The sequence below is a fragment of the Arthrobacter sp. zg-Y916 genome (genome assembly GCF_020907385.1).
Lineage (GTDB): Bacteria > Actinomycetota > Actinomycetes > Actinomycetales > Micrococcaceae > Arthrobacter_B > Arthrobacter_B caoxuetaonis.
Window position 1 is genome coordinate 342,868 of sequence record NZ_JAJJOD010000006.1, and the last position, 56,448, is coordinate 399,315.

A 56,448-nucleotide genomic window follows, 5' to 3' on the forward strand; every position below is an offset into this window, starting at 1 on the left:
AGCAGGGTACCGTGCTCCGCCGAGACGCCTTCCGGCAGGAGATACATGGAGGTATCGGCGTAGGGCACGCGGACATACTCCGCCTGTGTTCCGTCGATCAGGTGCCCGAAGATCCAGCCAATGCCAACCTGCCCCTCATCGCCAAGACAGTGCGAGTACAGACCGTCCTTGCAGAAACTGCAGGAACCGTCGGCGGAAACGCAGGACAAGATGACCTTGTCACCCACATTGAAGGAGTTGACGCTGGAACCCTTTTCCGTGACGGTTCCGACACCCTCATGTCCCAGGATCCGGCCGGGAGTCACAGCGGGAACGTCACCCTTGAGGATGTGCAGATCCGTCCCGCAGATGGTGGTGGTGTCGATCTTGACGATGACGTCTCGGGGATCCTGGATCGTCGGATCCGGAACGTCCTTCCATGCCTTCTGTCCGGGGCCTTCATAAACGAGTGCTTTCATGGTGTCCTCGTCTGCTTAGGGTCCGACTCCTGACAGGCGCTGCGCTGAACTGCCTGTTCTCGGGAGAGCTTCCCGAAAAGGACCCTGTCCGGGCCGCCGTCGAACGTCCTTTAAGCCTAGATCCGGGCTACCTCATCGGGAAGGCCAAAGCCCTACTCGCCGTCTACATAGAGCCAACGGCCTTCTTCGCGGATGAAGCTGCTGCGCTCTCCCTGCACCCCTGCCAGGCCATCCTCGCGGTAGTGGGCTTCGAACGCGACGACGCCGGTGGAGTCCCAGGGCCCGCCGGCCTGTATGGAAAGGATGTCCAGCCTGCGCCACTTCCTCTCCGGTTCAAGTTCCAGCCGGGCAGGGCGCGCACTGGGATGCCAGGTGCGCAGCAGGTATCCGGTATCTCCGGTCACGAAGGCGGAGTACCGGGAGCGCATCAGCGCTTCCGCGGTGGGAGCCGGAACCGTGCCGGCATGGAAACGGCGGCAGCAACCTTCGTAGGTGTCCCCGCTCAGGCAGGGACAGCGCTCGGTTGGGTCAATTGCCGGAAAAGTCATCCTCTAAGTATGCGAGACGCGGCGTCTCATGCAAACAACCCGCCTACGGCGTGCCCCCGCCGGGTTCTGCGCTGGAACCGGTGCCTTGCCCGGGAATGAGGTCGTAGCGTCCGTCCTGGGACGCGTTCAGCCGGTTCGCTGCCAGGACAACCGTCACTGTCAAAACCGTCATGACCAACACGGCCAACAGAGCCCTTCCGGCCATGGCGGCCCTGCCCTGGGGAAGGCGCAGGGCGAGCGCCGGCCCATTTGCCGGTGCCCGGGTCCAGGACCGCTGCGACTGCCGATTTTCGTGGGTACGCACGGATCCGGCAGCCGGGACCCGGCCAATCGAAGGCGGCGTGGGCGGGGCAGCAGGTGTGTGAACGTCGGGATGCCGCGGTCCGCCGTCGCCGGCAAGATAAGCCGCGGCAGCCCGTTCGATGGCCGGCAACGGCGTGACGGGGTGCAGGCTGCGGTCCCCCGCATTGTCCGTCTCCGTCTGCTCGGGGGTGCCCTGCACCGCCCCATCGACAATGCTCGCCGCTGCGTCCTGGGCGGGTACGGCGCCCTGGGCGGGTACGGCGTCCTGGACGGGTACGGCGCCGGAGTCCGTCGAAAAGCCCTGGACCGGTGCTCCCGCGGACCGGTAGTCGAGCAGCGACGCGGATACTTCCGCGGCGGTAGGACGGTCCCCGGGATCACGTGCCGTCATTGAACAGAGGAGGGAGCGCCACTGCGGACCCAGACTTGCCGGGATATCCGGATCGCGGCTGAGGCGGGCGACGGCGGCTTCGAGAGGGCTGCCGCCGTACTCGATCCGTCCGGTGACGGATTCCAGCAGCACGAGTCCAAGGGAATAGATGTCCGAGGAAGTCTGGGCAGACGCGCCGGAGGCCTGCTCCGGGCTGAGGTAGTTGGCCGTGCCGAGGGTTGCACCGGTGGCCGTCATCCGGGCACCGTCCAGCATGAGTGCTATGCCAAAATCCGTGAGCTTGGCGCGCGGTGCCGTCCCGGCGACGCCCGGAGGCAGCAGGATATTCGCCGGCTTCACGTCACGGTGGACAACGCCCCTGCTGTGGATATAGGCCAAGGCGCCGGCCAGCTCGGCTCCGATGTAGGCGGCGTCGGCTGCAGGCAATGCAGCTTCCCGGAGCCTTTTGCGAAGGTCCGGGCCGTCGACGAGTTCCATGACCAGAAACGCCCGGGGTTCTCCGGCCTCTCCGTCGTCGCGTCCGGCATCATCCTTGCCGGCGTCGAACAAAGTAACGAGTCCGGGGTGGGTGAGTGACGCCAGGAGGCGTGTCTCGGTATTCTGGCGCCCGACGTCGTCGGGGTCCACAGCACTGGCTCGGAAGAGCTTCACCGCGATGCCGCGGCCAAGAGCCTCGTCCTGCCCTCGATAGACGGTGGCCATGCCACCGCGGCCAATAGGTTCGTTGAGTCGATAACGGCCCGCAATCAGACGATTCAGGCCACCCGCTGCGCTGATTTCCATGCTGAACCTTCTCTCGCCATTTAAGAGTAGCGGAGGGTTCCCGGCGCGTGGATGGGGTCCGGTGACTTCTTTTCGAAGCTGGTTTTTCCCTCGTGGAACGCCTGGCAATAAGCTAAACTGCCCCGCCGCAATCGGGTGCGGCGGGGCAGTTTAGAACGGGCTAGGAAGGGTGCTGTTAGCCGCCGAAAACGGGGGCCAGAGCCTTCCACGCCTGCTGCACGCCCAGGACGATGAACAGCAGGGCCGTGATGCCCAGGGCGATGTTCGTGTGGAGGCGGTTGGCCCATTCCTTGGGAATGCGCTTGCCGTTGAGCAGGCCCAGCAGGGTGACGGCCAGGAACGGCATGAACAGTGAGCCGAGCACGCCGTAGGCCAGGATCAGGCCGATGGGCTGGCCCAGTGCGAAGAGGATCATGGGCGGGAAGGTCAGCCACAGGACGTAGAACTTGAAGTACTTGCCGCCCACGCGGGTATCCGGGTGGCCGGATTCCTTGCCGCGCATGTTGCCCCAGAAATCGGCGAACATCAGTGAAACGCCGTTCCAGACGCCGATGATGGAGGAGAAGGACGCAGCCCAGAAGCCGACGAGGAAGCCGGTGCCCACAAAGTTGCCGTATTCCAGCTTCAGCACGTCGTAGAGGTCCAGGAGTCCCTTGTCTCCGGCACTGAGGGTGATGCCTGCGGTGCGGACAACCTCGGCTCCGACAATGAGCATGGCGACCACGAAGATGCCCGTCATCACGTAGGCCATGGAATTGTCGATGCGCATGACCTTCATCCACTTCGGCGTGTACCAGCCCTTTTCACGCAGCCAGTAGCCGTAAGCAGCGAGGGTGATGGTGCCGCCGACGCCGCCGGCCAGGGCCAGGGTGTAAACGACGCCGCCTTCGGGGATCATCGGGACAAGGCCCTTGAACATCTCCGGAATGTTGGGGGTGGCGATGACGGCCAGGCCCACAACGGTGACGAACATCAGGCCGACCAGGACGGCGGTGATCTTTTCGAACGTGGCGTACTTGCCGAACCACACCATCACGAAGCCGGCGAGGCCCATGAGGATGGCCCAGGCCCACAGCGGCAGGAACGGGAAGACCGCTGCCAGCGGAAGCGCAGCGGAGGACATCGCCGTCGCTCCGTAGACGAAGCCCCAAATCATGATGTAGGGACCGAAGTACCAGGTGGTCCAGCGTCCCAGGGAGCGCCAGCCTTCGAAGATTGTCTTGCCGGTGGCGAGCGTGAAGCGGCCGGCACCTTCCACGAGGATGATCTTCAGGATGACGCCGAGGATGACCGCCCAGAGCAGCCCGTAGCCGTAGCGTGAGCCCGCGACCAGAGTTGCGACCATATCGGCGGCACCGACGCCCGTGGCTGCCACCACAAGCCCGGGTCCAACAATCTTCCATTTGGCGGGAGCTCCGCCGTCGTCGTCTATGCGCTCGGAGTGCGGCACCGCACTCGTGCGGGCGTTATCTTCAGCCATTGGCCAGGGGTCCTATCGTGCGAGGAGCCGGGCAGGAGATCAGCCGCGGCAGTGTGCCCGGGGTCACCCGGGACATTGAATTCTCTCACAGGGGGTTGTGCTGGACCGAATTCTGTGAGTGAGCCGGGCGCACCAGCACCATGGGTCACAAGCGCCACAGGTTGGGGGCCAGCACCGTGAGGCCACTGCCGATCGAGGTGGCTTAAACAGCAGATGCAGGACGGAAACCCGTCCTGCATCTGTGCGTCCAGCTGGCCCGTGGAAGGGCCGAAGTCTTGTTAGACAGGCTGGATGTTTACCGCCTGGGGGCCCTTGGGGCCCTGCTCGGTGTCGAAGCTAACCTTCTGGTTCTCTTCGAGTGAGCGGTAGCCGCTCGCATTGATGGCGGAGTAGTGGGCGAAAACATCAGCACTGCCGTCATCGGGCTCGATGAAGCCGAAGCCCTTTTCGGAGTTGAACCATTTCACGGTACCTGTTGCCATTTTTAATCATCCTTCTGAAGCGAAACTTCTCCGACCGTCGGAGAGTTTCCAGTTGAAGTGTCCCATGAGGCGTTTTACAAAAAAAGCGGCTGACCCTGGATTCGGGTCCCGCCGCGTCAATTACAAAGGCCCAACACAACAACTGCGCCCAGCATACACGAAGGTAACGGTTACGTCACGGATGTTTTTGAACGCCTAGGCTGGAAGGATGGACTCCCCCATTGAGCACTACCTCCAACGTATCCACGCCGAGATTGCCGGCCTCAAGAACGGGCAGCCGTACAGCTCCATCCCGGCCATGGCGCACGTGGATCCGGACCATTTCGGAATCGTCCTTGCAACCGCTGACGGCTACGTCTACGAGGTTGGCGACACCAGGGAGGAGTTCAGCATCCAGTCGATCTCCAAACCGTTTACCTACGGACTTGCCCTCGCTGACCGCGGAATGGAGGAGGTTGATGCGAAGGTTGACGTAGAACCCTCGGGTGATTCCTTCAACGAGATTTCGCTGGCGGAGGGAACGGGCCGGCCGGCAAACGCCATGATCAATGCGGGCGCCCTCACGGCAACCTCACTCGTACGCGGAGCCGGCGGCAATTCGCGGTTCAAGCGGATCCTCAATACATATTCCGCTTTTGCCGGTCGGCAATTATCCGTCAGCGAACGCATATACCAGTCAGAACTAAAGTCCGGCCACCGCAATCATGCCCTGGGCTATTTGCTGCGGAGTTTCGACATTATCGAATCCGACCCGGCGCCGGTTATCCAAGACTACTTCCGCCAGTGCTCCGTGATGGTCAACGCGCTCGATCTGGCCATGATGGCCGCTACCCTGGCCAACGCAGGACGCAATCCGCTCACCAATGACCAGGTCCTGGATATCGCATCCGTCGAGCGGGTCCTCTCGGTCATGGCCACGTGCGGGATGTACGACGATGCAGGCTCCTGGATGAGCAGCGTCGGCATGCCCGCCAAGTCCGGCGTGGGCGGCGGAACGATTGCCGTACTGCCCGGCCAGATCGGCTTGGCGGTCTACTCTCCGCCGTTGGACGGGCACGGCAGCAGCGTCCGGGGCGTGGCCGTCAGCCAGCGGCTGTCCCACGACCTTGAACTGCACTTCGTCCGGGCCGGCCGCACGGGAAAATCCGCCCTGCGCGGCTCCTACGACATCGGCACCACACCCTCGGGTATCCGCCGCAGCGAAGACGCCGCTGCACTGCTGCGTGCCAACGCCCACCGTGCCAGGATCCTGGAACTAAACGGCGACCTGCTCTTCGCCGGCGCCGAGGCCATGGTGCGCGAACTCGCCTCACTGGAGGACGACGTCGTGCTGGTGGTCCTGGACCTGCGCAGTGTGGATGAGGTCTCGGGCGTCGCCCTGCGCATGTTCACTGAGGCAGCCAGCATGCTCGCGGAGTCCGGACGGCAGCTGGCCGTAGTGGACTCAGCCGGTGACGTGCCGGCTGCGCTGGCGGAAGGGGGCCAGCCGGTGGCCGCCTTCGGGACCCGGTCCGCCGCGGTGGAGTGGTGTGAGGAGGAGCTGCTGCGCCGCTACGGCGCGGACCTTGTGCAGCCCGAACGTATCCTCCCGGCGGACTCCCCCGCACTGGCACCGCTCGATGCGGAGGCGGCCAAGGACCTGGCCGGACGGATGGAAGAGCTCAGCTACCAGGACGGAGAGGTGATCCGCAGGATCGGCCAGCGCTTCAGCGGTGTCTACTTCATCGCTTCCGGCCACGTCCAGACACTGATGCCGGGCCCCAGCGGCCATCGGGTCAAGCTGAACCGGCTGGGGGCGGGAATGACGTTCGGCGAAATGGCGCTGGGAGAAGACAAGCGGCAGGAAACCACGGTCAAAGCCGACGGCGACGTCACTCTCTGGCGGCTGCCGGCAGAGGAAATCAGCCGCATGGAAGAAAATGAGCCCCGGCTGGCGCTGCAGCTCTGGCGGGCCCTGACGCAGGATGCCTACACCCGAGTGGAGCAGTACCTGCGCGAGACGGCTGTACGCGTGGAGGACTAGCCCTCCCTTTCGGCGCCGGCCACAACCATCGAGAGGCCAGTTACGGCTCGTTTGAACGCTCAAATGAGCCGTAACTGGCCTCTCGGCGGGAGGGGTTAAACAAGAAGAGCAGGACGGTTGCCCGTCCTGCTCTTCTTTTTAGATGCCTGCCTTAGCGGCGGCGTCTAGGCTTCTGAAATTAGAGGCCCTGAATGTTCGTGGCCTGCGGACCCTTGGGGCCCTGCTCGGTGTCGAAGGAGACCTTCTGGTTCTCTTCGAGGGACTTGTAGCCGCTGGAGTTGATAGCGGAGTAGTGAGCGAAGACGTCGGCGCTGCCGTCGTCGGGCTCAATGAAGCCGAAGCCCTTTTCGGAGTTGAACCATTTCACGGTACCTGTAGCCATTTTAATATTCCTTCTGCATTGAAACACTTCCCGACTTTCGGGAGGTTTCAGTCGCGGTGTTCCTTTACCGCTTTTACAGAAAAGCGGCTAGCCCGTTTGGGTTTCGCCACTTGAAATACAAAATGCGCAACACAACAACTGAGAAAGACTCTACACTACTTTTGGCCGGTCCGCGACCACACCCCTCCGCCAGGCGTTCATTCCCCCTCGCCACAGGGCAGTTACGGCTGCTTTCACGGCTGGCTTTCACGGCTGGCTTTCACGGTCCGGCGGAACCCTGGCCGCCGTACATGGACTCTCCGCGGAAGGCCCCTGGCCGGGGATCATTCGGGCATGAGCAGCTCTTTGGGGATGAGGGCGCGGTCCTCGATCCGGCGCAGCAGCAGGGGATCTATCTGCTTCCCCCGCCGGAGCACACTCACGTCCCCCGTGGGCTCCAGGATGACCAGCGACACCTCCGAGAAGTTGCGGATCCCGGCCTGGCGGAGCTTGAAGTACAGTTCATCGTCCTGGATCCGGGCCCGCCTGAGCGCTCCTGACAAGACCTGCTCCCCCGCCATCAGCAGGATGGGCTTGCTGGTGAGGTAGGCCCCGCGCTTGCTCCTTCGCAGGTATCCCTCCAGCCGCAGCATCACAAACATCGTCGCCAGGCCGATGATGCCGGCCGCAAGCGTGGGCGTGTAGCCCAGGATCACGCGTCCCAGCACTGAACCGAGCGCAATCACGATCGCTTTGTCCAGCGTGGACCAGCTCGCCAGCGCCCGCTGGCCGAAGCCGCGGACCATCAGGAAGAAGACGAGGTAGATCCCAAAGGACGAGATGACGACCCACAGGGCGTCAATGGGGGTGATGCCAAGGCTGGTCCACAGGTTGTTCCACACGACGGGCCTCCTTACGGGCGCGGCGGATCCCCCGGTTTTCCGCTCCGTTGGCAGCTGGCCACGTTGGCCGCTTTCCCGAATGGTAGTCCGGCCGCCGCAGCGGCTGACACCCGTCAGGAAAAGACAGACGCTCCGGAGTGGGGCCCCACCAACGCCCGCTGCGCCTCGCTCACCCGCAGCAGCCTGCCCGAAACAGCGTCCACGAAGGCCAAGGTCGTTTCGGCCTTGATGCATGCCACACCGGTCACCGGGTCCGAAACCCGGTAGGAGATAGCAAGGCTTGCGCCTTTAACCGAGCTGATCCACAGGTCGACGTCGGCGGGCACATTGCGGTACTCCAGCGGCGCCAGGTACTTGACCCTGTGTTCGGAGACCAGGGACTGGACATGCCCCGGCACGGAATCGAACAGGGCCACCGGCGGCCGTACACCGGGCGCTCCGGTGCCGGCCGGCGGTCCGAAAGCCAGGATCCGCGCCTCTTCCAGCATCCGGAGCACCTCGACGTTGTTCACGTGCCCGTAGGCGTCCATGTCCGACCAGCGCATGGGAACCTTGACGCGGATGGCAGGGGAAGACGTCGTCATGGATTTGATTCTGGCATATGTCCACGGCCCCGCCCGGCCGCACCTGCCTAGGCCTGGACGGGCTGCATGGCCTGGGACAGCAGGGTGAACGAATGCAGGCGCTGCTCGAGCGTGGGGGCATGTGTGGCAACGATGAGCTCGTCGGCACCGGCATGGCCGGCGAACCAGTCGAGGTACTCACGCACCTCCACGGTGGTGCCCACTGCGGAGTAGTGCCCCATCATCTTGATGTGCTGGCCGGCCGGAGATTCAAGCACCAGGTCCGCTTCCTCGTCCGTGTACGTGCGGTCTTTGCCCAGCAACTGGGTCACGCGGCGGCGCTGGGACTGCAGGAAGATTTCCTGCGCTTCCTCCGCAGTGTCCGCCGCCAGGACGTTAACGCCGGCGATGACATAGGGCTCGGCCAGCTGGGCGGAGGGCTGGAACTCCCTGCGGTAGAGGGCGACGGCGTCCTGCAGGGCCTGCGGCGCGAAATGGGACGCGAAGGAGTACGGCAGGCCCAGGGCGGCAGCCAGCCGGGCGCCGAACAGCGAGGACCCCAGGATGTACAGCGGCACGTTGGTGCCCTTTCCCGGAATGGCGTCGATGCCGGGGATCAGGCTGTTGCCGGTGAGGTAGCCCTGCAGTTCCTGGACATCCCGGGGGAAGGAATCGGCGGCCATCGGATCCCGCCGCAGCGCACGCAGGGTCTTCTGGTCACTGCCCGGGGCACGGCCGAGCCCGAGGTCGATCCTGCCCGGGTACAGGGACTCGAGGGTGCCGAACTGCTCGGCAATGGTCAGGGGCGCATGGTTGGGCAGCATGATGCCTCCTGCGCCCAGCCGGATGGCGGACGTGTTGGCGCCGATGAAGGAGATCAGGACGCTCGTGGCCGACGAGGCGATCGTAGGCATGTTGTGGTGCTCGGCGTACCAGATCCGCCGGTACCCCAATCCTTCGGCGTGCCGGGCAAGCGCCAGGCTGTCGCGGAACGACTCAGCGGCAGTCCCGCCCTCGTCAATGGAAGCGAAATCGAGGATGGAAAGCGGGTACGTCATGGAACACTGGCCTTTCGTTGTGCACGTCTTGTCCTGTCGCCGGCCACGGTGCATGCCGAACCAGCGGACCTAGCTGTGCAACCGCGAAAGACTGCGGGTTATTTCATGCGCTTCGGGCGAGGTAGTTTGCGAGCCGGTGGAAGGACTGCTCCCATCCGGTTTCATGGCCGTCCCTGTCCCGGGTGTCTGGAAACGGCCCCTGCTGGAACGTCATGTGGGTGCCGGCGTCGTGCGGCTCCAGGTCCACGGTTATCAAGGTGACGTTGCTGGCCGGAGTTCCATCCGGCTGTTCCCACTGCTGGGTCATGGAAAGGTGGTCCGGCGGATCCAGCCGTTCCAGGGTTCCGCCCCACCACAGTTCGTCCCCCGTGATGGTGTTGACCATGCAGGCCTTGTAGCTGCCCCCTTCCCTGTCGTCCACGCTGACCCGGTCCGCCGGGACAATGAACCCTTCGGGACCCCACCAGTCGGTCGCATTGGCGAAATCGGTCCAGGCTCGGTACACCGCGGCCGGTTCAGCGCTGAAGTCCCGGACCATGCGCAGATAGATTCCTCGGCCGGAACCTGTGCTCTCTCGCTGTGCCATAGCGGATCCTTTCGCTCAGGGGACACGGGATAGTACAAGTGTGCGTCCGCAACGGACACCGCGGTACGGCCATCGGCGAGATTTCCGGGCGCCGGGAGTACCTTGGGTCCGGTGAGCAGACTACGGATCGGGACCTCGGGCTGGACATATAACCACTGGCGGAGGCAGCTCTATCCTGCCGGCCTGCCCGCTGGAAAGTGGCTTGAGTACTACGCCGGGCACTTCGACACGGTGGAGTTCAACGGCAGCTTCTACCGGTGGCCGCGCGAGGAGGCCTTTGCCCGCTACCGGGACCGGCTGCCGCAGGACTTCGAATTCTCGGTGAAGGCACCCCGCGGCCTCACCCACGCCCGAAAGCTGCGGGAACCGGAGGTCTGGATCGGGCGCATCACCCGCTGCTGGAAAGAGCTGGGCAGCAAGGCCGGCGTCCTGCTCCTGCAGCTGCCGCCGGATATGGAGCGCGACGACGCCCGGCTGGCCGCCGTCCTCTCGGCGCTGCCTGATTCGATCCGGGTGGCCGTCGAGTTTCGGCATGACACATGGAACCAGCCCGGAGTTTTCGACCTGCTGGCCAAGCACAACGCTGCCTACTGCGTGATGAGCGGGGCCCGGCTCCCCTGCATCCTCGAAGCCACGGCGGATTTCGTCTACGTCCGCCTCCACGGGCCGGACCACCACACACTGTATGCCGGTTCCTATTCGGACGATGAGCTCCACTGGTGGGCGGAGCGCATCAGGGAATGGCGGGCGGGCGGCCGCGACGTCTATGCCTATTTCAACAACGACGGCGAAGGCGCGGCGGTTCACAACGCACGGCGGCTTGGGGAACTCCTTTCCTGAAGTGCCGGCCGGGCGTGGGAAATACGGAGGGAATCATCCTCCGGTCCCCAACCACCGGTAGAACTTCTCCGGGCGGCCGGCGTCGCCGTATCGCGGCGTAACGGCGGCCAGCCCCCGCGTCACGAGGAATTCGAGGTAGCGGCGCGCACTGACCCTGGCCAGCCCAACACCGGCGGCAACTGCCGAGGCCGAGCTTTCCCCGCTTTTTTCGAGTTCCCGCACGACAGCCGCGAGTGTTGGTTCAGAAAGCCCTTTCGGCAGTCCCGCCCATGTCACCGGTGACGGCGCGGAAGCGGTTGGTCGAAGCAGGCGGTCGATGCTCGCCTGGTCGAGGGCTTCCGCGGGTCCCTCCGGCCGTATGAGCTGTGCCCGTGCCTGCAGGTATGCATCCAGCCGGTCCAGCAGCACACGGAAGCCAAACGGCTTGACCAGATAGTGCAGCACCCCGCCGGCCATCGCTGCGCGGACCGTTTCCAGCTCACGGGCGGCCGTAATGGCGAAGATATCCACGGGTTCCCCGGGCATGTTCCGTGCTGCACGCAGGACCTCGATGCCGGACATGTCCGGCAGGTGGATGTCCAGAAGCACCAGCTCCGGTTGAAGCGCTGCAATCATTTCCAGCGCCTGGGCTCCGGTATGCGCGGTCGCTGCCACTTCGAAACCCCCGTGTGCGAGCAGGAATCCGCTGTGCAATCCCGCGACTTCCCGGTCATCGTCGATCACCAGGGTGCGTACCAGCCGGGTCTTCACTGGTTCGGGCATCGTGCTCATCTGCTCTCCATGCCTGTGTCCCGGACGCTGTCCGAAATACCGTTTTCCGCTTGTCCAGGACCCAAATCGACGGTGATTTGGGCCCCTCCCTCCGATGAATGCGTGATGAGCACGCTCCCGCCGCGGCGGGAGGCGATCCGTGAGACCAGTGCCAGGCCGAAGCCCCGCGTCCCAGGACCGCCCGGATCCTTGGTTGAGTACCCTTCCCGCAGCACAAGTTCGCGGCTGCCGGCCGGGATGCCCGGCCCGTTGTCGGCAACAGTGATCCGCTGCCGGCCGGATTCCCTGTTCAACGAGACACGGATGCTTCCTCCGGCCTCCACCGCATCCATGGCGTTGTCCATCAAGTTCCCCAGCACGGTCACACAGTCCGTGGTTCCATCAGGGACCAGGTCCGGACCGGGTTCCAGGACCAGCTCGATTCCCTTTTCTTCGCACAGGCTGCCCTTGGCCATCAAGAGGGCGGCACTGTCCGGATCGGTAATGCCCTCCGTGGTCGTGGCGGAGAGCAGCGAACCGCCGTGCCCGGACCGCGCAATGAAGTCGACCGCCTGCCCGGTATGTCCGAGTTCCAGCAGCCCGGAAATCACGTGCATGCGGTTCGCGAATTCGTGGGCCTGGGCACGAAGGGCCGAGGTTGCATCCCGCTCGCCATCCAGATCCTGCAGCAGCTGATGCAATTCCGTGCGGTCCCGGAGAATCAGCACGCCGCCGGTCCTGCGGCCGTCGACCATTGCCCCTGCGGCGCGGGCCAGCAGCACCCTTTCCCCGGCCAGCACGGTTTCATCGGTAGCACCCGCAGAGCGCAGCATGGCCACGAGGTTCTCGGGCAGGACCTCGTCTGCCGGCCGGCCTTCAGCCGTGGCCGGCAGGTCCAGCAGGCGCCGGGCCTCATCGTTGACGAGTGCAACGTTGCCCCGCTCATCCACGGCGACCATCCCTTCCCCGATGGCGTGCAGCATGGCGTCACGGGTCTTGAGCAGCTGGGCGATCTCCTCCGGTTCCAGCCGGTAGATCCGTTTCCAGACCAGGCCGGAGAGCCAGCTGGCGCCGGCGAAACCGAGCACGGCCGCGGCGATCAGCCACGCAATCAGCTCCGGCATGTCTTCCTGGAGCTCCGCCTGCAGCTCGGATTCCAGGATCCCCACTGAAGCCGTGCCGATAACCCTTGCGTCTTCCGAAAACACCGGAACCTTGACCCGCCACGACGTGCCCAGGGTTCCGGTTTGTGTCCCCACATAGACGTCACCGGCGAGCGGCACGGAAGGATCGGTGGATACCTTGCTCCCAATCAGAGCCGGGTTGGGGTGCGAATAGCGGATTCCGGCGTGGTCGGTCACCACCACGTACGTCATGCCCGTGGCCTGGGTAATGAGGTCGGCGATGGGCTGGATCTCCGCGCTGGGATTCTCCTCGCCAAACGCCTGGATGACAGACGGAAGCTGCGCGACTGACTTGGCCACGCCGACCATACGGGCCTCATACGCGTCCCGTATCTGGTCGGCTTGCATGCGCACCGCCACGGAACCTGCCACCAGGACGACGACGAGCACAATCAGCAGCTGCAGCAGGAACAACTGTGACCTGAGCGACATCGATCCAAGCATGGGCACATCTTCGCACGCTCCCGGGCCCGTCCCGGATTTCGCGGACGTGTCCAGCAGTGACCATAAAGACCAATACCTCCGCTATGACCAGATGCTTCTCCCCTTACCGGAGTGTTCCTAGTCTGAGACGGCACGCGTGGTGATCCGCATCACGCCCGAGAAAGGAAACCCTCATGTTGCTCAACCGCGCAATGACGCGCCGTTCAGCGCTGGCTGCCGCCGCTGCCGGCGCCGTCCTGGTCCTAGGAGCCTGCGGAGCCTCCGGCGGCACTGCCTCCGACGGCGGAATCGACCGCCTCAACATCATCGTCCCGGCAGATCCGGGCGGCGGCTGGGACCAGACGGGCCGCGCCATCCAGTCCGACCTGCAGGAAAACGACCTTGTCGGCAACGCATCCGTTCAGAACATCGGCGGCGCGGGAGGCACCAACGGCCTCGCCAAGCTTGCCACGGAGAAGAACGCCAACACACTGATGGTCATGGGTTACGTGATGGTCGGTGCCGTCGAGACGAATAACGCCGCCAACCGGATCGAGGACACCACACCAATCGCCCGGCTCACGGAAGAGCAGCTGGTTGTAGTTGTGCCGGCGGAATCGGAGTTCCAGACCGTCGATGACCTCCTGGAGGCTATCCGTGAGGACGGACAGGGCGTTTCCATCACCGGCGGCTCCGCCGGCGGAGCGGATCATATCCTGGCAGGTTCCATGCTGAAGGCGGCAGATATTGATCCCGGGAACCTGAACTACATCCCCTATTCCGGTGGCGGAGAATCCCTCGCAGCCCTCCTGGGCAACAAGGTCAATGCCGGCATTTCCGGTGTTGGTGAATACGCCGAGCAGGTCAAGGCAGGCAAGCTGCGCGCCCTGGCCGTCTCCGGCAAGGAAGCCGCTGCCCAGCTCCCCGATGTCAAGCCGCTCAGCGAACAGGGCGTGGACGTTGTTCTCACCAACTGGCGCGGCGTCGTCGCTCCCGGGTCCATCGACGAGGCGCAGGCCGAAGCCCTTACCCAGCTGGTCACCGACCTTCACGGCACCGAGGCCTGGGCCGCCACCCTCGAGGAGAACAACTGGACCGACGCTTTCCTCACGGGGGAAGACTTCCAGCAGTTCCTCACCGAGGACATTGCCACGGTCAAGACCACGCTGACCGACATCGGACTGCTCTAATCCCATGGCTGCTCAGCCGATAGCGCCCGGAGCGGGCCGGATGGCTCTCTCCGGGCGCGTGGGGGAACTGCTCTTCGCGGCAGCCGTGCTCAGCTTGGGCGTCACTGGTTTCGTGGCCGGGGCGGGCATCCAGACGCCCCCTTCGGCCAGCGACATCGGGCCCCGGGCTTTCCCTTACCTCGTTTCGGGTCTCCTTGTCCTCGTTGGTGCGGCCCTGGTCGTCCAGGTGCTGCGCGGGCGGACCGGGGACGCCGAGGAAGGCGAGGACATCGATCCCGATGTCCCGACCGACTGGACCGCGCTCGCCAAGCTGGCCGGGTTCCTGGTGCTGCACATCATTCTTATTGCTCCCCTGGGCTGGCCCGTTGCCGCTGCTGTCCTGTTCTTCGGGGTCAGCTGGTCCCTGGGCGCAGCGTCGTGGGCCCGCAGCCTCCTGATAGGAGCCGTGCTGGCCCTGCTGCTCCAAATCGGTTTCGCCGGACTCCTCGGTGTTTCGCTGCCAGCAGGAATCCTGCAGGGGGTGCCGTTCCTCAATGGATAACTTCATGCACCTCCTGGAGGGATTCGCAGTAGCGGCCCAGCCGGTCTATCTGCTCTACGCGCTCGGAGGCGTGCTGATCGGCACGGCTGTCGGTGTGCTTCCGGGCATCGGGCCAGCCATGACAGTGGCCCTGCTGATGCCCATTACGTACTCCCTGGATCCAACGGCCGCCATCATCGTTTTCGCCGGTATTTATTACGGCGGCATGTACGGCGGATCCACAACGTCCATCCTGCTGAACACACCCGGTGAATCGGCGTCCATTGTCACAGCCCTTGAGGGCAACAAAATGGCCAAGGCCGGCCGCGGAGCCGCTGCCCTGGCCACAGCGGCCATCGGCTCCTTCATCGCCGGCACGCTGGCGACCATTGCGCTGACATTTGTTGCCCCCTATATAGCCGAGTTTGCGGTGCGCATCGGGCCGGTGGAGTACGTCGCCCTGATGGTCGTCGCCTTCCTCACGGTCGGCGCGCTCCTGGGCGCGTCCGTGCTGCGGGGACTGGCTTCGCTGGGCATCGGACTCTTTGTCGCCGTCGTCGGGGTGGACCAGCTGACGGCACAGCAGCGCTATACCTTTGGCAGCGCCTTCCTCGCGGACGGCGTCGACGTGGTGCTCGTGGCCGTGGGACTCTTTGCGGTCGGTGAAGCCTTCTACGTCGCGTCGCGTCTGCGGCACGGAGCGGTGGAAGTCATTCCTGTGACAGGACGATGGAACACGTGGATGCGGCGCGAAGACTGGAGCCGTTCCTGGAAGCCCTGGCTCAGGGGCACGGCAATCGGCTTCCCGGTAGGGACTATTCCCGCCGGCGGAGCCGACGTCGCCACCTTCCTCTCCTATGCCTCCGAGCGGAAGCTCGCCAAGGGCAAGCGCAAGGCACAGTTCGGAAGGGGTGCCATTGAAGGCGTCGCCGGGCCGGAGGCGGCGAACAATGCAGCGGCCGCCGGTGTCCTGGTGCCGCTGTTGACCCTGGGCATCCCCACCACTGCGACAGCTGCCATGATGCTGGTGGCGTTCCAGCGGTACCAGATCCAGCCCGGGCCGCTGCTGTTCGAGAACGAGAGCGCACTGGTGTGGGCGCTCATTGCCAGCCTGTACGTGGGAAACCTGATGCTGCTGGTCCTGAACCTGCCGCTGGTGGGAATGTGGGTGAAGATCCTTCAGATCCCGCGGCCGTACCTTTATGCGGGCATTCTGGTGTTCGCCGCGCTCGGCGCGTACTCGGTGAACTTCACCAGCGCGGACGTCGTGATGCTTTTGGTGATCGGTGTGCTGGGCTTCTTCATGCGCCGCTACGGCTACCCGATCGCTCCGCTGGTGGTGGGGCTGATCCTCGGTCCGATCTTCGAAAACCAGCTGCGCCGGTCACTGGCTATCTCCCAGGGCGACCCCCTGGCCTTGGTCCAGTCCCCCATCGCAGCCGGGATCTACGTCTCGCTCATCGTGATCTTCGGTTTGTCCTTCTGGATGCGCCGCCGGCAGCGCGTCCTGGAGGCAGCGGTCCTGCCCCAAGAGCGGGGCGTGAGCGCCTAGCAACCGGAAAAACAAGGGGCGCCCGCCGGGTTCGGCGGGCGCCCCTTGTTTCCGGACCGGACGCGTGGCTACCGGGCTGCGAGCATCTTGGCCCGGCGGTGGGACAGGACCTGGCCGCCGATGACGACCAGCAGGGCAACGATGAACATTGCCGAACCAATCACGTTGGCCTGGGCCGGGATGCCGCGGGTCGCCGCAACGTAGATGAACTTGGGGAAGGTATCCAGGTTGCCTGAATTGAAGTTGGTGATGATGAAGTCATCGAAGCTCATGGCGAAGGCCAGCAGTGCAGCCGCCACGATGCCCGGCAGCAGCAGCGGGAACGTGACCCGCCAGAATGCCTGGATCGGCGAGGCGTACAGGTCCCCGGCCGCTTCCTCCAGCTTCGGGTCCAGGCTCGCAACACGTGCCTTGACGGTCACCACCACGAAGGAGATGCAGAAGATGGAGTGGGCAATGATGACGGTGCCCATCCCCAGTTCAGCGCCGATGTTCAGGAACTGCGAGAGCAGCGAAGCGCCCAGCACAACCTCCGGCGTAGCCAGCGGCAGGAAGATGAGCATGTTCGCCGTCGCGTTGAACTTGAAGCGGTACCGGACCAGCCCGACAGCGATTGCCGTGCCGAGCGTGGTGGAAATCAGGGTGGCCGCCAGGCCCACCTGCAGGCTGTTGCCCAGTGCTTCACAGACGCCTGGAGCACCGCAGGGGTTTTTCCAGTTGTCCAGCGTGAAGCCGCGCCAGCTCAGGTTGGTGCGTCCGGCGTCGTTGAACGAGAAAGCGAAGACGTAAAAGATCGGAACCAGGAGGAAAAGGAAGGCCAGTCCTCCGAACACCGGCACAAACCAGCGGCCTATTTTCTGTTTCATATGTGGTTCCTTACATCAGTTCTTTGGTGCCAAAACGCCGGACATACAGGATCACCAGGAACAGGATGGCGAGCATCAGCAGGAAGGACAGGGCGGAGGCGCCCGGGTAGTCCACCACCCGGAAGAACCGGGAGTCGATGACCTGGCCGATCATGGTGGTGTTCTGGTTATTGCCCAGCAGGGCCGCGTTCACGTAGTCGCCCGTGGCGGGGATAAATGTGAGCAGCGTTCCGGCCATCACGCCCGGCAGCGAGAGCGGGAAGGTGATCTTGCGGAAGGTCGTGAAACCGTTCGCGTACAGGTCCCCGCCCGCCTCGATCAGCCGGGTGTCCAGCCGTTCAAGGTTGGCGTAGATGGGCAGCGTCATGAAGGGCAGGAAGTTGTACGTCAGGCCGCAGACCACGGCGAACGCCGTCGCCGTGAGCCGTCCGTCGTCGGGAAGCAGGGACACTGCCCGCAGGACCGAAACCACCGGACCTTCATCCGCCAGGATCTGCTTCCAGGCCTGCGTGCGCAGGATGAAGCTGGTGAAGAAGGGCGCGATGATGAGCACCAGCAGGATGCCCTTGAGCAGTTTGCGGTCCCGGAGGCGCACAGCCACCAGGTAAGCCATCGGATAACCGATGACCAGTGCCGCAATTGTGGCAATCAGGGCGAAGCCAAAGGAACGCAGCACCGCCGGCCAGTAGTTCTGCAGGACAACCACATAGTTGCCGAACTCAAGGGCCGGAACGAACTGTCCGACGTCGGCGCCTTCAGGCTTGATGTACAGCGACGTGGCCAGCAGCGAGATGACCGGCATCGCAAAGAAAAGCAGCAGGAAAATGAATCCCGGCAGGATCAGGAAATAACCGATCCGTCCGCGCCGTTTGCTGGCTTCCTCCTCAGCTGCGCTGACCCCTGTTCCGGCTGTCTTGCCCGCCGTCAGGAGCGCCATTAGAGGCCGTCCTCGCCGGCTCCGGCTTCCCGGTCCTCGCTGCCGCTGAGACCAAAGGCGTGGGCAGGATCCCAGGCCAGGCGGACCTTGTCCCCGTCGTCGAAGAGTGCTCCGCCGTGGTTCTGGCTAAAGACGCCCACGGTGCCGATGCCCTCGGCGTCGACCAGGTATTCGGTGCTCGCTCCGGTGAAGGACGCATCCAGCACGACTCCGCGGATCGAGCCTTCCGCGGGGGCAGCGCTCTCACCAACCATGCTGAGTTTCTCCGGGCGGATACCCACCAGGATCTTGCCGCTGTGGTCCGCGGCCCTGTCCTTGAGGATGGTGAGCTCATTCCCGGCGATGTTGATCCGGAGGAACTCACCCGCGTCACCGGTGACCGTTGCGGGCATGAGGTTGGACTTGCCCAGGAAGTTCGCGACAAAAGCGGTTCGCGGAAGTTCGTACAGTTCCTGCGGCGGGCCCATCTGCTCGACCTTGCCATGGTTCATGACGGCCACGGTGTCAGCCATGGTCATGGCCTCTTCCTGGTCGTGCGTGACGTGGACGAAGGTCAGTCCCACCTCGGTCTGGATTTTCTTCAGTTCCACCTGCATCTGCCGGCGGAGCTTCATGTCCAGGGCACCCAGCGGTTCATCCAGGAGCAGCACGGCGGGACGGTTCACGACGGCGCGGGCCAGGGCCACGCGCTGCTGTTGGCCGCCGGACAGCTGTGCCGGACGGCGGGCTGCCAGATGGCCCAGTTCAACCAGTTCCAGCGCTGCCTTGGCCTGCACCTCAGCATCGCGGATCTTCCGGCGCTTGAGTCCGAAAGACACGTTGTCCAGAACGCTCATATGCGGAAAGAGCGCGTAATTCTGGAAAACCGTGTTGACGGGACGCTGGTACGGGCTGGTGCCGGTGATGTCCTTGCCGCCGATGCTGATGCTGCCGGCAGTGGGCTGTTCCAGGCCGGCGACCATCCGCAGCGTCGTCGTCTTCCCGCAGCCTGACGGGCCAAGGAGGGCGAAGAAGGACCCCGACGGGATCACGAGGTCAAGGTTGTCCACGGCAGTGAATTCGGTGAAGCGTTTAGTGATGCCGGACAGGACAAGGTCCGCCCCGGACCCCTCGGCCGCGGCTCCGGGGTTCCGGGAAAGCTCGGTGGTGCTCATCTATCAGTTTCCGATCGCAGTCTGGAACCGGTCGTTGAAATCGGTCTCTTCGTCGGGGGTCAGCGTGCGGATAACGTGCGCGTTCGCCAGGTATTCGTCAGTCGGGAAGATCAGCGGGTTCTCCACCAATTCCGGATCAATGGATTCCATGGCTTCCCGGGCACCTTCAACGGGGCAGATGTAGTTCACGTACGCGGCGACGGTGGCCGCGTTGACCGGGTCGAAGTAGTAGTCCATGAGGCGCTCGGCGTTGGCCTTGTGCGGCGAACCGATCGGAACCAGCATGTTGTCGGACCACAGGGTGCCTCCGGCCTCCGGAATGGCGAACTCCCACTTGTCGCCCTCTTCGAAGTTCAGCTGCGTGATGTCACCGGACCAGCCGATCACGGCAAGCGCGTCGCCGGAGATGAGGTCTTCCTTGTAGGAGTTGCCCTTGACCTGGCGGATCTGGCCGTCGGCAATCTGCTTGGAGAGCACGTCCAGTGCATTCTCGAACTCGTCCTCGCCCCAGTCCCCGGTGATGTCCACGCCGTTGTCCATCATGAGCAGGCCCATGGTGTCCAGCATTTCGTCCAGGACCTCCACACGGCCCTTGAGCTCGGGCTGCCAGAGATCGGAGACGGACTTCAGGCCCTTGGGGAAGGCTTCCTTGTTCCAGACGATTCCGCCGAAGCCGGACTGCCAGGTGAGTGAGTGCTTGCGTCCGGGATCGAAGTCCACGTTCTTCAGGTTCGGGAGCAGGTTCTTGGAATTGGGGATGTTCGCCAGGTCCAGTTCCTGGGTGTAACCGAGGCGGATCAGGCGTGCGGCCATCCAGTCGGTCAGTGTGACGATGTCCTGGCCGATGTCCTGGCCCGAGGAAAGCTGGGCCTGGACCTTGCCGAAGTAGGAGTCGTTGCCGTCCACGTCCTCGGAGTAGTTCGCCTCGATCCCGGTGGCGGCGCTGAAGGCCTCAAGCGACGGGTACTTCTGCGTTGAGTCGTCGTAGTCCAGGTACAGGGTCCAGTTCGCCCAGTTCACGACCTTCTCGGAATCGGAGAGGTCCGCGGCAGCACTGGGCTTGGACGAGGCCCCGCCGCTGGTGCCGCCGCCGGTACCGCAGGCCGCCAACATGCCGGCAAGGGAGAGCCCGCCGGCTCCCATGAGCAGCTTCCGCCGCGAGAGCTGGGCGTTGACGATACTCCGTAGCATCGGGTCGTTCACGGGGCGCTTCGACATAGGGGGCTCCTTGCTGGCACTACTTGCACTGCGGACGGGTGTTGTTTGGTCGATATTGCCATGGCGAAATCCGCATGGACAAGGTTTTCGTTGTAAAAGTTTTGTTACGCCGCTGTTTCCAATCAAACATCCGCAATCCATCAACGGTTTCCGTTCCAAAAGCCCTTGATTTCGAACGAAATAAAAGATTGAATGACTAGCACTTACACGCCGTAAGCTTCCCAATCCGCACCCGGAGGTGAAAATAGCCGTGGAATCCGCATCAGGACACCATTTGGTCGACGAAACCTCCAAAGCCATCATCGAGCAGCTTCAGGAGGACGGCCGCCGCTCGTACGCGGCAATCGGAAAGGCCGTCGGCCTGTCCGAGGCTGCGGTGAGGCAGCGGGTCCAGAAGCTGACGGACAGCGGCGTGATGCAGATCGTGGCCGTGACCGATCCCATGCAGCTGGGCTTCCCCCGGCAGGCGATGCTGGGCATCAAGGTCCACAACGACGTCCTGGCCGTGGCAGACCGGATAGCGGCAATCGACAAGGTTGACTACTGCGTCGTCACCGCCGGCTCGTTCGATCTGCTGGCCGAAGTGGTGTGCGAAAACGACCAGGACCTCCTGCTGCTCGTCAACAGGTTCCGCAGCATCCCGGGCGTTACAAGCACCGAAACCTTTATGTACCTCTCCCTGCGCAAGCAGGCCTACAACTGGGGCACCAGATGACCGAAACAACTGTTCACTCTTCCTCCACGACCCCGCGCGGAACGGACCGCCAGCAGGCGGCACGCGACCATCTGTGGATGCACATGGCCCGCCATTCCGGACCGGTCTCCGGCGGAAATGTTCCGATTATTACGCGCGGCAAGGGCCACCACATCTATGACGACCGCGGCCATGAACTCATTGACGGCCTGGCCGGGCTCTTCACCGTCCAGGTGGGCCACGGCCGCGAAGAGCTGGCGGAGGCTGCCGCGCGCCAGTCCCGCGAGCTGAGCTTCATGCCGCTCTGGTCCTACGCCCATCCCCCGGCCATCGATCTGGCCGAACGCCTCGCGGCCGGAGCGCCCGGCGACCTGAACCGGGTCTTCTTCACCACCGGCGGCGGCGACTCCGTGGAGTCCGCCTGGAAACTGGCGAAGCAGTTCTTCAAGCTCACGGGCAAGCCCACCAAGCACAAGGTGATCTCCCGTGCCGTCGCCTACCACGGCACCCCGCAGGGCGCCCTTTCCATCACCGGCATCCCGGACATGAAGTCGGCCTTCGAGCCGCTCGTTCCCGGCGCCTTCCGCGTGCCGAACACCAACCAGTACCGTGCTCCCGCAGGACTGGAGGATCCGGAGGCCTTCGGCCGCTGGGCCGCGGACCGCATCGGCGAGGCCATTGAATTCGAAGGACCGGACACCGTGGCGGCCGTCTTCCTGGAGCCGGTGCAGAACTCGGGCGGCTGCTTCCCGCCTCCCCCCGGCTACTTCAAGCGCGTGCGGGAAATCTGCGACCAGTACGACGTCCTGCTGGTTTCGGACGAGACCATCTGCGCCTTCGGCCGGGTCGGCTCCATGTTCGCCTCCACCGATTTCGACTACGTGCCGGACATCATCACCTGCGCCAAGGGCATCACCAGCGGCTACGCACCGCTGGGTGCAATGATCGCCTCGGACCGCCTGTTTGAACCGTTCACCAAGGGCGACACCACGTTCTACCACGGCTACACCTTCGGCGGGCACCCGGTCTCCGCCGCCGTCGCCATGGCTAACCTGGACATCTTCGAGGCAGAGGACCTGAACAACCGCGTCAAGACGAACGCACCGGCCTTCCGCGCCACGCTGGAGAAGTTGAAGGACCTGCCGATCGTCGGCGACGTGCGCGGCGAGGGCTACTTCTACGGCATCGAACTGGTCAAGGACAAGGCCACTAAGGAGACGTTCTCCGACGCCGAGTCGGAGCGTCTGCTGCGCGGCTACGTTTCCACGGCACTGTACGACGCCGGACTGTACTGCCGTGCCGATGACCGGGGCGATCCCGTCATCCAGCTCGCACCGCCGCTGACCATCGGCCAGCCGGAATTCGACCAGATCGAATCGATCCTGCGCTCCGTGCTCACAGAAGGACTGAACCACCTCTGACATGGACAGCTCCACAGCCCCGGTAAACGGCAATGTCTCATTCTGGTACGCGGCGACCGGCCTGCCGGACCCCCGTCCCGGCCTTGAGGGAGACTCCAACGCCGACGTCGTCATTGTTGGTGCCGGTTACACGGGGCTGTGGACTGCGTACTACCTGAAGAAGGCGCGCCCCGACCTGTCGGTAGTGGTCCTGGAATCGCGGTTTGCCGGGTTTGGGGCCTCCGGGCGGAACGGCGGATGGCTGACCAACTCCATCAGCGGCGGACGCGGCCAGTACGTCACATCCCACGGCCGGGCCGTCGTCGGGCGGTTCCAGGAACTGCTCAACGACACGGTGGATGAAGTGATCGGCGCCGCGGCGGCCGAGGGCATCGACGCGTCCATCGTGAAGGGCGGGGAACTGAACGTCGCCCGCAACGAAGCCCAGCTTCGGCGGCTGCATGCCTTGGCCGCGGAGGAAGCGGCCTGGCCCGAGGCAGGTACCCGGCTGCTCGACGCCGGCGAAACTGCCGAACGCCTGCGGATTGCCGGGGCGCTGGGCAGCATCCACCATCCGCACTGCGCGCGCATCAATCCGGCGCGGCTGGTCCGCGGATTGGCTGACGCCGTCGAACGCCTGGGCGTACCCATCCTTGAGGGCACCACGGTGACGGAGATCCGGCCCGGCGCCGCCGTGACCAACCGCGGAACGGTGTCGGCCAGGTACATCCTCCGGGCCACCGAAGGGTTTACCGCCAGCTTGCGCGGGCATCACCGGGCCTGGCTGCCGATGAACTCGTCCATGATTGCCACCGAACCGCTCCCGGACGCTGTCTGGGACGAGATTGGCTGGAACTCCATGGACACTGTCGCTGACATGGCCCATGCCTACATGTACGCCCAGCGCACGGCTGACGGACGGATCGCCCTGGGCGGACGCGGAGTTCCCTACCGGTTCGGTTCCCGCCTCGACACCGACGGCGCCACCCAGCCGGAAACGATCACCGCCCTCACCAAACTGCTGCGGGACATGTTCCCGGCTGCCGCCGGCGCCCGGATCGACCACGCCTGGGCCGGCGTGCTGGGTGTTCCCCGGGACTGGAAGGCAACCGTGGGCCTGGACCCGAAGACCGGTCTGGGCTGGGCCGGCGGCTACGTCGGAACCGGCGTCGCGGCCACCAACTTGGCCGGCCGCACCCTGCGGGACCTGATCCTGGAGCCCGGCAGCGAACTCACCACGATGCCTTGGGTCAACCGCAAGGTGCGGAACTGGGAGCCGGAGCCCCTGCGCTGGCTGGGCGTGAAGACCATGTACGCCGCCTACTACGCTGCGGACCGGGCTGAGAACAACGGCCGCCGCACGACGTCGCCCATCGCCAAGGCTGCGGATCTCGTGTCCGGGCGGTAGTGGTTACCGCGCCAGGTCGCGGCGCCGGAACCCGGCAAAGCCGGCCAGCACAAACACCGCAGTGACCGCGGTGACCCAGCCAAGCCCGCCCAGGTCCGGGAAATCCGAACCCACCGCGGGGACATGCCAGAACGGGCTGATACCCAGGGCCCAGTCCGGCAGCCGGAAACTTGGACCCAGAAGCGTCAATCCGAAGGAAAGCACCACACCGATCCACGCGGCGATGCTCACCTTCGGACGGACACCAACAACGAAGACCGAGACCGCAGCGGCTGTCCACACCGCCGGAACAGTCAGCGCCGCCTGCAGGAACGCATCGCCAAAGCTGACACCGGTGTCCGCCCCGGAGGCGATGGCAGCGACCATGGCACCGGCAAGGAGGGTCAGCAGCGCCGGCAGCACCAGCGCCGGCACAACGTTGGCGGCGTAATACCGGCTCCTGCCCAGCGGTGCGGCGAGGAGCGGCTCCAGCCTGTCCACCATTTCCTCGGAGCGTACTTTAAGCATGATCTGCACTCCGGCGACGGCTGCGATGATGCCCACCAGGCTCAGGATGGTCCGGATGAAGGACTTCGTCAGCTCGGCGGGCCCCACGGCACCGGCCGCGAGCAGCGCCTGGACCGCCGGGTTGGACCCAATCAGGTCCGTGACCGACGTCGACAGATAGCCAAACACCGTACCCAGGACCAGGAAGGCGACCGCCCAGGTGAACGCCGTCGCCCCGTTCAGCCGCAGGGCCAGGGCCCATGCTCCGCGCAGCCGTCCGTACGCCGGACCGGGCCTGGGGGAAATAACGCCCTGGCCAAAGTCGCGGCGGAACTGGAAGAAAAACGCGCAGGAAACCAGGACCACGGTGAGTGCGACCGCCGGGAGGAGCGGCCACCATGTATTCGTATCTGCCGGGCGGGTCTGGCTGATCCAGCCGAGGGGATTAACCCACGCGGTCCACTTTGGAGCTTCGAGCGCTTCCAGGATCCCCCGCGCCAGGTACAGGACCCCGAGGACGCTGACGGCGACGCTGTTGGCGGTGTGCGCTTCAGAGGCGAGCTGGGCTGCTACAGCTGCGACACCGGTGAACAGCCATCCGGTGGCCGTGAAGGTGGCGCCAAGCAGCATCGAGGCTTCCCACGATCCGCCGCAAAGCCCGGTCACCACACCGGAAACAAGACCCAGGACCAGAGTCCCGAGCAGGGCCAGGAGAACCCCGGACATCAGCCGGGTTCCGCGGCCCATAACGCCCGAGGCGAGGAGCTCGGCCTGCCCTGAGTCCTCCTGGGCCCGGGTAGAGCGAGTGACGGAGAAGACCGCGGCAAGCCCGGCCAGGAAACCGCCCAGCGCCAGGCTGCGCCAGGCGTTGAACCCGTCGACCGTGAGGAGGTCATTCGCCCGGCCGAAGATAATGCTCAGGGCCGGATTGGAGCCGACGGTGAGGGCGAGGGCCGCGCGTTCGGACTCCGTGGGGAAGATCCAGGGATAGACCAGGACCGAAGACGCCGAGAGCGCCGTGACGATGGCAATCCAGGGCGCGAAGCTCCGGCCGTCGAAACGGAGGGAAGCCTTCAGCAGTGCCGGGGTTCCTGTCAGCTGGCTGCTCATGCTGCCTCAGGTCCCGTCTCGCCTTCATAGAGGCTCAGGAACAGGGTTTCGAGGGAGGGTGGCTCTACGCTCAGCGCCGTCAGACCCAGTGTGCTGAGGATGCCCATGGCTTGGTCGAGGTCGGCCGGTGCGACGGTGGCCGCGAGGTGGTTTCCGTCGACGCGCACGTCGTGAAGGCCCGGCACCGAGGCCGCATCGGCGGGCCGTTCCAGCGTGGCATGCACAGTGGTGCGGGCCGTGCCGCGCAGTTGCTCCAGTGTTCCGGTCCGGACGGTGGCACCCTCACGGATGATGCTCAGCCGGTCGGCCAGGTTTTCGACTTCGGCCAGGATGTGGCTGCTCAGCAGGACGGTGGCTCCGCGCCGCTTGGCTTCAAGGAGTTCTTCCTGGAAGACGTTCTCCATCAGCGGGTCCAGGCCGCTGGTCGGCTCGTCGAGGATCAGCAGTTCAACATTGGCTGCCAGTGCTGCCACCAGCGCGACCTTTTGCTTGTTGCCCTTGGAGTACTGCCTGCCGCGTTTGGTGGGATCCAGTTCGAAGCGCTCCAGCAGGTCTGCCCGGCGTTTGGCGTCCAGCCCCCCGCGCAATGAACCCAGGAGGTCGATTGCCTCGCCTCCGCTGATTCCCGGCCAGAGTGAAACATCACCGGGAACGTAGGCCAGGCGGCGGTGCAGCGCGACGACGTCGGACCAGGGGACGCTGCCCAGCAGATTGACCGTGCCGGCATCGGCCTTCAAGAGCCCCAGGAGCACCCGGATGGTGGTGGACTTTCCGGCCCCGTTCGGCCCGAGGAAGCCGTGGACCTCTCCCTGCCGGACCTGCAGGTCCAGTCCGTTGAGGGCGCTGAACTTCCCGAAGGACTTCCGGAGCCCTTCGACGTTGATTACCGGGCTGGACGCAGCCATGGGGTCCTCCTCTGTTCAGGTGCAGCACCGCTGCACAAAGGCTATTGGCTGCGGGCAGGCGGGGGGACCCTCCCACCGGAAAGCCGCGGCGATGTCCTGCAGCAGCTCCTCACGATCCATGCCCGGATCCAGTCCGATACGCACGATGCAGCCCTGCATGGCCGCCAGGATGGCGGTCGCGGTTTGCCGGGCGAGCAGAGCCGGATCGGAGCTTGTTTCAGCCGCCCGTGCCCGGGGGCGGCTCAGCAGCCGGAATAAAATAGGGATGAGGCGCCCAACGGCGCAGCACCCACAGAAGGAGTACAGAGTGAAGGCTGTTTACGTCACCGGTCCGGACCAGAACGAATGGGTAGAGGTTGACCAGCCGGTTCCCGGCCCCCGCGACGTCCTGCTGAAGATAAAAGCCTGCGGGATCTGCGGTTCTGATGCGATGTACAGCCAGGTGGGCGGCATTCCGCCCCGCCAGGGCGCAACACCGCTGGGGCACGAACCTGCAGCCGAAGTGGCCGAGGTCGGCTCTGAAGTTGAAGGCTTCGCCCCGGGTGACCACGTTGTCATCGACACCATGGCGTTCACTGACGGGCTGCTGGGCAGCGGCGGCGCCCAGGGTGCACTGTCGGAGTACGTAGTGGTTCGCGATGCTGTTCCCGGACGCCAGCTCAAGGTCATTCCCAAGGAGATTCCGTGGGAGGTGGCGGCACTCAACGAACCCATGGCGGTTGCTTACCATGCTGTGAACCGCACCGATCCCAAAGCCGGAGACAAAGTTGTCATCTTCGGCGCCGGACCGATCGGCCTGGGAGCAGTCCTCGGCTACCGCCGCCGCGGTGCCAGCCACATCGTAGTGGTGGACATCATCCCGTCCCGGCTCGATAAGGCCCTGCACATCGGGGCCGACGCCGTCATCAACTCTGCCGAGGAAGACGTCGCAGCCCGCCTGGTGGAGCTGCACGGGGACGGATCCTCCATGATGGCGCGCGGAGTGCGTTCGGGCACTGACATCTTCCTCGATGCCGCCGGAGCCCCGGTCATCCCGCCGACCGTTGGCAGCGTCGCAAAACAGGGCGCCGTCTTTGGCGTTGTTGCGGTCCACAAGAAGCCGGTCGAGCTCGATTTCGGTTCAATCCTCACCACCGAACTCACGATCGTTTTTGCCATGGGTTATCCCACGGAAATCTTCGAGGTCACAGACGACATCATCGAAAACTGGCAGAAGTACGCCCTCATCATCAGCGACACCCTCCCCTTCGAGCGTGCCCTTGAAGCCCTGACGCTGGCGAAGACACCCGGCGCGGCAGACAAGGTAGTCGTCACCTTCGACTAGGCGTGCATCCCGCTGCCGGCGGGCCTTACCCGCCGGCCGGCAGCGACTGCAGCTGGTGCAGCAGCACTGCCACGTGCAGTGACGTCCGGGACTCGGGATCATCCAGGGACACCCCCAGCCTCGCTTCGAGCTTGGCAAGCCGGGCATAGAGGGTTGGCCGGCTGAGGTAGCCGCTGCGGGCCAGCTCGGTTTTGTTTCCGCCGCATTCAAGGAACCGCTGCAGGAGGGCAAGATCCTCCGCATCAAGGCCGCGCAGCTCGGCGTCGGCAAAGGAGACCGCGCGGGGATCCTCGCGCAGCAGCGCCAGGAGTCCGCGCAGGCGAACGTCCGTGGAACGGAAATAGCGGTTGGCGCCGGCGGCAAGGGTGCCCGCCGTCTGCGCCACATGCGCTGCCTCATCCAGGCCGGCAGCGGCGTCCGCCAGGCGGGACCTCGCCCGGCCGACGCCGGCAGTCCAGACCAGTTCTCCGGGCACCGCGGAGGTCCGCGCTGCGAGGTCTCCGCAGATCCGCTCGAGCAGGCTGTCCTCCAGCATCCGGGCCGGCAGCGCAAGGAGGACTGCCACCTGGCCGGTCTGCAGGGCCGCCGCGAGCGCGGTGTTCCGGGTCGCAGCCAACACGGCGTCCAGCATTTCCAGCAGCGCCCGCTCCTTGCGCTGCATGGACATGGGGTCCTTGCCCGACCCCGAATCAAGGTGCAGGACCAGGGGCAGGTACGCCGGGGACGGCTTCAGCCCCAGCGCGGAGGCACGGGAAAGCGCCTCGCCGTCGTCCTGGGTTCGGGACCCGCGCAGTTCATGGATCAGCCCGGCCTGCGCCTGCTGGGCCAGGCCGGCCTGATCCCGCTCCGCCAGCCGGTTGATGGACAGCGCCTGGCCGGCACGTTCCAGGACCATGGCTGCTTCGGCGGCCGCGGCCGGCTCCCGCGGAGCTCCCGGCAGCACCAGCCTGCCCCACTGCGTGCTGCCCAGGCCCACCGGCGTCTGCAGCCAGAGCCCGTCACCGGCGACCCTGGTCTCCGGATACCCGTGCACGGCCCGGGATCGGCGCTGCCAGTCCTGGAGGAGCTCCTGGGCGGGCAGCCCGGCTGCGGCGAAGGCCACCACCAGGTGCGAGCTGTCTTCCAGCACCACCGGAGCACCCAGCAGCTGCGAGGCGCGGTCCACGATCTCCTGCACCCCGGCGCTCTGCAGGCTGAGCATGGTGAAGACCTCGTGGACCTCCCGTGCCTTTTCCACCTGCTCCAGCTGCCGGGCGACGATGCGCCGGTGCACCACTTCGGTGACTTCCACGAACCTGATGGTGCGGTGCAGCCGGATGACCGGAAGTGTGGTCAGGGCGGCGGCTGCGGCCAGCGCAGCCGCGTCTGCCGGACGGCCGGCAGGAATCTCGACGATCACCCCGGCGGCTCCGGCGGCCTGCAGCCCGGCAAGGTACTCCCCCGCATCGCCGGGTGAAGCCCCGAACGCCAACCCGGTGGTGAGCACCAGCTCTCCGCCCTCCAGCAGGTCAGCAAGGCTGCGCAGTTCGGCGACGTGCACCCACCGCACCGCAGCATCCAGGGCACCGTGCCCGGAGAGAACCTCGGGCGCTCCCGCCCGGACGACGTCGAGCTCCAGGATCGCTTCCAAAGTCAGGCTCATGCCGCGAGTCTAGGCGGCTGCCGCTGACAGTGGTTTACGAATCGTAAAGATTTCTCGATATTTCCTGACAGGTCGGCAATGTTCCCGTGTGAAGGGTTTGGGCAGGATGGTTCCCAGACCCGCAACACACCCCCGCTTGAACGCAAGGAGCTCTTCGTGCAGACCACGCAGCACTGGATCAACGGCGCATTTACCGCACCAAGTGACACCCGCCTCGCCGATGTCACCAATCCGGCCACGGGCAAGGTCACTTCCCAGGTGGCCCTGGCGTCCGCCGACACCGTCAACGACGCCGTCGCCGCTGCCACCGCCGCCTTCCCGCTGTGGCGCGACACCTCGCTGGCCCGCCGTGTGCAGATCCTCTTCTCCTTCCGCGAACTGCTCAACGCCCGCAAGTCCGAGCTCGCCGCCATCATCACCGCCGAGCACGGCAAGGTGCTCGACGACGCCCTCGGCGAGATCAGCCGCGGCCAGGAAGTCGTCGAATTCGCCTGCGGCATCCCGCACCTGCTCAAGGGCGGCTACACGGAAAATGCCTCCACCAAGGTGGACGTGCACTCCATCCGCCAGCCTGTCGGCCCGGCGGCAATCATCAGCCCGTTCAACTTCCCGGCCATGGTGCCTATGTGGTTCTTCCCGGTAGCCATCGCCGCCGGCAACACCGTAGTCGTCAAGCCCAGCGAAAAGGATCCGACGGCGGTCAACTGGGTTGCCGAGCTGTGGAAGGAAGCCGGCCTCCCGGACGGCGTCTTCAACGTGGTGCACGGCGACAAGGTGGCAGTTGACACCCTGCTGCACCACCCGGACATCAAGTCCGTGTCCTTCGTGGGCTCCACCCCGATCGCCCAGTACGTCTACCGTGAAGGCACCGCCAGCGGCAAGCGCGTCCAGGCCCTCGGCGGCGCCAAGAACCACATGATCGTGCTGCCCGATGCCGATCTGGACCTGGCAGCCGACGCAGCCGTCAACGCCGGCTTCGGTTCCGCCGGCGAGCGCTGCATGGCCATCTCCGCCCTGGTCGCCGTCGAGCCCATTGCCGATGAGCTCGTCGCCAAGATTGCCGAGCGCACCCGCACGCTGCGCATTGGTGACGGCCTGCGCGGCACCGACATGGGTCCGCTGGTCACCTCTGCCCACCGCGACAAGGTGGCAGGCTACATCGACGCCGGCGAGGCCGCCGGAGCAACCGTGGTCCTGGACGGACGCAAGGTCGAAGCGGACGCCGACGGCGAAGGCTTTTTCCTGGGCCCGACCCTCTTCGACAACGTCACCCCTGACATGTCCATCTACACCGACGAGATCTTCGGCCCCGTGCTTTCCGTAGTCCGCGTGCAGAGCTACGACGAAGCCCTGGCCCTGATCAACTCCAACCAGTACGGCAACGGCACGGCAATCTTCACCAACGACGGCGGCGCAGCCCGCCGTTTCGAGAACGAGGTTGAGGTTGGCATGGTCGGCATCAACGTGCCGATCCCGGTACCCATGGCTTACTACTCCTTCGGCGGCTGGAAGAATTCCCTCTTCGGCGACTCCCACGCCCACGGCACCGAAGGCGTGCATTTCTTCACCCGGGGCAAGGTTGTCACCACCCGCTGGCTGGACCCGAGCCACGGCGGCCTGAACCTCGGCTTCCCGCAGAACGCCTAGGAACGAAGGAGCATCGCTATGAGCACCACTACCGAAACGGCAGTCACCGAAGAGGAACTGGCCGCCGGACGCCGGGCCTACGAGCTGGACCGCAAGCATGTCTTCCACTCCTGGTCTGCACAGAAGCAAATCACGCCCATGACGGTCACCCGCGCGGAGGGTTCCTATGTCTGGGACGGGGAAGGCCGCAAGCTGCTGGACTTCTCCTCCCAGCTGGTCAACACCAACATTGGCCATCAGCATCCAAAGGTCGTTGCCGCCATCCAGGAGCAGGCCGGCAAGCTGTGCACCATCGCACCGCAGTACGTCAACGATGCCCGGTCCGAGGCTGCCCGGCTGGTTTCCGAGCTGACCCCCGGCAACCTGGACACGGTCTTCTTCACGAACGGCGGCGCCGACGCCATTGAGCACGCGATCCGAATGGCGCGGCTGCACACCGGGCGGTACAAGGTCCTTTCCGGCTACCGTTCCTACCACGGCGGCACCGCCCTGGCCGTGAATGTCACGGGTGACCCGCGCCGTATCCCGAACGACTACGGCACTTCCGGTACGGTCCACTTCCATATCCCGTTCCTGTACCGCACCCAGTTCCACGCTGCCACCCAGGAAGAGGAATGCCAGCGTGCCCTGGACCACCTGGAGCAGCTCATCCTGCTCGAAGGCCCCGGCGCGTTCGCCGCGCTGGTCCTGGAATCCATTCCCGGCACGGCCGGCATCATGGTTCCGCCGCCGGGCTACCTGGCCGGTGTCCGTGAACTCACCCGCAAGTACGGAATCATGTTCATCGCCGATGAAGTGATGGCCGGCTTCGGGCGCTCCGGCAAGTGGTTCGCGGTTGAACATGCCGAGGGCGTAGAGCCGGACCTGCTGACCTTCGCCAAGGGGATCAACTCCGGCTACGTTCCGCTGGGCGGCGTGGCGATTTCCGATGAGATCGCAGCGACTTTCGCGGACACTCCGTACCCCGGCGGACTCACCTACTCCGGCCATCCGCTGGCCTGTGCCGCAGCCGTGGCGACGATCAACGCCATGCGTGACGAGGGCATGGTCGAAAATGCGGCACGGTTGGGAACGGACGTCTTCGGCCCCGGGCTCGCGGCCCTGGCGGAGAAGCACCCCAGTGTCGGCGAGGTCCGCGGCACCGGTGCCTTCTGGGCCATTGAATTCGTCAAGAACCGCGAAACCCGCGAACCGCTGGCACCCTATGGAGCCTCCAGCCCGGCCATGAACGCGCTGATTGGCGCCAGCAAGGAACGCGGCCTGCTGCCCTTCGCCAACTTCAACCGCTTCCATGTCGTTCCGCCGCTGAACATCACGGACGAGGACGCACGGACCGGCTTGGCCATCCTGGACGAAGTCATGGAGATAGCGGACGGCTACACCGAAGGCTGACACCGCACGCACGGCAGCGGAGGCCCGGATCCGGGCCTCCGCTGCGGTGCGTCCCAGACCTGCGAGACGGGAAAGCCACCCTCTATTTCCCGCGCGTAAACTCTTCAGGCAACTTCGGCCACACCGTTGACAGAGTCAACGGTCTCCCGTTTTATAGAAGCAATCTGACGTATGAATGGGATTCATTTTGCTTCTGCGTTCCGGAAAAGCGCTGGGCTAAAACCCGCAAAAGACCCCAAATGAAATACGAGGTACCCGTGCCAAACGCAGAATGGGTTTTCCATTCCGGAGCAGTGTTCGACGGCAGGCGGCTGGTCCCCGGCGCCAGTGCCGTCGCCGTGTCCGGTGGCGTGGTCACTGCCGTGGGAAGCGACGACGAGCTCCGGGCGTGGAGCGGTCCCTCTACCCAGGCCATCGATCTGGCCGGGCGCCTGGTTTCCCCCGGCTTCACTGACGCCCACGTCCACGCAGCCTATGCCGGGGTAGAACGCCTGGGCTGCGACCTCGCCGAACTCAGCGGAGCCCGGGCCTGCCTTGACCGCATCCGCGAGCACGCGGCGCTTCCCCCCGAACCGGGCAACGACGCCGGCTGGATCACCGGCGGCGGCTGGTACAAGGGCGACTTCCCCGGCGGCTACCCGGGCACAGACCTCCTCGACGCCGTCGTTCCGGACCGTCCCGTCTACCTCATCAACCGCGACCACCACAGTGCATGGGTAAACTCGCGGGCCCTCGAGCTGGCCGGAATCACGGCTTCCACACCGGACCCTGCGGACGGCAGGATCGAACGGCATGCGGACGGCACCCCTAGCGGGACCCTGCACGAAGGTGCCATGGAACTTCTCGCCCGCGTCCTGCCGGAGGTCACCGACGCCCAGCTCGAAGCCGGCATCCTCCATGCCCAGGACCATTTGTTTTCAGTCGGCGTCACCGGATGGCAGGAAGCGATCCTGGGGCATTACGGCGGCTATCCCGATGCCTCAGCGGCGTACCGGTCCCTTGCAGCGGCGGGGAAGCTGACAGCCCGTGCCACCGGTGCGCTGTGGATTCCGCGCAGCACCACGGTGGAGACGGTTCCCGCCCTGGTGGAGTCCCTCCTCGAGCGGCGGAAGCTGAACGACGCCGCGGGATTCAGCACCCGCAGCGCCAAGATCATGGTGGACGGCGTGCCGGAGAACTGCACCGCGGCCATGCTGGAGGATTATCTGCGGCCCTGTGCCTGCGCCGGACCGGAGCCGTCCGGCGAGCGCGGGCTGCTCTACCTCTCCCCCGAGGTCCTGCACGCAGTGTCCGCTGCGCTCGACGCAGCTGGGTTTGACCTGCACATGCACGTGATCGGCGACCGCGCCGTGCGCACCGGCCTCGACGCCGTCGCCGCTGCGCGCTCGGCAAACCCCGGCAGCGCAGGCCGGCACCACATGGCGCACCTGCAGATCATCCATCCCGACGACGTCGCCCGCTTCGCGGCACTGGATGTCACCGTCAACGCGCAGACACTGTGGGCCTGCAACGACGACCAGATGACTGAACTGACTGTGCCGCTCCTGGGCCCCGAGCGCGCGGCCTGGCAGTACCCGTTCGCGGGACTTGCTGCCGCGGGAGCCCGGCTGGCCATGGGCTCGGACTGGCCGGTGTCCAGCCCGGACCCGTGGCAGGCCATCCATGTCGCCGTCAACCGGGCGCACCCCGACTATCCCGATGCGCCTGCCCTGCTTCCGGACCAGGCGATCAGCCTGCAGGCCGCAATGGCCGCCTACACCTCGGGTTCGGCCTGGCTGAACCGTTCCCCGGGCGGCAGCCTGGTACCCGGAGCACCGGCGGACCTCGCCGTTCACTCCGCCAACCCTTTCGACCTGCCTCGCCAGGCACTCTCCTCACTGCGGGTGGACCTTGCGATGGTTGCAGGCTCACCTGTCTTTGACCGTGCCGCCACCGCATCCGCATCCCCTCTCCAAAGGATCCCCTCAGCATGATGACCTCCTACGACCTCGCCGAGGTCCAGTACGACAAAGCCCGCGTGGCCCGGGCCCTGGGCGGAGCGTCCCGGGACGCCTACTGGCTGGATGATCCCGACCGTCCGGAGCCTCATCCGGCCCTGGCCGGAGACACCAGCACCGATCTCGCCGTCGTGGGCGGCGGTTACACCGGACTGTGGACCGCCCTGATGGCCAAGGAGCGCGACCCCGGACGGCGGGTTGTCCTGCTGGAAGGTTCCCGGATCGCCTGGGCTGCGTCCGGGCGAAACGGAGGTTTTTGCGAGTCTTCCCTGACCCACGGCGAAGCCAACGGATTGAAGCACCTGCCGGACGAAGCAGCTGAGCTGGACCGCCTGGGCCGGGAAAACCTGCTCGAAATTGCCCAGGCCGTGGAGCGTTACGGCATCGACTGCGGCTTTGAATGGACCGGCAGCCTGTCGGTTGCCACCGAGCAGCACCAGGTGCAGTGGCTGGCCGAAGAAGCGGAAGCAGCCGGGGACAACCCGGATCTGGTGTTCCTGGACCGCGAAGCAGTCCGCAAGGAAGTGGATTCCCCGCTGTACCTCGCCGGTCTCTGGGACCGTACGAGCACGGCCATGCTGAACCCGGCACGGCTGGCCTGGGGCCTGCAGCGTGCGGCACTGGATGCAGGCGTCGAGATTTACGAACACACTCCGGTGCGCGGCATCGAGAACGCTGGAAGCACCGTCCGGCTCACCACGGACGGCGGCACGGTCACGGCGGAGCGGGTGGCCCTGGCCACGAACGTGTTTCCGTCCCTGCTCAAGCGGACCCGGCTGCACACCGTTCCGGTCTACGACTACGCCCTCATGACCGAGCCGCTGAGTCCGGAGCAGCTCGCCGGCCTGGGCTGGCACAACCGGCAGGGTCTCAGCGACCTGAATAACCGCTTCCACTATTACCGCCTCACCACCGGCAGCGACGGACGCGAGCGCATCCTGTTCGGCGGATATGACGCCGTCTACCACTTCGGCAGGTCGATGAAGCCGGAATACGAACACCGCGAGGAGACCTATGAACGCCTCGCCGCGCACTTTGCCGCCACGTTCCCGCAGCTGAAGGACCTTGGTTTCAGCCATGCGTGGGGCGGGGCCATTGATACCTGCAGCCGTTTCTTTGCCTTTTTCAGCAGCGCGTACGGCGGCAAGGTTGCCTACACGGCAGGCTTCACGGGCTTGGGGGTCGGTGCCACCCGGTTCGGCGCCAACGTCATGCTGGATCTGCTCTCCGGCCAGGAGACGGAACGGACCCGGCTGCAGATGGTCAAACGCAAGCCTCTTCCGTTCCCGCCCGAACCCGTGGCCTGGCTGGGCGTCAAAGTGACGACAGCTGCCATGGTCCGCGCGGACCGCAGCCAGGGACGCCGCGGGCTGTGGCTCAAGGCAATGGACGCCGTCGGCATGGGATTCGACTCATGAGCGCGGTGACCGGGCTGCCCGCCGGCGGAGCCGTCCACCCTGATACCTTCGACCTGGTGCACGAGCCGGTTCCGGCCGCCGCGGCAGCCGCCGGAACTCCGTCCACGGCCGTCCAGGAACTCGGCAGCTTTGGCGGGGTGGACCTCGGAGTCTGGGAAATGACCGAAGGCGGCATGTATGACACCGAAGCCGATGAAGTGTTCGTGGTGCTCTCCGGCCGTGCCACCGTCCAGTTCCTCTCCCCCGGCGGGTCCGTGGAATCGGTTCAGGAGCTGGGACCGCACACCTTGATGCGGCTCTCTGCCGGCACCCGCACCCGGTGGGATGTCACTCAGACGCTGCGCAAGATCTACCTGACCGCCCCCGGCGGCTGACCCCGCACACGACCCTTACCTTTTCCACCACGATCCATGGAGCACCAAATGCACGAGTTCACCGAAGGCCACCTCTTTATCAACGGCAGCTACCGCCAGGGCCGCGGAGAAGAAGCCACCCGGATCAACCCGGCGACCGGCGAGGCCGCCGAGACCCTGAAGTACGCCAGTGTCCAGGACGTGGACGACGCCGTCGCTGCCGCCAAGCAGGCGTATGCCGCCTGGTCGCGGCGCACCCCCGGAGAGCGTTCCGAGGCGATGCTTGCCCTGGCCGCCGAACTCGACGCACGCGCTTCAGTGCTGGCGGAACTGGAGACTGCGCAGACCGGCAAGTCCATCCGCATGTCCACTGAATTCGATGTGCCCGGGACCGTGGACAATGTGTCCTTCTTTGCCGGCGCTGCCCGCCAGCTGCACGGCCTGGCTGCCGGGGAATACGGCGCGGGCGGCACCTCCATGATCCGCCGGGAGCCCATCGGCGTCATCGGTTCGATCTCCCCGTGGAATTATCCGCTCCAGATGGCCGGCTGGAAGATCCTGCCCGCGATCGCTGCCGGCAACACGATCGTGCTCAAGCCAAGTGAGCTGACCCCCGCCACATCGCTGCTCTTCGCCGAGGCTGCTGCCGCTGCGGGAATCCCGGACGGCGTCATCAACATCGTCACCGGTTCCGGCCTCGTCGCCGGTGAAGCGCTGGTGACCCACCCGGACGTGGCCATGACCTCCTTCACCGGCTCCACCGCCGTCGGACGCCGGATCATGGAAATGGCTGCCCGGACCGCGAAGCGGGTGCACCTGGAGCTGGGCGGCAAGGCCCCGTTCCTGGTCTTCGACGACGCCGACGTTGAAGCTGCCGCCCACGGCGCGGTTGCCGGTTCCATCATCAACGGCGGGCAGGACTGCACGGCGGCCACCCGCGCCTACGTCCAGGCACCGCTCTTCGAACAGTTCACGGCACGAGTCGCCGAGCTGATGGATGCCGTCGTTGTAGGGGACCCCACGGATCCGGACACCGACCTCGGCTCGCTGATCAGCCACGCCCACCGGGACAAGGTCGCAGCATTCGTGGACCGTGCCCGGGAAGCCGGAGCTAAAATCCTCGCCGGCGGCGAAGCTCCGGGCGGTGCCCTGTCCGCCGGTGCCTTCTACCGGCCCACCCTGGTGACCGGTGCGGCCCAGGACTCCGAAATCGTCCAGGACGAGATCTTCGGCCCCGTCCTCACAGCCCTGCCGTTTGAATCCGATGACGAGGGCATCGCCCTGGCCAATGACACTCCCTACGGCCTGGCAGCCTCAGCGTGGACCCGTGACCTGACCCGGTCCCTGCGGGCCAGCGAGGAAATCGCCGCAGGGTGCGTGTGGGTCAATGACCACATCCCGATCGTCTCCGAAATGCCGCACGGCGGCTACAAGGCCTCCGGGTTCGGCAAGGACATGTCAGCGTATTCGCTCGAGGAGTACACCAATATCAAGCACGTCATGATGAGCCGCGATGCTGCCGCCCACAAGGAATGGCAGGACACGGTTTTCCGGGCCCGCTAAGGCGGGCCGCCCACCCTTCCATCTTCCGGAGGTTTCCCATGATTGAGATCACCCGCACCGGTGCCCTGCGCTCGCCTGCGGCCAAGCGGCCCAGTGCCAGGCCGGCGCTTCGCGTGGGACTCGTGCAGCACCGATGGCAACCTGATCCGGAAGCAGTAAAGGACGAACTGCGCGACGGCATCGCCCGCGCCGCCGACCAGGGGGCCGCCGTCGTCTTCCTGGCCGAGCTGACGCTCTCGCGCTACCCGGCCGACACCTCACCGGACGGACGGCCGGCGGACGTCGCCGAGGACCTCATGTCAGGCCCGACCTTTGCCTTCGCGGCAGAGGCAGCACGCCGGCACGAGGTGTGCGTGCATGCGTCGCTGTACGAGCGGGCGGACGGACCGGACGGTCGCGGGCTGAACACCTCCATCCTGGTTTCTCCCCAGGGGCAGCTGCTGGCGCGTACCCGCAAGCTCCACATCCCGGTCTCCAGCGGGTACTGCGAGAACCTGTACTTCCGTCCCGGTCCGGCGGGTCCGGATGCCTACAAGGTCTACGCCCCCGCGGAGCTCGACGGCGCGAAGCTGGGGATGCCGGCCTGCTGGGACCAGTGGTTCCCGGAATTGGCCCGGATCTATTCCCTGGGCGGCGCGGAGCTGCTGGTATATCCAAGCGCCATCGGCTCCGAGCCGGAGTTCCCGGAGCTGGACACCCAGCCCATGTGGCAGAAGGTGATCACTGGTAACGCCGTCGCCAACGGGCTGTTCATGGTGGTTCCGAACCGCTGGGGCAACGAGGGCAACCTGACGTTCTACGGCTCTTCCTTCATCTGCGATCCGTACGGACGGGTCCTGGTCGAGGCGCCGCGGAATGAGTCGGCCGTGCTGGTCGCTGACCTGGACCTGGACCAGCGCGGCCACTGGCTCTCCCTCTTTCCGTTCCTGGAGAACCGGCGGCCGGAAACCTATGGAGCGCTCACCGCAGAGACTCCCGGCACAGCGCCGGCTCCCCCAGCGGCTCCAGCTGCCGGCATGTCCGTCGACGCCTGGATTCGAGCCTAGATTCCCAGGGCCGCCAGGTTCTGCTTCAACGTCTCGGCCGAGTCCTGGAGCAGCCCCAGCTCGCGTTCGTCCAACGGCATCTCAAGCATCTTGTACACGCCGCCGGAACCGACGATCGACGGCAGGGACAGCGCAACACCTGAGAGTCCATACTCCCCGCGCAGCAGCGCGGAGACAGGGAGCACGGCATTCTCCGCCTGGAACACGGCCTCAACGATCCGCACCACGGCCAGGCCGATCGCGTAGTTGGTGGCACCCTTTCCCTCGATCACCTTGTAGGCCGCGTTCACGACGTCGTCGGTAATGGCAGCCAGGAAATCATCCGTGAAGACCTGCCGCCCGCTGATCTTCCAGTCCCGGATCGGAACCGGCCCGATGCTGGCGCTGGACCACACCGGAAACTCGGAGTCTCCGTGTTCGCCGATGATCGTGGCGTGCACACTCGTCATCAGCACATGGGCTGCCCGTGCCAGCAGGAGGCGCAGCCGCGACGTGTCGAGGACCGTTCCCGATGAGAAGATCCTGTTGGGCGGCAGGCCGGTGATCTTTTGCGCCGCGACGGTCAGGATGTCACAGGGATTGGTGACCAGGATGTAGACCGCTTCCGGTGCCTGCTCCATGAGCTGCGGCATCAGTGACTCCATGATCCGCACGTTCGCGGCAGCGAGGTCCAGCCTGCTCTGGCCAGGCTTTTGCCGGGCTCCGGCGGTCACCACAATCACGTCGGATTCGGCCAGGGCCTCGATCGCGCCGCCGCCGGTGACCGTGTTGGCTCCGGTGAACTGCGTGCCGTGCGAGAGGTCCAGCCCTTCGGCCTCGGCCCGCTTCCCGTCAAGGTCGTAAATGACGATTGTCCGGGCGGCTTCCTTGATGAGTGCGGCATAGGCGATTGCCGTTCCCACGCTCCCCGCCCCGACTATGCCGAGTTTGGTAACCGGTCTGGTGGTGATGTTGGCCATGACGTGGAGCCTCGCTCACGGTAGGAAGGTACCCCTACTGGAACTATAAGACGGGCCGGAAGGTGATGGAACGCTCCGCTGCGGCGCCTTATGTCCCGGCGCCAAAACGGGCCAGCCAGGACTCCCGGGAGCGGTCGATGTGCCTGGACATCAGCCTTTCCGCCTCGCTTCCGTTTCCGGCGTCCACCGCTGCCAGGATTCGGCGGTGCTCCGGCCAGGACTCCTTGCCCCGGACACCCACATCCGCCGCATACAGCCATTCGATTTTCCCGGCAAGCTGCCGCAGCAGCGCCTGCAGGGATGCGCTGCCCGCCAATTCGGCGACGCCCAGGTGGAAGGCGGCGTTGAGTTCGGCAAGGTCCTGCAGCTCGCCGCCCGCCAGCGCCGCATCTCCGGCGGCGAGGATCTCACCGATCCGCCGCCTGGCCTCCCACCACGCGGTGTCCGGTGTGCCGGATGCTGCCTGGCGCGCAGCCCGCTCCGCCGCCCGCCGCGCCGTCGCCGCCTCCACCACTGCCCGCACCGCAAAGAGGTCTCCGGCTTCCTCCGGTTCGAGCCGCGCGACGCGGGAACCCGCATAGGGCCTGGATTCAACGAAACCTTCAGCGGCAAGCACACGCAGGGCTTCACGTACCGGAACACGCGAACTCCCGTATCTTTCCGCCAGGGCCGCTTCAGTGATTTTCGCTCCCTGCGGGAGTTTCCCGCGGATGATGTCCCGGCGGATGAGGATGCGAAGTGCCGGCGCCTGGCTGCCGCCCTTAGCGGCCGGCGGCATAGCCCTGCGCCCCGCGCGGATTCGCGGCTGCCATCAGAACGCCGGTTTCCGGATCCCGCACGACGGCGGAGAGCCGTCCCAGCGACCAGTCCCCCGCGCGCGTGATGACGTGGCCGCGTTCGGCGAGCGCGGCAATCGTCTCCTCGCCCAGCCGGTCCTCGACCACCGCACCCGCCGGGGTCCAGGTCCGCGGCCAGAACGATCCGGGGAAGGCCGTGGTGTGGAACGCCGGAGCATCGATGGCCTGCTGCGGCGTGTAGCCGCCAACGATCGTGCGCAGCAGGTAGAGCAGCTGCCACTGGTCCTGCTGGTCTCCGCCCGGCGACCCAAGCGCAGCCACCGGCGCCCCGTCCTTCAGGACCAGGGTTGGGGTGAGCGTGGTCCGCGGACGCTTGCCGGGCTGCAGGGTGGAAGGCCCGCCGTCCTCCAGCCAGGTCATTTGCAGCCGGGTACCAAGGCAGAACCCCAGTTCCGGGATCGTCGGAGAGGACTGGAGCCAGCCTCCGGAGGGCGTCACGGAGACCATGTTGCCCCAGCGGTCCACCACGTCCACATGGCAGGTATCTCCCCGTGTTTCCCCTGTTGCCGAGACCGTCGGTTCCCCGGTTCCGGCAGCGGTTCCGTTTGCCCCGGCCAGCGCCGGCGGCACGTAGTCGGTGCGCAGCGGCGGCGAGAACGGGCTGTGCCCGGGAACGGACCCCGGACGGAACTCCGCAGAAGCCTTGTCTGTGATGAGCTCCCGGCGGATTGCGGCGTACTCCTCGCTCAGCAGGTAGGCCAGCGGAACCTCGCTGTCGCCGTAGTAGGCCTCCCGATCGGCGATGGCCAGCTTCTGGGCTTCAAGGATGGTGTGCACGCCCCGTTCCGTGGAAGGGTCCAGGTCCTCGTCCTCGAACCCGTCCAGGATGGCGAGGGTCTGCAGCAGGGCCGGGCCCTGGCCCCAGGGGCCGGTCTTGGCGATGGTGTACCCGCGGAAGTCGAACGTCACAGCCGGTTCGTACCCCGCCTGGGATGCGGCGAAGTCCGCCTCCGCCAGGACTCCGGCATGGTCCGTCCCCGAAGAATGCCTGTGCGGCTGGGAGGCGAAGGCTGCGGCTGCCTTGGCGACGAACCCTTCGCTCCATTCGCGCCGGGCCGCTTCAATGCGCTCGGTGCGTGTCGCAAGCCCCTCCCCTGCTGCTGCAAGCCGGTGCAGCACGGCTGCATACGCGGGATTGGCCACCAGTTCGCCTTCGGCCGGCGGCCTGCCCTGCGGCATCCACAGCTGCGCCGAGGTTGGCCAGTGCTCGGTGAAGAGTTCGGCAACCGCTCCGATGGTCCTGCCGACCTGGGCCAGCACGGGGTGCCCGTCCCTGGCGTAGCCCGCCGCATACTCCAAGACAGCGGAGAGTTCCCAGGTCCCGTGATCGCGGAGCAGGATGAGCCAGGCGTCGACGGCGGCCGGGACTGCCGCGGCAAGGGCACCTGATCCCGGAACGAGCTCGAGGCCAAGGGAAAGGTAATGTTCGCGGGTTGCTGCCGCCGGGGCAGGGCCCTGTCCCATCAGGACAACAGGCTCGGCCGGATTGGCGGCCGTGGCAAAGACCCCGGTCAGGTCCCCGCCCGGTCCGTTCAGGTGCGGCTCGACGACGTGGAGGACAAAGCCGGCGGCAGCAGCGGCGTCGAAAGCGTTCCCGCCGCGCTCCAGCACGGACTGTGCGGCGGCCGTGGCCAGCCAGTGGGTGGAAGCGCTCATCCCAAACGTGCCTTTCAGCGTGGGCCGGGTAGTGAACGGTTCGGGGGCTGTGAAAGGCATGGGACCGCTTTCCGTCTGTCTGGGTGAGCCGGGGCTGCCACGAGATTGGATACAAAACCCGGCATCTGGGCAGCTTCGTATACATTAGGCTCCGTCGCCGATGAAAGGGAAGCCCGTGAAACGCCTAAACGCCGTGCCTACGGAGCGCATCCACCTGTGGTTGATGCTCTCGCTGACCTTCTCCACCGGCGTGATCGACGCCGTCGGCTACCTGGGCCTGGACAACGTCTTCACCGGGAACATGACCGGCAATGTAGTGCTGCTGGGCATGGCCTTTGCCGGCGGGACAGGGCTGCCGGTCCTCCGTCCCGCACTGGCACTGGTGTTCTTTATGCTCGGCGCGGCCCTGGCCGGGCGGATGCTGCGTCGGGGGCCGGAAGGATGGTCCGGGCGGATATCGGCGGCACTGATGATCGTGGCGTCCGGAATCACCGGCCTCGCTGTGTTTACCGCTGTGGTGGACGTGCAGGCGAATGACGTCCTGGGCAGCATCACAACCTCTTCCATGGCCACGCTGATGGGCATTCAGGCGGCCACCGCCAAACGGCTGAAGGTCGCTGAAGTCACCACCGTCGTCGTCACCTCAACGATCACCGGGCTGGCCTCGGATTCGCGGCTGGCCGGCGGGGACAGCACGTTCTGGGCCCGCCGTGCCCTGGCGATCGCCCTGATCATGGCCGGAGCCGTAGCCGGTGCCGCTGCCCTGCACGTTGGCCTCTGGCTGGGCCTGGCCCTGTCTGCCGTGATTTCGACGGTGGTGGCCGTGTTCGGCTACGTCCGGCACCACCGCGAGCTCCGTACCCTCCCCTCCTAACCCCACGAGGCAGCAGAAACTGCCCGAACAGGGCCTCTAAAGAACAGTTTCTGCCATCTCGGTGAAGGCACGCTGCCACAGGGGGCACGCGGGATTACAGTAGTCCCCATGCTGGAGCAGAATGCCAGGGACTGGTCTCCCGTCAGCACCCAGCGCCTGCTGCTTCGCAGGCCGCTGGCACAGGACGAGGAAGCCGCCGTTGACCTGCACACGGATCCACGCACCAACGTCCACCACCCGGTGCCGGCGAGCGTCACCCGGGCTTCCTCGGCGCGGACCTTCCACGAGATCCGGCAGCACTGGTACCGCCACGGCTTCGGGGTCTGGGTGGTGGTGGACCCCGCCGAACCGGAAAACCTCATTGGCTTCACCGGCGTCTCCCACCGCATTATCCGCGGACGCCCGGCGCTGAACCTCTACTACCGCTACTGCCCCGAGGTCTGGGGGCAGGGGCTGGCAACCGAGGGCGCACTCGTGGCTGTCCAAATGGCGGAGAGCCTCCTGCCCGGCCTGCCCGTGGTCGCCTACACATCCGTGGACAACATTGGATCCCAGCGCACCGCCTTGGCCGCCGGCCTGGAACGCCGGGAGGACCTGGATGTGGACCGCGGCGCCTATCTGGACCTGTACCTGGCCAAGGGCTGGTAGTTCAGCGAAACCGGCAGCACGGCCGAACTTCACTGCCGAACCGCCGGCACCGCAAAATTGTCCGTCCACGCGGAAAAGCGGCCCGCTGGACTGCCGAACGTCCTTCACCGGCCTACTCTGGAAACACCGGCTTTTTCCGTTCCGCTGCCGCCCTCGGCCTCCGTTTTCCGCCGGTCCAGCCATTCACGGCCGGCCGCCAACGGAAGCCCCGGGTATGGAGGGCTCTCATGGAAAGCTTCACCCCCAGCACGGATCCCATCGGCCAGAGCGTGGCGCTTTCCGCCCTGCTGGCGCTGGTTCCGCTCCTTGTCTTCTTCCTCCTGCTGGCCTTTGCAAAGACCAAGGCCTACGTGGCAGGGGCGTGCGCACTGCTCGCGGCACTGGTGATCGCCGTCGTGGGGTTCGGCATGCCTGCCGGACTGGCCCTGCTTTCTGCCACCCAGGGGGCAGCATTCGGCTTGTTCCCGGTGGTGTGGATCATCGTGATGGCTGTCTGGCTTTACGAGGTCACGGTGCGCAGCGGCCGGTTCGAAGACCTCCGCCGGGTGTTCGACGCCGTGGGCGGCGGTGACCTGCGGGTCCAGGCCATCCTGGTGGCGTTCTGTTTTGGCGGACTCCTTGAGGCGCTGGCCGGGTTCGGTGCGCCGGTTGCCATCACCGTGACCATGCTGCTGGCGCTCGGAATCGCACCGGTCCGCGCGGCCACCGCCGTGCTGATCGCCAATACGGCTCCGGTCGCCTTCGGCGCACTCGCCATTCCCATCACGACGGCCGCTAACCTGACCAGTTACTCGGGCGAGGAACTCGCCGCCGTCGTCGGCCGCCAGACACCGCTGCTGGCCTTCGTCATCCCGGTGATCCTGCTTTTCATCCTCGACGGGCGGCGCGGGGTGCGGGACTGCTGGCCGGTGGCCCTGTTCACCGGCGTCGTCTTCTCTGTGGTGCAGTTCCTGTGCTCCAACTACTTTTCCTACGAGCTCACGGACATCGTTTCCTCGCTGGTGGCGATGGTTGCCGCCGTCGGCTTCCTGCGGTTCTGGCATCCGTCCGGCGGGCACGAAGCAGCGCGCCGCATGGAGGGCGAGCTGGCGACCGCCCGGGCGGGCGGCTGGACATCGGCCGGCGGCGGAGAAACCGAAATCGGCAGCGCGGCGACCGACACTGCCCAGGACCGCCTGACGCCGTCGCGAGCCTGGATGGCACTGTTCCCCTACATTCTGGTGATCCTCATCTTCGGGATTGTGAACCTGTGGACCCTGGGAATAGATATTCCCGCGGCCCTGGCCAAAACGAGCATCGAGATCCCCTGGCCGTGGCTGCATGAGGCACTGCTGGATGCCAACGGCCAGCCCCAGTCCTCAACGGTCTACAACTTCGAGTGGCTGATCAGCCCCGGGACCTTGCTGCTGATCAGCGGCTTGATTGTGGCGGTGGTGTACTCCCGGTTTGATGACGGCGGGCGCTACCGGCTCACCGTTGGCGGTGCGGTGCAGGAGATCTGGCTGACTGCCAAGCGGCTGCGGTCCGCAGCGCTGACCATCGTGCTGGTCCTGGCGCTGGCGTACGTCATGAACTTTTCCGGACAGACCATTTCGATCGGCACCTGGCTGGCGGCGACGGGCGCGTTCTTCGCCTTCCTCTCCCCCGTGCTGGGCTGGATCGGGACGGCCGTCACGGGATCGGACACTTCTGCCAACGCGCTGTTCGCAAAACTGCAGGAGACCGCCGGTGCCGCAGCCGGGCTGGACCCGAAACTCATGGTCGCCGCGAATACCGGCGGCGGTGTGATGGGCAAGCTCATTTCGCCGCAGAACCTGGCCATCGCCGCCGCTGCTGTGAACATGAGCGGGCAGGAATCCGTCCTGTTCCGAAAGGTCTTCGGCTGGAGCGTCGGGCTGCTGCTGGTGCTCTGCGTGATCGTCTTCCTGCAGTCCACTTCGGTCCTCGGCTGGATGATCCCCTAGCAGTTTCCTGCCTTCCCGGCCGTGTGGGAGCGGCTGCTGAAACGCTGCCGAAACGATGGCCAGGAAACGAAATAACTCCGAAACCCGGGCGCCGGAAACCCGAAACATGGTTCCCATAAGTTGATGCTGCATAAGCCGTCCAACCGTCTGCGCTGCTGGTACAGCGCAGCATCAACGAAACAGGTGCTCCGTGAAATCGATTGCGCTCCAACGAGCTTTGATCCCGTTTGCAGCTGCGGCCGTGGTGGCGACCATGTCCGGCTGCGGTTCCCAGATCAGCGAATCCGAAGCCGACACCGGAAGCAGCAGTGCCGCGTCCTGCGTGGACACCTCCGGTGACAGCGTCAAGATCGGGTTCCTGAACTCGCTGTCGGGAACCATGGCAATCTCCGAAAGCACCGTTTTCGATTCCCTGTCCCTGGCAGCCGAAGAAATCAACGCCGACGGCGGCGTCCTGGGCAAGCAGCTGGAAGTCATCAGTGAAGACGGCGCGTCCGAACCGACCAAGTTCGCTGAGCGGGCAGCCAAGCTGATCCAGCAGGACTGCACCGCAGCAGTGTTCGGCGGCTGGACCTCATCCTCCCGCAAAGCGATGCTCCCGGTGTTCGAATCCAACGACGCCCTGCTCTTCTACCCGGTGCAGTACGAGGGCCTGGAGTCCTCCGACAACATCTTCTACACCGGTGCCACGACCAACCAGCAGATCATCCCGGCCCTGGACTACTTGGCCGAGCAGGGCACCAAGACCTTGTTCCTGGTCGGCAGCGACTACGTCTTCCCCCGCACCGCCAACAAGATCATCAACGCCTACGCCGAGGCCCACGGCATGGAGATCGTCGGGGAGGAATACACGCCGCTGGGTTCCACCGAATTCTCCACGATCGTCAACAAGGTCCGGGACTCGGGCGCTGACGCAGTCTTCAACACCCTTAATGGCGACTCCAACGTGGCCTTCTTCCGCCAGTACACCTCCGTGGGCCTGAGCGCCGGCACCATGCCCGTGGTCTCGGTGTCCATCGCCGAAGAAGAGGTTCCCGGCATCGGCTTGGAGAACGTCGAAGGCCAGCTCACTGCCTGGGATTACTACCAGACCCTGGACACGCCGGAAAACCAGGCCTTCGTTGCGGCGTTCAAGGAGAAGTACGGCCAGGACCGCGTGACCAGCGACCCGATGGAAGCGGCCTACACCTCCCTGTACCTCTGGAAGGCCATGGTCGAGAAGGCCGGATCCTTCGACGTGGACAAGGTCCAGGACGCGGCCGACGGCGTGAGTTTCGAAGCGCCCGAAGGCACCGTGACGGTCAACGGTGAAAACAACCACATCACCAAGACCCCCCGGATCGGCAAAATCACCTCCGACGGGCTCATCGAGACGGTCTGGGAAGCTCCCGAGGCCGTGGAACCGGACCCGTACCTGGACAGCTACGACTGGGCTGCCGGCCTCTCCTAAAGCCGGCAACAGGCCCGGCCCGTCGTCCGGGATGGGCCTGTTGCGCCAGCGGGACCGCAGCCGCGCGTCCCTACCCTGCATCACCGCTCCTTCCCCGCGAAAGGTCCACCGGAATGGAACTGCTAATCGGACAGATGTTCGCCGGGCTCAGCCTCGGGTCGGTGCTTCTGCTCGCCGCCCTGGGCCTGTCCCTGACGTTCGGCCAAATGGGCGTCATCAACATGGCGCACGGCGAATTCATCATGGCGGGCGCCTACACCGCATTTGTGGTGCAGAAGGCCATCGCCGACGCCGGTGCCTCCCTGCTGGTCTCCCTTCCGGTGGCCTTCGTGGTGGGTGGAACGATGGGCCTGGTCCTGGAAGGGCTGCTGCTCAAACGGATGTACCACCGGCCGCTGGACACCTTGCTGGTGACCTTCGGCGTCGCACTGATCCTGCAGCAGGCAGCCCGTGACATCTTCGGCGCACCCAGCGTCGACGTCCGGGTTCCGGCCTGGCTGCAGGGCAACGTGGAACTGTTTGGAACGCCGATCCCGCTGACCCGCCTGTTCATCCTGGGGCTGGCGCTGGCCTGCCTGGCCGCACTGGCGCTGCTGCTCAAGGCGACTCCGCTCGGCCGCCGGATCCGCGCCGTCGTCGTCAACCGGGACCTGGCCGAATCCAGCGGCATCTCCTCCCGCCGCACCGACCAGCTGACGTTCTTCATCGGCTCCGGCCTGGCCGGCATCGCCGGTGTGGCAGTATCGCTGATCGGCTCCACCAGCCCCTACCTCGGCCCGAACTACATTGTGGACGCATTCCTGGTAGTCGTGGCCGGCGGCATCGGCCAGATCAAGGGAGCCGCAATCGCAGCCTTCACCCTTGGGGTCCTGCAGTCCGTGTTCGAGTTCTCCACCACTGCCAGCATCGGCAAGGTCCTGATCCTGGTGGCCGTGGTCATCTTCCTGCAGCTGCGGCCGCAGGGCATCTTCACCCTCAAGACGAGGAGCCTGGCATGAGTGCAGCTACCACCCGGATCACATCCTTCTTCTCTTCCCGGGCCGGGGTCCTCTCCGGTTTCGGCTTCGCGGCGGTCCTGCTGCTCGGCGTCGTGCCGGCCGTCCTGCCGGTGTTCAGCCTCTCCCTCTTCGGGAAGTTCATCTGTTTCGCCATTGTCGCCGTCGGCATTGGCCTTGCCTGGGGCCGCGGCGGGATGCTCACCCTGGGACAGGGCGTGTTCTTCGGGCTGGGCGCCTACATCATGGCCATGCACATGAAACTCGCCGATGCTGCGCTCTTCGGCGGCACCGGTGTCCCTGACTTCATGACCCTTTACGGGACCGGCTCCGTCCCCGGCTGGTGGGAGCCGTTCCGCAGTCCGCTGGTGACGCTCCTCGCGGTAGTCCTCGTCCCCGGCTTCGTGGCGACGGTCCTGGGCCTGGCGATCTTCAAGCGCCGGGTCAAGGGCGCCTACTTCGCCATCCTCAGCCAGGCCCTCGCGGCGGCGTTCGCGGTCTGGCTGATTGGCCAGCAGGCGACGACCGGCGGTTCCAACGGCCTCAGCGGCTTCCGTTCCTTCCTGGGCTTCGACCTCTCCGACCCCGCCAACAAGCGCATGCTCTACCTGCTCGCCGCGGTCGTCCTGCTGCTCTGCGTGGCCGTGGCCCGGCAGCTGATGCACAGCCGGTTCGGTGAACTGCTCATCGCCGTCCGGGACCAGGAAGAACGGGTCCGGTTCCTGGGCTACGATCCGGCGACCATCAAGACCGTCATCTACGTCATCGCCGCTGTGATGGCGGGGATCGCAGGAGCGCTGTTCGTGCCGATCGTGGGCATCATTTCACCGGCAGACGTGGGAGTCGCGCCGTCGATCGCCTTCCTGATCGGAGTCGCGATCGGCGGCCGGGCCACCCTGCTCGGGCCCGTGCTCGGCGCGCTGGGCGTCGCCATTGCGCAGTCCTCCCTGGCCTCTTCCTTCCCGTCCTTCTGGGTGTACTTCCAAGGACTGCTCTTTGTCCTGGTGGTCGGGTTCCTTCCCGGCGGGCTCGCATCGCTGCCGGCACTCTTCGGCCGGCTCCGCAAGAAGCGCGCAACCAGCGACGGCGGCACAGCCGCCGCGGCAAGTGCCTCACCGCCCACGGCCCCCACGCCGGCTACCCCTTTGGAGCTCCGCGCATGAAGACAGCACCAGCACCCCAGACGACCGCCCAGCCGCTGCTTCCCGAGGGCGAACCCCAGCCCGGGGGCCGGCGCAGCGGGCGGCCGCAGTACCTGGAAATCCGGGACCTGCGCGTCGTATTCGACGGTTTCACCGCCGTCGACGGCGTCAGCCTGGACGTAACGCAGGGCGACCTCCGCTTCCTGATCGGTCCCAACGGCGCAGGCAAAACGACGATCATCGACGCCATCACCGGCCTGGTTCCCGCCACCGGATCCGTGAACCACACCGGAACAGAGATCCTTGGCCGCAAGGTCCACCAGATCGCCAAGCTCGGTGTTGGCCGTACCTTCCAGACCGCCAGCGTCTTCGAGAACCTTTCCGTGCTGCAGAACCTGGACATTGCCGCCGGATCCGGGCGCAAGCCGCTGCAGCTGCTGCGCCGCCGCCGCGGGGTGGAGCCCGCCATCGAAGAGGCGCTGGAAATCATCGGCATGGAGCACCTGGCCGGTACCCAGGCCGGCACTCTGGCCCACGGACAGAAGCAGTGGCTGGAGATCGGCATGCTGCTGGTCCAGAACTCGGACCTGCTCCTGCTGGACGAACCCATTGCCGGTATGAGCCAGGACGAGCGCGAGCAGACCGGTGAGCTGCTGCGCCGCATCGGCGCCAGCCGCATCACCCTGGTGATCGAGCATGACATGGACTTTGTCCGCGAGTACGCCACGTCGGTGACGGTGCTGGCCGGGGGCAGGGTTCTCAGCGAGGGCAGCGTTGCCGAGGTCCAGGCCGACCCGCGGGTACAGGAAGTCTATTTGGGCGCTTCGCCCGCGAAGGGACACTAATGCTGGAAGTCAAGGAGCTCAAAGCCGGGTACGGACGCACCGAAGTCCTGCACGGGGTCAGCCTCACCATCCCGGACGAATCCGTGGCAGCGGTCCTGGGCCACAACGGCGCGGGCAAGACCACCCTGGTGCGCGCCGTCGTCGGCATCATTAAACCGTCAGCGGGATCCATCCTTTTCAACGGCGAGGACATTTCCCGGCTGCGCCCGCACCAGCGGGTGGCACGCGGGCTGGCGTACGTTCCGCAGGGCCAGCAGTCCTTCGGACCGCTGACCACGCTGGAGAACCTGCGGCTCGTGGCGGACGGGCGCAGGCGCGGTGCTGCCCTGCTCGACGAAGCGCTGGACATGTTCCCGGCCCTGAAGCCGCTGCTTTCCCGGCGGGCAGGACTGCTTTCGGGCGGCCAGCGCCAGCAGCTCGCCATTGCCCGGGCGCTGATCACCGAACCGTCACTGCTGATCCTGGACGAACCGACGGAGGGGATCCAGCCCAACGTCGTTGCCGAAATCGAGCAGACCATCATGAACCTGGCGGCCCGGCCCGGAATGCACGTCCTGCTGGTGGAACAGCACATCGGCTTTGCGCTGCAGGCAGCCCATGCCTATTCCGTGCTCGCCGCCGGACGGGTCAGTTCCTCCGGCGACGGCGGTACCGGAGCTGCCGAATCTGTCCGCTCGGCAATGCTGATCTAGCCGCTGCTAGTAACTGGCGGGAGCGGCGCCGTCCTCTCCGGAAGGAAGGTATTTCGCCGCAAGCGCTTCGGAGGCACGGGCGAGCAGGGCTACGTCGGCCCCGACCAGGATGAAGTCCACCCCGGCGTCGAGGTACCGGCGCGCGGTGGCCTCGGCGAAGGCGTTCACGCCGACCGGCACGCCCAGGTCCTTGGCCACGGCGATGCAGCGCTCGACGGCGGCAACCACCTCCGGATGCTCCTGCTGGCCGAGGTAGCCCATGGAGGCTGCAAGGTCCGAGGGGCCGATGAAGATCCCGTCCACGCCGTCGGTCCCGGCGATTTCAGCGACATTGGCAACGGCCTGCGCAGTCTCCACCTGGACCAGCAGCGTGATCGTTTCATCGGCGCGGCCCAGGTAGCCTTCCACCCGGTTCCAGCGCGCAGCACGGGCCAGGGCGCTGCCCACTCCCCGCACCCCGTGGGGCGGGTAGCGGACGGCGGCGGCGGCGGCGGCGGCCTGGCCGGCGTCGTCCACCATCGGGATCAGCAGGTTCTGCGCGCCGAGGTCCAGGTACTGCTTGATGAGCACCGTGTCATTGGCCGGCAGCCGCACTACCGGCTGGATCGGGTACCCGGCCGCCACCTGCAGCTGGACACTGATCGATTCCAGGCTGTTGGTACTGTGCTCGCCGTCGATCAGCAGCCAGTCGAGCCCGGAACCGGCGCAGATCTCGGTCACCAGCGGATTGCCCGTGCAGGCCCACATGCCCACACGGGCACGGCCGGAGCCCAGTCCTTCCTTGAACGGGGCGGGGAGTCCTACTCGAAACGGCATGTCACCGACCCCAGCTGTCCGTAATCGGCATGGACGGTATCTCCCTTGTGTACCCACATGGGCCGTGTGAAGGACCCGGCGAGGATGATCTCTCCGGCTTCAAGGGTGGTTCCATGGGCCGCGAGCTTATTGGCAAGCCAGTAGACACCCGCGGCGGGATGGTTCAGCACACCTGCGGCGACGCCGGTCTCCTCGATGGTCTGGTTCTTGTAGAGCAGCGCAGCGACCCAGCGCAGGTCGACGTCGGTCACCTTGACGGGGCGTCCGCCCACCACCATCGCGCCCATGGCGGCGTTGTCGGAGATGGTATCCACGATCGTCCGGCCTTCCATCTCGATGCGGGAATCCAGGATCTCCAGGGCGGGAACCACATAGTCGGTGGCATCCAGCACGTCGAAGATGGAGCAGTTGGGTCCGGAGAGCGGCTTGCCCAGCACAAACGCCAGTTCCACCTCGATCCGCGGGTGCGTGTAGGCATCCCACTGCACGGTGCAGCCGTTTTCCAGGACCATGTTGTCGAAGATGACGCCGTAGTCGGGCTCGGTGATGCCGGTGGCTGCCTGCATCGCTTTTGAGGTCAGGCCGATTTTCCGGCCCACCAGCTTCCGCCCGCTCTCCTGCATGCGCCGGCTCCAGATGTTCTGGACGGCATAGGAGTCCTCTACGGTCATGTCCGGGTACCGCGTGGTCAGCCGCGGCACCGGCGTGCGGCTGGCGCCGGCAGCCACCAGTTCGTCGGCGATCTTCTCTATGGTTTCCTTCTCGAGCACGTAGCTGCACCACTTTCGGGGAAAACGCTGGCCCGCTCCTTGGCGGCTTCTTCAGGATTGTATATGATCCATGACACATTTCCTCCGAAAATGATGCCGGAAGTCCTGTCCAACTAGGCTGGAGCTATGTCCACTTCCCGCGTCCGCCGCCCGCGGCTCCTTCCCCTGGCCGCCGCATCGGCGACGGCGGCACTGCTGCTTTCACCATGGCCGGCAGCCCTCCTGATCCGGGCAGTCTTCTACCGCGGGGCGCAGCAGCTTGTGGCCCAAATGGCCCCGTACTCCCCGGAGGTCACCGAACACCGGGGACTGAAGTACCAGAACGGCGGCACCCGGCGCCTGGACATCTACTTGCCTCCCGGCCAGACGGGACCGGTCCCCGTAGTGTTCTGGGTTCACGGCGGAGCCTGGATTTCCGGGTCCCGGCGGGACGTCGCCCCCTACCTGCGCATGCTGGCGGCCCGTGGCTTCGCCGCCGTCGGCGTCGACTACCAAGTCGCCCCCGGTGCCCGCTACCCCCAGGCGCTGAACCAGCTCGATGATGCGCTCTGCTTCCTGCAGGAGCACGCAGGCAAGTACGGACTGGATATGTCACGTGTTGTTCTCGCGGGCGATTCCGCCGGCGCCCAGCTCGCCGCCCAGCTGGCCGCGGCAGTGTCTTCCCCCGGCTACGCCGCCGCCGCGGGCCTCTCCCCCACCCTGGCCCGCAGGCAGCTGCGCGGAGCGGTACTGCACTGCGGTGTCTACGATCTCGAGGCCATGTCTGAGTTGAGCGGAATCCTTGGGTGGGGCTTCCGCACCGCCCTCTGGGCATACACCGGCACCCGGAACTTCGCCCGGACGAAGGTTGCCGACCACATGTCCGTGCTGGCGCACGCGACGCCTGAATTTCCGCCGGTCTTCATCTGCGGCGGAAACGGCGACGGCCTCACCCTCACACAGTCCGTTCCCTTCGCGAACCGCCTGGAGTCCCTGGGCGTTCCGGTGACCCGGAAGTTCTGGTCCGACGATCTCTCCCCTGCCCTGCCGCACGAAGCCCAGTTCCAGTTTTCCCGGCCGGAAGCGCGTGCCGTGCTGGAAGATACCCAGATGTTCCTGCATTCTGTGCTGGGGCAGGATGCAGTACTGCCCGGCATGTCCAGCGCACGCCCGGCGGCCGATCCCCTCCCCCGACCGTCCACGTAGCCAACCTTCCGTGAGGACCCATGCACCGTTTCCTGCTGCTCGCCCTGACCGTGCTGCTGGCGTTGGCGGTGCCTGCTGCGCCGGCTGCCGCCGTCGCACCGGATGACATCGTGGTGGATGACACCGCCGGAGTCCTCGACCTCAACACGCTCCTGCCCGCCCTCGAAGAGGTCCACTTCCGCTCCCCCACGACAGTGGCGATCTACACCTTCCGCAGTGAGCCGGGACGGGAGTTCGACGACGGCGACACGTTCATGAATGAGGAAACGCTCCGTTATGCCCGGGAAGAGCATCCGGAGTGGATCAGCGCCGACGGGCAGAAGTGGGCGGATGGTTTATTCATCTTCTCCCTGGACCCCGAGGGCCGGTGGATCGGAACGTACTTCGGCGAAGACCGGAAGGTGGACAGCGGAGTAGCCGAGGACATCCGGGAGGAAGCCGGTGAATACTTCGCCGACGCCCAGTGGACCGACGGCACTATTGCCGGCGTGGAGGAAGCTGCGAAGCTCATTAACCGGCCCTGGTACCTGAACCCTGCCCTATGGGTCCTGGCCGGAGGCGTCGTGTTCGTGGCAGCTGCCGTCTGGTATGCGGTCATCGCGACGCGGCGGAAGCGGCTTGCAGCCAACCGGAAACTGATCGCCGCAGCCGAGCGCTCCTACTCCAGCGTGAGCATGGACCTGGACGCTACCGAGGTCAACGCCCGGACCATCCCGGACAGTTCCACCTACGGGGCACGGGTACTGGAGGAATACCGCACGTTCATGGTGCGCTACAACACCGCCACTGAGCTGGGAAACCATGTCCGCGCACTGTCGGAAAAAGACCTGCGCCGCCGCAGCAGCACCAAGCCGGTGGAGGAGTTTGCCGAACTTACCTCCGCCCTTGACGGCCTTGACGACGTCATTGCCGATACGAATACCCTGCTGAACATGGCCCCGGGATGGCAGGCTGCCTGGGACCGGCAGGCCGCACCGCTGCTGGAGGAACTCGACAAACTGGACGGCCTCTTCGAGGAGGACAAGACCGCAATGGACTCGACCACCGCCGCTGCGCTCCTCGCGTTCCGGACCCAGTGCCGCCGCCGGATCCAGACAACAGCGGCCGGACTGGCAGAGGAGTCCCTCACGCCCGAGCAGGCCCTGGACATCCTCCACGACGCCGGTACCGAACTGGCCGCTCTCCTGAAGAACCACTCCGAGACCGTGATCGCACAGGCAGCCGAGGACGACGCCGAGCGCGAGCTCATGCGGGAGGCGCTGGAGGAGTCCCGTGACCGCCCCCGCCGCTACCGGGACGGATACCGGCCCAGCATCCTGGATACGGCCTACCCGAACTACCTCTGGACCGTCAGTGCGTTCAGCTCCGGCGTTTCCTCCGGCAGCAGCAGCATCGAGTCGGCCCGGAGTGCTGCGTCCGGGTCCTCCAGCGGCTACGGCGCAAGCGGCGGCAGCTTCAGCGGATCCGGCGGTTCGTCCCGCTTCTAGGAGTTTCGTGGACACCCGGCGCCCGGGCTGGCTAGGGTGTTCCGCATGAGCGCATTGGATCCGGCCCCGAGCCGCCTGCTGTCCGGTTTTTCCGTTGAGATGACCGGCAAGGACATCCCGGCACTGCATGAGGCCCAGGATGTGCTGCCCCCGGGAACCCGGGTCAACGTCACGTTCCTCGGCAACGAGGATCTGCCCATGCGCCTGGCGGCGGCCGCTGCGGTGAAGGCAGCCGGACACGTCCCCGTTCCGCACATCTCCGCCCGCCGGCTCGGCTCCGCAGCCGAGCTGGAGAAGTTCCTGGGCGCCCTGGCTGAGGCGGGGACAGTGGAGAACGTGTTCGTGGTGGCCGGCGATCCTGCCGAGCCCATGGGTCCGTACGAGGATTCCCTGGCCGTCATCGCTTCGGGCCTTCCCGCAGCGTTCGGCGCCCGGCACGTCAGTGTCGCGGGATATCCGGAAGGCCACCCCGACATTGGAACTCCAACCCTGTGGTCCTCGCTCGAAGGCAAGCTCGCGTCGCTGGCTGACCAGGGGCTCGACGCCTCGATCATCACCCAGTTCGGCTTTGACACCGCGCCTGTCCTGGCCTGGCTGGAAGAACTGCGCGGCCGCGGGATCGAGGCCCCTGTCCGGATCGGTGTTCCGGGCCCGGCAGGCATCAAGCGGCTCCTGGGCTATGCCCGGCGGTTTGGTGTCGGCACCTCCGCCGGAATTGCCCAAAAATACGGGTTCTCCCTGGCCAACCTGCTGGGTACAGCCGGGCCGGACCGCTTCATCAATGACCTTGGTGCGGCGTATGATCCGGCACGCCACGGCGTGGTCCAGCTGCACTTCTATACCTTTGGCGGCCTGCGGGCCACCGCGGAATGGGTCCGGGACTTCCAGGGCTAGCCCCGAAAGTCCCGGACACCGCCGGGAACTAGTTGGCCGGCAGCAGCTCATCCATTGAAGGGATCTCCTCGACCAGTCCGCGGTCCAGGGAAATCTGCGCCACCTCCTCGACGGAAGCGCGGTTCACCTCGGTGCCGTACTTCGGCAGGGTCAGCTGTTCGATGACCTCCGGCTTCAGCGAGGTGTACGTGGGAAGGATCGCACGGACCTTGTCCGGGTTCTGCTCCGCGAACTCCTGCGAGGCCTTGATGGCACGG

At 65.8% G+C, this 56,448-nt stretch carries 52 protein-coding genes (2 of these 52 cut by a window edge); 27 read left to right on the top strand and 25 right to left on the bottom strand.

The window, feature by feature from the left end; translation table 11 throughout:
* The 5 genes from LOC59_RS11660 to LOC59_RS11680 form a co-directional block, all read right to left on the bottom strand.
* Positions 1-458, bottom strand: the 5' portion of a protein-coding gene (locus LOC59_RS11660; RefSeq protein ID WP_227895251.1) for a zinc-dependent alcohol dehydrogenase family protein. Its footprint begins 598 nt before the window's first position; the window shows 458 of its 1,056 coding nt (coding positions 1-458); its start codon is at positions 456-458; its stop codon lies off the left edge, out of view.
* Positions 459-610: 152 nt separating this feature from the next.
* Positions 611-1,006, bottom strand: coding sequence for a YchJ family protein (locus tag LOC59_RS11665; RefSeq protein ID WP_227895252.1), 396 nt, complete (start codon positions 1,004-1,006; stop codon positions 611-613).
* Between the two features lie 43 nt (positions 1,007-1,049).
* The gene (locus LOC59_RS11670) at positions 1,050-2,483 is read right to left on the bottom strand and encodes a serine/threonine-protein kinase (protein ID WP_227916373.1); all 1,434 of its coding nucleotides are present in this window, start codon (positions 2,481-2,483) and stop codon (positions 1,050-1,052) included.
* Positions 2,484-2,658: 175 nt separating this feature from the next.
* A complete protein-coding gene (locus LOC59_RS11675) occupies positions 2,659-3,963 on the bottom strand; it encodes an Nramp family divalent metal transporter (RefSeq protein WP_229972073.1) in 1,305 nt (434 codons plus the stop codon).
* 278 nt (positions 3,964-4,241) lie between these two features.
* Positions 4,242-4,445: a cold-shock protein gene (locus LOC59_RS11680; RefSeq protein ID WP_055240160.1), complete on the bottom strand. Its 204-nt coding sequence runs from the start codon at positions 4,443-4,445 to the stop codon at positions 4,242-4,244.
* 208 nt (positions 4,446-4,653) lie between these two features.
* Here LOC59_RS11680 and glsA point away from each other — a divergent pair, with 208 nt between their 5' ends.
* Positions 4,654-6,468: a glutaminase A gene (glsA, locus tag LOC59_RS11685; protein ID WP_229972075.1), complete on the top strand. Its 1,815-nt coding sequence runs from the start codon at positions 4,654-4,656 to the stop codon at positions 6,466-6,468.
* A 178-nt stretch (positions 6,469-6,646) separates the two neighbouring features.
* On the opposite strand, the gene LOC59_RS11690 is transcribed toward glsA, so the two are convergent.
* From LOC59_RS11690 to LOC59_RS11710, 5 genes are all read right to left on the bottom strand, one after another.
* The gene (locus LOC59_RS11690) at positions 6,647-6,850 is read right to left on the bottom strand and encodes a cold-shock protein (protein ID WP_055240158.1); all 204 of its coding nucleotides are present in this window, start codon (positions 6,848-6,850) and stop codon (positions 6,647-6,649) included.
* Positions 6,851-7,173: 323 nt separating this feature from the next.
* A complete protein-coding gene (locus LOC59_RS11695) occupies positions 7,174-7,731 on the bottom strand; it encodes a DUF421 domain-containing protein (RefSeq protein ID WP_227895256.1) in 558 nt (185 codons plus the stop codon).
* A 113-nt stretch (positions 7,732-7,844) separates the two neighbouring features.
* On the bottom strand, positions 7,845-8,315 hold the full coding sequence (locus tag LOC59_RS11700; RefSeq protein WP_227895257.1) for an acyl-CoA thioesterase: 471 nt from the start codon (positions 8,313-8,315) through the stop codon (positions 7,845-7,847).
* 47 nt (positions 8,316-8,362) lie between these two features.
* Complete coding sequence (locus LOC59_RS11705) at positions 8,363-9,352, bottom strand: LLM class flavin-dependent oxidoreductase (RefSeq protein ID WP_229972077.1); 990 nt, start codon at positions 9,350-9,352, stop codon at positions 8,363-8,365.
* A gap of 103 nt (positions 9,353-9,455) precedes the next feature.
* On the bottom strand, positions 9,456-9,938 hold the full coding sequence (locus tag LOC59_RS11710) for an SRPBCC family protein (RefSeq protein WP_229972079.1): 483 nt from the start codon (positions 9,936-9,938) through the stop codon (positions 9,456-9,458).
* Positions 9,939-10,049: 111 nt separating this feature from the next.
* On the opposite strand from LOC59_RS11710, the gene LOC59_RS11715 reads away from it, so the two are divergent.
* Positions 10,050-10,778 carry a DUF72 domain-containing protein gene (locus LOC59_RS11715; protein ID WP_229972081.1) on the top strand — a complete coding sequence of 243 codons (729 nt, stop codon included), beginning with the start codon at positions 10,050-10,052 and terminating at the stop codon, positions 10,776-10,778.
* 33 nt (positions 10,779-10,811) lie between these two features.
* On the opposite strand, the gene LOC59_RS11720 is transcribed toward LOC59_RS11715, so the two are convergent.
* A complete protein-coding gene (locus tag LOC59_RS11720) occupies positions 10,812-11,549 on the bottom strand; it encodes a response regulator (RefSeq protein ID WP_229972088.1) in 738 nt (245 codons plus the stop codon).
* On the bottom strand, positions 11,546-13,144 hold the full coding sequence (locus tag LOC59_RS11725) for an ATP-binding protein (protein ID WP_229972090.1): 1,599 nt from the start codon (positions 13,142-13,144) through the stop codon (positions 11,546-11,548). The genes LOC59_RS11720 and LOC59_RS11725 overlap by 4 nt, the downstream gene beginning before the upstream one ends.
* 185 nt (positions 13,145-13,329) lie before the next feature.
* On the opposite strand from LOC59_RS11725, the gene LOC59_RS11730 reads away from it, so the two are divergent.
* The 3 genes from LOC59_RS11730 to LOC59_RS11740 are packed head-to-tail and all read left to right on the top strand — an operon-like array spanning position 13,330 to position 16,397.
* A complete protein-coding gene (locus LOC59_RS11730; protein WP_229972092.1) occupies positions 13,330-14,325 on the top strand; it encodes a Bug family tripartite tricarboxylate transporter substrate binding protein in 996 nt (331 codons plus the stop codon).
* A gap of 4 nt (positions 14,326-14,329) precedes the next feature.
* Positions 14,330-14,866 carry a tripartite tricarboxylate transporter TctB family protein gene (locus LOC59_RS11735; protein WP_229972094.1) on the top strand — a complete coding sequence of 179 codons (537 nt, stop codon included), beginning with the start codon at positions 14,330-14,332 and terminating at the stop codon, positions 14,864-14,866.
* Positions 14,859-16,397 carry a tripartite tricarboxylate transporter permease gene (locus tag LOC59_RS11740; RefSeq protein WP_229972096.1) on the top strand — a complete coding sequence of 513 codons (1,539 nt, stop codon included), beginning with the start codon at positions 14,859-14,861 and terminating at the stop codon, positions 16,395-16,397. The genes LOC59_RS11735 and LOC59_RS11740 overlap by 8 nt, the downstream gene beginning before the upstream one ends.
* Positions 16,398-16,465: 68 nt before the next feature.
* On the opposite strand, the gene LOC59_RS11745 is transcribed toward LOC59_RS11740, so the two are convergent.
* From LOC59_RS11745 to LOC59_RS11760, 4 genes are read right to left on the bottom strand one after another with little or no spacing between them, the layout of a single operon-like run.
* Positions 16,466-17,263 carry an ABC transporter permease gene (locus tag LOC59_RS11745; RefSeq protein ID WP_227916358.1) on the bottom strand — a complete coding sequence of 266 codons (798 nt, stop codon included), beginning with the start codon at positions 17,261-17,263 and terminating at the stop codon, positions 16,466-16,468.
* Between the two features lie 10 nt (positions 17,264-17,273).
* On the bottom strand, positions 17,274-18,200 hold the full coding sequence (locus LOC59_RS11750) for an ABC transporter permease (RefSeq protein WP_227895262.1): 927 nt from the start codon (positions 18,198-18,200) through the stop codon (positions 17,274-17,276).
* Positions 18,200-19,354 carry an ABC transporter ATP-binding protein gene (locus tag LOC59_RS11755; RefSeq protein WP_227916356.1) on the bottom strand — a complete coding sequence of 385 codons (1,155 nt, stop codon included), beginning with the start codon at positions 19,352-19,354 and terminating at the stop codon, positions 18,200-18,202. The genes LOC59_RS11750 and LOC59_RS11755 overlap by 1 nt, the downstream gene beginning before the upstream one ends.
* Positions 19,355-19,357: 3 nt before the next feature.
* Positions 19,358-20,572 (bottom strand): ABC transporter substrate-binding protein, encoded by a 1,215-nt coding sequence (locus LOC59_RS11760; protein ID WP_227895264.1) that lies wholly within the window; start codon positions 20,570-20,572, stop codon positions 19,358-19,360.
* A gap of 250 nt (positions 20,573-20,822) precedes the next feature.
* Here LOC59_RS11760 and LOC59_RS11765 point away from each other — a divergent pair, with 250 nt between their 5' ends.
* The 3 genes from LOC59_RS11765 to LOC59_RS11775 are packed head-to-tail and all read left to right on the top strand — an operon-like array spanning position 20,823 to position 24,074.
* Positions 20,823-21,287: an Lrp/AsnC family transcriptional regulator gene (locus tag LOC59_RS11765; protein ID WP_227895265.1), complete on the top strand. Its 465-nt coding sequence runs from the start codon at positions 20,823-20,825 to the stop codon at positions 21,285-21,287.
* Complete coding sequence (locus LOC59_RS11770; protein ID WP_227895266.1) at positions 21,284-22,687, top strand: aspartate aminotransferase family protein; 1,404 nt, start codon at positions 21,284-21,286, stop codon at positions 22,685-22,687. Before LOC59_RS11765 ends, LOC59_RS11770 begins: the two co-directional genes overlap by 4 nt.
* A gap of 1 nt (position 22,688) precedes the next feature.
* Positions 22,689-24,074 carry an NAD(P)/FAD-dependent oxidoreductase gene (locus LOC59_RS11775; RefSeq protein WP_229972099.1) on the top strand — a complete coding sequence of 462 codons (1,386 nt, stop codon included), beginning with the start codon at positions 22,689-22,691 and terminating at the stop codon, positions 24,072-24,074.
* Positions 24,075-24,077: 3 nt separating this feature from the next.
* Here LOC59_RS11775 and LOC59_RS11780 read toward each other — a convergent pair whose 3' ends face one another.
* The gene (locus tag LOC59_RS11780) at positions 24,078-25,670 is read right to left on the bottom strand and encodes an ABC transporter permease (RefSeq protein WP_229972101.1); all 1,593 of its coding nucleotides are present in this window, start codon (positions 25,668-25,670) and stop codon (positions 24,078-24,080) included.
* Entirely contained in the window at positions 25,667-26,575 is a 909-nt protein-coding gene (locus LOC59_RS11785; RefSeq protein WP_229972110.1) for an ABC transporter ATP-binding protein, read from the bottom strand. The genes LOC59_RS11780 and LOC59_RS11785 overlap by 4 nt, the downstream gene beginning before the upstream one ends.
* A 307-nt stretch (positions 26,576-26,882) precedes the next feature.
* On the opposite strand from LOC59_RS11785, the gene LOC59_RS11790 reads away from it, so the two are divergent.
* Positions 26,883-27,899, top strand: a complete 1,017-nt coding sequence (locus tag LOC59_RS11790) for a zinc-dependent alcohol dehydrogenase (protein ID WP_229972112.1) — start codon at positions 26,883-26,885, stop codon at positions 27,897-27,899.
* Between the two features lie 25 nt (positions 27,900-27,924).
* On the opposite strand, the gene LOC59_RS11795 is transcribed toward LOC59_RS11790, so the two are convergent.
* Entirely contained in the window at positions 27,925-29,541 is a 1,617-nt protein-coding gene (locus LOC59_RS11795) for a PucR family transcriptional regulator ligand-binding domain-containing protein (RefSeq protein ID WP_229972114.1), read from the bottom strand.
* A gap of 156 nt (positions 29,542-29,697) precedes the next feature.
* On the opposite strand from LOC59_RS11795, the gene LOC59_RS11800 reads away from it, so the two are divergent.
* The 7 genes from LOC59_RS11800 (at position 29,698) to LOC59_RS11830 (ending at position 38,957) form a co-directional block, all read left to right on the top strand.
* Entirely contained in the window at positions 29,698-31,188 is a 1,491-nt protein-coding gene (locus LOC59_RS11800) for a CoA-acylating methylmalonate-semialdehyde dehydrogenase (RefSeq protein WP_229972116.1), read from the top strand.
* Between the two features lie 18 nt (positions 31,189-31,206).
* Positions 31,207-32,580 (top strand): aspartate aminotransferase family protein, encoded by a 1,374-nt coding sequence (locus tag LOC59_RS11805; RefSeq protein ID WP_227895273.1) that lies wholly within the window; start codon positions 31,207-31,209, stop codon positions 32,578-32,580.
* Positions 32,581-32,837: 257 nt separating this feature from the next.
* The gene (locus LOC59_RS11810) at positions 32,838-34,553 is read left to right on the top strand and encodes an amidohydrolase (RefSeq protein ID WP_229972118.1); all 1,716 of its coding nucleotides are present in this window, start codon (positions 32,838-32,840) and stop codon (positions 34,551-34,553) included.
* Positions 34,553-35,995, top strand: coding sequence for an NAD(P)/FAD-dependent oxidoreductase (locus LOC59_RS11815; RefSeq protein ID WP_229972182.1), 1,443 nt, complete (start codon positions 34,553-34,555; stop codon positions 35,993-35,995). The genes LOC59_RS11810 and LOC59_RS11815 overlap by 1 nt, the downstream gene beginning before the upstream one ends.
* On the top strand, positions 35,992-36,369 hold the full coding sequence (locus LOC59_RS11820; RefSeq protein WP_229972120.1) for a cupin domain-containing protein: 378 nt from the start codon (positions 35,992-35,994) through the stop codon (positions 36,367-36,369). Before LOC59_RS11815 ends, LOC59_RS11820 begins: the two co-directional genes overlap by 4 nt.
* 48 nt (positions 36,370-36,417) lie before the next feature.
* Positions 36,418-37,911, top strand: a complete 1,494-nt coding sequence (locus tag LOC59_RS11825; RefSeq protein WP_229972122.1) for a gamma-aminobutyraldehyde dehydrogenase — start codon at positions 36,418-36,420, stop codon at positions 37,909-37,911.
* 38 nt (positions 37,912-37,949) lie between these two features.
* Entirely contained in the window at positions 37,950-38,957 is a 1,008-nt protein-coding gene (locus LOC59_RS11830; RefSeq protein ID WP_227895277.1) for a nitrilase-related carbon-nitrogen hydrolase, read from the top strand.
* Here the strand turns inward: LOC59_RS11830 and LOC59_RS11835 are convergent.
* From LOC59_RS11835 to LOC59_RS11845, 3 genes are all read right to left on the bottom strand, one after another.
* Positions 38,954-39,916 carry an L-lactate dehydrogenase gene (locus LOC59_RS11835; RefSeq protein ID WP_229972124.1) on the bottom strand — a complete coding sequence of 321 codons (963 nt, stop codon included), beginning with the start codon at positions 39,914-39,916 and terminating at the stop codon, positions 38,954-38,956. The two genes, LOC59_RS11830 and LOC59_RS11835, sit on opposite strands and share 4 nt — an antisense overlap.
* Positions 39,917-40,004: 88 nt before the next feature.
* Entirely contained in the window at positions 40,005-40,694 is a 690-nt protein-coding gene (locus LOC59_RS11840) for a GntR family transcriptional regulator (RefSeq protein WP_227916344.1), read from the bottom strand.
* On the bottom strand, positions 40,678-42,489 hold the full coding sequence (locus tag LOC59_RS11845) for a gamma-glutamyltransferase family protein (protein ID WP_229972126.1): 1,812 nt from the start codon (positions 42,487-42,489) through the stop codon (positions 40,678-40,680). Before LOC59_RS11845 ends, LOC59_RS11840 begins: the two co-directional genes overlap by 17 nt.
* Before the next feature lie 115 nt (positions 42,490-42,604).
* Between LOC59_RS11845 and LOC59_RS11850 the strand changes: the two genes are divergently transcribed.
* The 8 genes from LOC59_RS11850 to urtE all read left to right on the top strand — a co-directional run bounded on the left by LOC59_RS11850 (position 42,605) and on the right by urtE (position 51,039).
* Entirely contained in the window at positions 42,605-43,303 is a 699-nt protein-coding gene (locus LOC59_RS11850) for a YoaK family protein (RefSeq protein WP_229972128.1), read from the top strand.
* A 108-nt stretch (positions 43,304-43,411) separates the two neighbouring features.
* Complete coding sequence (locus LOC59_RS11855; protein WP_229972130.1) at positions 43,412-43,951, top strand: GNAT family N-acetyltransferase; 540 nt, start codon at positions 43,412-43,414, stop codon at positions 43,949-43,951.
* 227 nt (positions 43,952-44,178) lie between these two features.
* Positions 44,179-45,915: an L-lactate permease gene (locus tag LOC59_RS11860; protein ID WP_229972132.1), complete on the top strand. Its 1,737-nt coding sequence runs from the start codon at positions 44,179-44,181 to the stop codon at positions 45,913-45,915.
* Positions 45,916-46,105: 190 nt separating this feature from the next.
* Complete coding sequence (urtA, locus tag LOC59_RS11865; RefSeq protein WP_227916338.1) at positions 46,106-47,365, top strand: urea ABC transporter substrate-binding protein; 1,260 nt, start codon at positions 46,106-46,108, stop codon at positions 47,363-47,365.
* 113 nt (positions 47,366-47,478) lie between these two features.
* Complete coding sequence (urtB, locus tag LOC59_RS11870; RefSeq protein ID WP_227895285.1) at positions 47,479-48,363, top strand: urea ABC transporter permease subunit UrtB; 885 nt, start codon at positions 47,479-47,481, stop codon at positions 48,361-48,363.
* Positions 48,360-49,523 carry an urea ABC transporter permease subunit UrtC gene (gene urtC, locus LOC59_RS11875; RefSeq protein ID WP_227895286.1) on the top strand — a complete coding sequence of 388 codons (1,164 nt, stop codon included), beginning with the start codon at positions 48,360-48,362 and terminating at the stop codon, positions 49,521-49,523. Before urtB ends, urtC begins: the two co-directional genes overlap by 4 nt.
* On the top strand, positions 49,520-50,347 hold the full coding sequence (gene urtD, locus LOC59_RS11880) for an urea ABC transporter ATP-binding protein UrtD (RefSeq protein WP_227895287.1): 828 nt from the start codon (positions 49,520-49,522) through the stop codon (positions 50,345-50,347). Before urtC ends, urtD begins: the two co-directional genes overlap by 4 nt.
* Positions 50,347-51,039: an urea ABC transporter ATP-binding subunit UrtE gene (urtE, locus tag LOC59_RS11885; RefSeq protein ID WP_229972134.1), complete on the top strand. Its 693-nt coding sequence runs from the start codon at positions 50,347-50,349 to the stop codon at positions 51,037-51,039. The genes urtD and urtE overlap by 1 nt, the downstream gene beginning before the upstream one ends.
* 6 nt (positions 51,040-51,045) lie before the next feature.
* Here urtE and LOC59_RS11890 read toward each other — a convergent pair whose 3' ends face one another.
* Both LOC59_RS11890 and hpaH read right to left on the bottom strand, forming a co-directional pair.
* The gene (locus LOC59_RS11890) at positions 51,046-51,855 is read right to left on the bottom strand and encodes an HpcH/HpaI aldolase family protein (protein WP_229972136.1); all 810 of its coding nucleotides are present in this window, start codon (positions 51,853-51,855) and stop codon (positions 51,046-51,048) included.
* Positions 51,840-52,625, bottom strand: coding sequence for a 2-oxo-hept-4-ene-1,7-dioate hydratase (gene hpaH / locus LOC59_RS11895; RefSeq protein ID WP_227916330.1), 786 nt, complete (start codon positions 52,623-52,625; stop codon positions 51,840-51,842). The genes LOC59_RS11890 and hpaH overlap by 16 nt, the downstream gene beginning before the upstream one ends.
* Positions 52,626-52,751: 126 nt before the next feature.
* Here hpaH and LOC59_RS11900 point away from each other — a divergent pair, with 126 nt between their 5' ends.
* Genes LOC59_RS11900 through LOC59_RS11910 form a run of 3 tightly spaced genes read left to right on the top strand, consistent with a single transcriptional unit; the run spans position 52,752 to position 56,191 of the window.
* On the top strand, positions 52,752-53,810 hold the full coding sequence (locus tag LOC59_RS11900; RefSeq protein WP_229972138.1) for an alpha/beta hydrolase: 1,059 nt from the start codon (positions 52,752-52,754) through the stop codon (positions 53,808-53,810).
* 20 nt (positions 53,811-53,830) lie between these two features.
* Positions 53,831-55,297 carry a DUF5129 domain-containing protein gene (locus LOC59_RS11905; protein WP_227916328.1) on the top strand — a complete coding sequence of 489 codons (1,467 nt, stop codon included), beginning with the start codon at positions 53,831-53,833 and terminating at the stop codon, positions 55,295-55,297.
* A 45-nt stretch (positions 55,298-55,342) separates the two neighbouring features.
* On the top strand, positions 55,343-56,191 hold the full coding sequence (locus tag LOC59_RS11910) for a methylenetetrahydrofolate reductase (protein WP_229972140.1): 849 nt from the start codon (positions 55,343-55,345) through the stop codon (positions 56,189-56,191).
* A 28-nt stretch (positions 56,192-56,219) separates the two neighbouring features.
* Here LOC59_RS11910 and LOC59_RS11915 read toward each other — a convergent pair whose 3' ends face one another.
* Positions 56,220-56,448: the final stretch of an ABC transporter substrate-binding protein gene (locus tag LOC59_RS11915; RefSeq protein ID WP_227916326.1), read on the bottom strand. 755 nt of this gene lie beyond the right edge of the window; only the last 229 of its 984 coding nucleotides appear in the window; its start codon lies off the right edge, out of view; it ends in the stop codon at positions 56,220-56,222.

What these genes read in the sequence shown, in the direction of transcription:
- LOC59_RS11700 (WP_227895257.1), bottom strand. Translation starts at nt 8,315, where the DNA reads ATGACGACGTCTTCCCCTGCCATCCGCGTCAAGGTTCCCATGCGCTGG.
- LOC59_RS11785 (WP_229972110.1), bottom strand. Translation starts at nt 26,575, where the DNA reads ATGGCTGCGTCCAGCCCGGTAATCAACGTCGAAGGGCTCCGGAAGTCC.
- LOC59_RS11890 (WP_229972136.1), bottom strand. Translation starts at nt 51,855, where the DNA reads ATGCCGTTTCGAGTAGGACTCCCCGCCCCGTTCAAGGAAGGACTGGGC.
- LOC59_RS11795 (WP_229972114.1), bottom strand. Translation starts at nt 29,541, where the DNA reads ATGAGCCTGACTTTGGAAGCGATCCTGGAGCTCGACGTCGTCCGGGCG.
- LOC59_RS11780 (WP_229972101.1), bottom strand. Translation starts at nt 25,670, where the DNA reads ATGAGCAGCCAGCTGACAGGAACCCCGGCACTGCTGAAGGCTTCCCTC.
- urtB (WP_227895285.1), top strand. Translation starts at nt 47,479, where the DNA reads ATGGAACTGCTAATCGGACAGATGTTCGCCGGGCTCAGCCTCGGGTCG.
- LOC59_RS11830 (WP_227895277.1), top strand. Translation starts at nt 37,950, where the DNA reads ATGATTGAGATCACCCGCACCGGTGCCCTGCGCTCGCCTGCGGCCAAG.
- LOC59_RS11860 (WP_229972132.1), top strand. Translation starts at nt 44,179, where the DNA reads ATGGAAAGCTTCACCCCCAGCACGGATCCCATCGGCCAGAGCGTGGCG.
- LOC59_RS11720 (WP_229972088.1), bottom strand. Translation starts at nt 11,549, where the DNA reads ATGAGCACGATGCCCGAACCAGTGAAGACCCGGCTGGTACGCACCCTG.
- LOC59_RS11740 (WP_229972096.1), top strand. Translation starts at nt 14,859, where the DNA reads ATGGATAACTTCATGCACCTCCTGGAGGGATTCGCAGTAGCGGCCCAG.
- LOC59_RS11900 (WP_229972138.1), top strand. Translation starts at nt 52,752, where the DNA reads ATGTCCACTTCCCGCGTCCGCCGCCCGCGGCTCCTTCCCCTGGCCGCC.
- LOC59_RS11805 (WP_227895273.1), top strand. Translation starts at nt 31,207, where the DNA reads ATGAGCACCACTACCGAAACGGCAGTCACCGAAGAGGAACTGGCCGCC.
- LOC59_RS11725 (WP_229972090.1), bottom strand. Translation starts at nt 13,144, where the DNA reads ATGTCGCTCAGGTCACAGTTGTTCCTGCTGCAGCTGCTGATTGTGCTC.
- LOC59_RS11770 (WP_227895266.1), top strand. Translation starts at nt 21,284, where the DNA reads ATGACCGAAACAACTGTTCACTCTTCCTCCACGACCCCGCGCGGAACG.
- LOC59_RS11670 (WP_227916373.1), bottom strand. Translation starts at nt 2,483, where the DNA reads ATGGAAATCAGCGCAGCGGGTGGCCTGAATCGTCTGATTGCGGGCCGT.
- LOC59_RS11745 (WP_227916358.1), bottom strand. Translation starts at nt 17,263, where the DNA reads ATGAAACAGAAAATAGGCCGCTGGTTTGTGCCGGTGTTCGGAGGACTG.
- urtD (WP_227895287.1), top strand. Translation starts at nt 49,520, where the DNA reads ATGAAGACAGCACCAGCACCCCAGACGACCGCCCAGCCGCTGCTTCCC.
- LOC59_RS11750 (WP_227895262.1), bottom strand. Translation starts at nt 18,200, where the DNA reads ATGGCGCTCCTGACGGCGGGCAAGACAGCCGGAACAGGGGTCAGCGCA.
- LOC59_RS11730 (WP_229972092.1), top strand. Translation starts at nt 13,330, where the DNA reads ATGTTGCTCAACCGCGCAATGACGCGCCGTTCAGCGCTGGCTGCCGCC.
- LOC59_RS11840 (WP_227916344.1), bottom strand. Translation starts at nt 40,694, where the DNA reads ATGCCGCCGGCCGCTAAGGGCGGCAGCCAGGCGCCGGCACTTCGCATC.
- LOC59_RS11905 (WP_227916328.1), top strand. Translation starts at nt 53,831, where the DNA reads ATGCACCGTTTCCTGCTGCTCGCCCTGACCGTGCTGCTGGCGTTGGCG.
- LOC59_RS11710 (WP_229972079.1), bottom strand. Translation starts at nt 9,938, where the DNA reads ATGGCACAGCGAGAGAGCACAGGTTCCGGCCGAGGAATCTATCTGCGC.
- LOC59_RS11680 (WP_055240160.1), bottom strand. Translation starts at nt 4,445, where the DNA reads ATGGCAACAGGTACCGTGAAATGGTTCAACTCCGAAAAGGGCTTCGGC.
- LOC59_RS11760 (WP_227895264.1), bottom strand. Translation starts at nt 20,572, where the DNA reads ATGTCGAAGCGCCCCGTGAACGACCCGATGCTACGGAGTATCGTCAAC.
- LOC59_RS11825 (WP_229972122.1), top strand. Translation starts at nt 36,418, where the DNA reads ATGCACGAGTTCACCGAAGGCCACCTCTTTATCAACGGCAGCTACCGC.
- LOC59_RS11910 (WP_229972140.1), top strand. Translation starts at nt 55,343, where the DNA reads ATGAGCGCATTGGATCCGGCCCCGAGCCGCCTGCTGTCCGGTTTTTCC.
- glsA (WP_229972075.1), top strand. Translation starts at nt 4,654, where the DNA reads ATGGACTCCCCCATTGAGCACTACCTCCAACGTATCCACGCCGAGATT.
- LOC59_RS11735 (WP_229972094.1), top strand. Translation starts at nt 14,330, where the DNA reads ATGGCTGCTCAGCCGATAGCGCCCGGAGCGGGCCGGATGGCTCTCTCC.
- LOC59_RS11835 (WP_229972124.1), bottom strand. Translation starts at nt 39,916, where the DNA reads ATGGCCAACATCACCACCAGACCGGTTACCAAACTCGGCATAGTCGGG.
- urtC (WP_227895286.1), top strand. Translation starts at nt 48,360, where the DNA reads ATGAGTGCAGCTACCACCCGGATCACATCCTTCTTCTCTTCCCGGGCC.
- LOC59_RS11705 (WP_229972077.1), bottom strand. Translation starts at nt 9,352, where the DNA reads ATGACGTACCCGCTTTCCATCCTCGATTTCGCTTCCATTGACGAGGGC.
- LOC59_RS11665 (WP_227895252.1), bottom strand. Translation starts at nt 1,006, where the DNA reads ATGACTTTTCCGGCAATTGACCCAACCGAGCGCTGTCCCTGCCTGAGC.
- LOC59_RS11855 (WP_229972130.1), top strand. Translation starts at nt 43,412, where the DNA reads ATGCTGGAGCAGAATGCCAGGGACTGGTCTCCCGTCAGCACCCAGCGC.
- LOC59_RS11815 (WP_229972182.1), top strand. Translation starts at nt 34,553, where the DNA reads ATGACCTCCTACGACCTCGCCGAGGTCCAGTACGACAAAGCCCGCGTG.
- urtE (WP_229972134.1), top strand. Translation starts at nt 50,347, where the DNA reads ATGCTGGAAGTCAAGGAGCTCAAAGCCGGGTACGGACGCACCGAAGTC.
- LOC59_RS11845 (WP_229972126.1), bottom strand. Translation starts at nt 42,489, where the DNA reads ATGCCTTTCACAGCCCCCGAACCGTTCACTACCCGGCCCACGCTGAAA.
- LOC59_RS11690 (WP_055240158.1), bottom strand. Translation starts at nt 6,850, where the DNA reads ATGGCTACAGGTACCGTGAAATGGTTCAACTCCGAAAAGGGCTTCGGC.
- LOC59_RS11675 (WP_229972073.1), bottom strand. Translation starts at nt 3,963, where the DNA reads ATGGCTGAAGATAACGCCCGCACGAGTGCGGTGCCGCACTCCGAGCGC.
- LOC59_RS11820 (WP_229972120.1), top strand. Translation starts at nt 35,992, where the DNA reads ATGAGCGCGGTGACCGGGCTGCCCGCCGGCGGAGCCGTCCACCCTGAT.
- LOC59_RS11755 (WP_227916356.1), bottom strand. Translation starts at nt 19,354, where the DNA reads ATGAGCACCACCGAGCTTTCCCGGAACCCCGGAGCCGCGGCCGAGGGG.
- LOC59_RS11775 (WP_229972099.1), top strand. Translation starts at nt 22,689, where the DNA reads ATGGACAGCTCCACAGCCCCGGTAAACGGCAATGTCTCATTCTGGTAC.